Origin of the sequence: Hyphomicrobium sp. (assembly GCF_051860585.1) — a bacterium.
Lineage (GTDB): Bacteria > Pseudomonadota > Alphaproteobacteria > Rhizobiales > Hyphomicrobiaceae > Hyphomicrobium_C.
In genome coordinates, this window is the sequence record NZ_JBHYDS010000006.1 from 1 (window position 1) to 57,373 (window position 57,373).

Here is a 57,373-nt window from a genome sequence, read left to right on the forward strand (position 1 = left end):
AAGTGCCTTGACTTCCAAACCCCAGCCGAGATCTTTCTTGCTCAACTGTTGCACTTCGAATGTGAATCCACATCCCGACCTTCGTCGGGATGACGTTGAAAGATGTTGAGCCGATAGAGACACAAAAAGCGTCATGGCGGAGCCATGCTTCGCGTCACGGCGAAGCCGTGCTCCGCACGGACGACGGCCGGGACCCACGCAATCCATCCAGACAATGCGTCAGGTTTGATGTTGGTGCGGCAGAAGAAGAGGGATCAACCGGCCTTGCCGGCGTCCGGGCAGACGAACGGTTTGGCGGCTTTCAGGATGGCTTCGATCACGCCCGGAAAGCGCGCGTTGATCTCGTCGAGGCGGACCTTGTTCACGACCTCGGTGCCGCGGCGCTCGGACTGGATCAGGCCGGCCTCCCGCAAAATCTGAAAATGATGCGACTGGGTCGATTTCGGCAGATGCGCGGGCGCGGCCGTCGAACAGTTCAGCGGACAGTCGCCGGCCACTAGGCGGCGCACGATCTCAAGGCGCATCGGATCGGCTAGAGCGTAGAGAACGCTTTCCAATTTCAGGTCGTCCGAGGCGGGGTGGAGGAGGGGTCTTTGCATGCCCACTATATGGCCGCCCCCTTTTTGAAATTCAATAGTTCGATAGTCTTGAACTACCGGACTGCGGTCCCTATCTCGGGATCAGCCGACGCTTTGATCTCGCCGGTGCCGCCTTCGGACCGGTCTCCCCGATCCAAGCGCACCACTGACGCCGGTCCCCTCCTTTCGCGGGAATTAGCGAATTGAAAAAGCTGGAGAAATTCTTATGTCTCGTCCCCTTGAAGGCAAAATTGCGCTGGTTACGGGCGCGAGCCGCGGCATCGGCCGCGCCATTGCGCAACGGCTTGCGGCAGACGGTGCGCTGGTCGCAGTCCACTACGGACGCAATCAGTCTGCCGCGACAGAAACCGTCGCCGCCATCACGGCCGCGGGCGGCTCCGCGTTCGCCATCGGATCCGACCTGGCCGCCAAGAATGGCGTGAAGGTGCTGTTTTCGGCGCTCGATGAAGAACTCAAGGCCCGCACCGGCGCGACGCAGTTCGACATCCTCGTGAACAACGCGGCGGTCGCACCGTTCGTCAATTTCGAAGGCACGACCGAAGAGGTGCTGGATGAAATCTACGCGGTGAACGTGAAGTCGGTGTTCTTCGCCACGCAGGAAGCCTCGAAGCGGCTTCGCGACGGCGGCCGCGTCATCAACCTTTCAAGCGTCGTCGTTCGTATGCCGGTCGTGGACGCGGTGGCGTACTCGATCCTGAAAGCGCCAATCGACAACCTCACACAGGTGTTGAGCACTGTGCTCGGCGCTCGCTCGATTACCGTCAATGCGGTTGCACCGGGCGTGATCGATACGGACATGGCGGCAGCCTTGGCGCGCGACCCGCAGACGGCCGAGTACGTCAAGACCAAGCAATCGTTGAAGCGGATCGGCCAGCCGGAGGATGTCGGCGACGTGGTCGGGTTCCTTGCCAGCCCCGAGGCGCGCTGGGTGACCGGTCAGGTCATCGAAGTTTCGGGCGGCACCGTGGTGACGTTCTAACGAACATTACGGCCCCGGCCTTCGTCCGGGTGACGGAGCAGATGCAGCCCGCTGGTTCCCCCTGTCCCCCCAGTGGCGGGCTGCTGACACGCCCCTCGGGCCATGATCCGCGCGCCGTACGCAGGCGCGCGTCTGGCTCGAGCGCTCCGTCACCCGCGCAAAGGCCGGGGTCGTGCTGTTTCGATCCACCGTCGATCCCGCGTGACGCTAGAGAGCGCGGTACATGACGAGGGCGTCGACGGCGCCGAGCCGCGGGTGTTCGAATGCGCCCGGCAGGCGTCCCGCAATTTCGAAGCCGAGGCTTTGCCAGAGGCGGACGGCGCGTTCGTTGGATTCGATCACCAGGTTGAACTGCATGGCGCGAAATCCACGCGTGCGCGCGCGATCGAGTGAATGCTCGCACATGCGGCGGGCGATGCCCTTGCCGGTCGCGTCTTCGGCGGTGACGTAGCCGCAGTTGGCCACGTGCGCGCCGCCGCCTTGCTGATTGGCGCGCAGGTAGTACGTGCCGGCGATGCCGCCGTTTTGTTCGGCGACGAAGGTTTCCCGATCCGGGCCGGTCCAGTAGGCGAGAGCGTCGGCGCGCGTCATGTCGCGCGGCAGCGCATAGGTTTCGCCGGCACGGATCACGGGCTCGATGATCCGCCAGATGGCGTCATCGTCCTCGCGTCGCGCAGGCCGGATCATCATGCTCATGCCTGGGTCATGCTGCGTTCAAGCGGCCGCGAAGTAGCCGGTGAGAAAGCGTTCGTAGATCGCCGTCAGCTTTTCGATGTCGGCGACGGAGGTATGCTCGTCGACGGCATGAATGGTCTTGTTGACGAGGCCGAACTCGATGACCGGGCAGATGTCCTTGATGAAGCGTGCGTCCGATGTGCCGCCGCCGGTGGTGAGGGCGGGCTTGCGGCCGGTTTCGGCTTCGACGGCCGCGACGAGCGTTTCCACAAGCACGCCTTGCGGGCTTGTGAGGAAGACGTCGCCGGTGCCGGACACATCGAGGTCATAGCGCGCATCGACGGTTGCGGCCGCGGCGGCGACCTGCTCGCGCAGCCACGTTTCGATGGTCGCGCGGTTCCAGGTGTCGTTGTAGCGGATGTTGACGGTCGCGCGGGCTTCGGCCGGGATGACGTTCGCGGTGCGGTTTGGGACGGAGATCACGGTCGTCTGCAAATTCGACGGCTGGAAGTGCGCCGTGCCGCGATCGATCTCGACGGTCGCGAGACGGTCGATGATGCGCGCCAGCTTCGGGATCGGATTCTCCGCTTTCTGCGGATAGGCGGAGTGGCCCTGGCGGCCGTGGACGACGATCTCGCCGTTGATGGAGCCGCGGCGGCCGATCTTCATTTCATCGCCGAGCGCTTCGGGGTTCGAGGGTTCAGCGACGAGGCAGGCGCTGACTTTTTCGCCGCGCGCGCGCATCCAGTCGAGCACCTTCATGGTGCCGTTGATCGAGGGCCCTTCCTCATCGCCCGTGATCAGGAACGAGATCGAGCCGCGCGAGATGCCGCCGCCGTTCGAGGCGAGATGGCGGAGCGCGGCCGAGACGGAGCAGGCGACGCCGCCTTTCATGTCGACGGCGCCGCGGCCGTAGAGAATGCCGTTGCGGATCACGCCTGCGAACGGCGGATCGGTCCAGGCGTCGAGATTGCCAGCCGGCACGACGTCGGTGTGGCCCGCAAAACAGAGGTGCGGTTCGCCTGTTCCGATCCGCGCATAGAGGTTCTCGACGTCCGGCGTGCCGGGCTCCGAGAACGTCATGCGGTGGCAGGTGAAGCCCGCAGACGAGAGCGCGGTTTCGAGCAGCGTCAGTGCGCCGCCTTCGTCCGGCGTGACGCTTTCGCAACGGACGAGTGCCTGCGTGAGGGCGACGGGATCTTTCGCGTCTAGCGTCATGAGTGGCCTTTCGGGGCGAGCGCGTCGTTCGCGGGGCGGCTCGGCATGCGCTGCTGAACCAGCTCGATCTTCTGCCAGATCTTCTGGCCGAGATGGGCGGTCAGCCGTTCGATGTCGCCTACGGCGTCGACGATGGCGGGATCGCGCAGCTTGTCGGCGTAGAGGGCGGCCACCTTGCTCGCGAGCGACAGCAGCTCCGAGCAATAGCCGAGATAGCGCAGAAGTTGATGCGACGACATGCTGCGGTCGGGCGACGAGGACATGCGCGGGGCGCCGTAGGCGCTCGGGTCCTTGGTGAGCTGGTGCATGTCGATGACGTGGATGATGGCGCGCAACTCGTAGAGCGATTTCATCGCGCGTTCACGGCGCCACCGGCTTTCGAGTGTCGAGAGATAAAGCGCCAGGCCGCCGAGGACGAGCAGCATGCTGGTCGCGGAATCGAGGCCTTGCATGATGTTGGTCAGTTCGCTCGATGTTTCGAGGCCGATGGCGAGCAGCGCGAGCCAGGCCAGCAGACCCAAGCCGGTTGCGAGCACGGCCGCGACGAAGCCGCGAATGAGAAGGTTGGGCCGCGCGATTGCGGCGACGCTTGCGGATGTGTGGCGCGCAATGTCGGCCAGCTCGTGGCTGACGCGCTCCAGTCCGGTATGCGGGAAACGCTCGCCGATGCGCTGGGCCAGGAGGTCCAGCGTGCCGATGATCTTCTCGGGATCGAGCGAGCGAAATTGGGAGTCGGCGGTTTTTGGAGGCATGAGCCAGATCCGATGGCGGCGAGGCGGGCTACCCTACAATCGTTCCGGTGGATCGACTGTAGGTTTTTGCTCGCTGCGCTTCTTATCAGACACTGTGGCGCTGCATGGCTACGCCATGGCCGGTCCACACTTTTCTGGAAGCGCTTGGTGCGTGATCCATTCGGTTTGAATGGAAATCACGCTCGAGTGCCCAAGAGCCGGTCGGGGCTCAGTCGCGCAGCAGCTCGTTGATGGAGGTCTTGGCGCGGGTTTTCTCGTCGACGCGCTTGACGATGACGGCGCAGTAGAGGTGCGGGCCCGGCTCGCCGTTCGGAAGGGGCTTGCCCTGCATCGAGCCGGACACGACGACGGAGTAGGGCGGCACGCGGCCGAAGTGCTTCTCGCCGGTGGCGCGGTCGATGATGGTGGTCGAAGAGCCGAGGTAGACTCCCATGGAGAGAACCGAGCCTTCGCCGACGATGACGCCTTCCGCTACCTCGGCGCGGGCGCCGATGAAGCAATTGTCCTCGATGATGACGGGGCCGGCCTGGAGCGGTTCGAGTACGCCGCCGATGCCGGCGCCGCCCGAGATGTGGCAATTCTTGCCGATCTGGGCGCAGGAGCCGACCGTGGCCCAGGTGTCGACCATGGTGCCGGTGTCGACGCGGGCGCCGAGATTGACGAACGACGGCAGCAGCACGACGCCGGGGGCGATGTAGGCGGAGTGGCGCACGATGGCGCCGGGAAGAACGCGGAAGCCGCCCTTCTTGAAATCATCCTCGGTCCAGCCTTCGAACTTGGGCGGCACCTTGTCCCAGTAGAACGAGCCGGCCGGGCCGCCGGGGATCAGCCCCATGTCGTTCAGACGGAAGGACAGCAGGACGGCCTTCTTCAGCCACTGGTTGACGGTCCACTCGCCGCCGACCTTTTCGGCAACGCGGGCCTCGCCCTTGTCCAACAGCTCGAGCGCGGTCACGACCGCGTCGCGGATGGGGCCGGTGGTGGCGGAATTGACGCCGTCGCGGCTTTCCCAGGCTGCTTCAATGGTGTTCTGAAGGTCGCTCATTCGTCGCCGCCCCAATCATCGTTCCGTCTCAGGCGGCGTTCATGGAGGCTGGGCCGGGGGTCTGTCAATGCTGCGGGGGCGGCCGAAAATTCCCCGAGGCGCGCTCCGCTCAGCAAACGTGGCGTTAACGCGGATGTGCTAATTTTACCGAACGGGACCTTCAATTCAGCGTGATGCGGCCGAGGGCTCCTAGCTTTGTTTCTGTACTGCGTAGGCGGGGAGGTTGGCATGCGTGGCGTGCAAGATCTCGGGTCTCGGGATCCGAATGGAATCGTAACGGCCGGTCCCTGGCTGGCGCGCGATGGGTACGTCGCGGATACCGCCATCGCCATCGACCGCCTGACGGCGAAGATCGAGCGGCTGGAACGGCGCGAGGAAGCGCTGCAGAAGCAGGTGGCGGAGCTGGTCGAGCTGTCCCATCAGTCCGGACGCTTTCAGGCTCTCGCGGAAAGCCTTAGAAATTCAAGAGATTACAAGATCGAGGAAACCACCCGGCTGGTCCGCGACCTGCGCGGCCGGATCGACGCGATCGAAGGCCCGAAGGGCGACTTCGCCAGCCGGACCCACAGGACGCTGGTGGACGTGAACCGCAAGCTGGCCGAGCTGTCGGCGTCGCGGGAGCACGCGAGCCACCTGTCCGAACTCCGCCGCCGGTTTGCGAGCGGCGTGCTGATCACGGCGGCAATCGGCGCGTTCGTCACCACGGTCGTGGCGCCGCTGCTTTAGACGTTTCAGATACCGGGGCGAAGCGCCAGGCCGCCTTCGCCACGGCGATGTCCACTTGAGTCAAATCCTGCGGAAAATCCCGCCCGGATTTTAAAGCCGCGTTGGCAGGGTGGCCTGAATGCTTTTGGAAAGCAGCAGGTATGCCGAAGACGCCACCGTCAGCCGCAGTCAAGAGGACGCGGAGCTTGAGCACCAGCCCACCTCAACGCGCGCTCGAGCGCATCCCCGCGGGGGCGCCGGCCGGTGTGGGCGCGCCACAGCAGGACGATCAGCTTCAAGAGGCGGCGGAGCGGTTTCAGACTTTGCGGGAGATCCGCGACGGGCTCGCGTCGAATTTCCTCAATATCGCCAACGAGCGGCCATCGGCTGTTCGGGACTTCCTGTCTCAGGACTAGAGCTCAGTTTCCTTCAATGTCTCCGAGATCAGGACCTCCGCAGCCTCCGAATCCCATTCTGCAGGGCCCGCCAGGGTATCCGAGACCGTGTGAGCGGCCCTTGATCCAACCGACGCATAAAATACGACCGTTCAGATATCGGGTCGTTTAATGTCCATATGTCAGCATGTCTCTACTCTAGGAGGACAAGACATATGATGATTATCAATGCGCTGCCGGTTTCGCCAACACAGTTGGGCGTCGAAGGGCGCTTTCAAAAGACGAGCGCTCAAGTGGTTAATGAGGTTCTGCCATCGGAACAGCGGCCGCGCATCGAGTTAACACCGTCGAGCGCCCAAAATCGCTTGCAGAACGTTTTCGCTCAATTGGCCGTTGAGAATTCGTTGCGCATTCTCGATACAGATTACGCGCAAGAGCAAAGTCAGCTTACCAAAAATCAGATTTTGCAACAGGCTGGAGTCGCTATGCTTTCGCAAGCCAATGCGCAGCCGCAAGCTGTGCTATCGCTACTCGGTCGCTGAGGCGGCGCCCGCTTATCTCATCAACCGGGTCAGCGGCTGGCCGCTGGCTCGCCAAGGGTTGTTCGGATCAGTTGCTTCGCGGCCTCCGAATCCCATTCGGCCGGGCCGGTCAGGCGGCCGATTTCGCGACCCTCCGGATCGATCAGGATCGTGACGGGCATGCCGACCGCCTTCAGGGCCGATCCGCTGCGCGTGGTGGTGTCCGTGTAAAGCTTGAGCGCCTTGACGTTGACGCTGTCGAGGAACTTCTGCGCCGCTTCGGGCCCGGTTCTATCGACGGCCAGGGCGACGACCTCGAATTTGTCCGAACCCAGCTCCGCCTGCAGCCGGTCAAGCGAGGGCATCTCGTGGCGGCAAGGGGCGCACCAGGTGGCCCACAGGTTCAACAGGATCGTCTTGCCGTGGAAGTCCTTGAGGGTCTTCGCGCCGCCGCCGGCATCGGCAAATGTCACTTCCGCGACAGTCTCGGGCGCCGCCTTGAACACGAACGCCGGCAGGCCCGGGGCGCGCTTGCGGGTCTCGGGGGCGGGAGCGGCGGCCTCAGGTGACGAAACGGCGGTATTGTCAGGCCGCCCAAGGGTGCCGTATACCGCCGCAAAGCCTGCGATTGCAGCGACGGCGGCCACGGCGACGATGGCCGCATTTCTTTTTTTGGGCGGGCCGGACGGGGTGCCGTCGTTCATATCGACTTCCGATGCTTTTTGGGTCTCGCGGAGGGGCTGTTCCGGTGACAGAGAAAAACGCCAACAAGATGTGGGGCGGCCGCTTCGCGCAATCGCCTGCCGAGATCATGCAGGAGATAAATGCCTCGATCTCCTTCGACAAGGTTCTGGCTCCGCAAGATATCCGTGGCTCAAAGGCGCATGCGGCGATGCTGGGCGAAACCGGCATCATCACGCGGGCGGACGCTCGCGAGATCCTGAGGGGTCTCGACCAGGTGGCCGCCGAGATCGAGAGCGGCAGCTTCGTCTTCGCTCGCGAACTCGAAGACGTGCACATGAACGTCGAGAGCCGCCTCAAGGAGATCATCGGGCCGGCGGCCGGGCGGCTGCACACGGCGCGCTCGCGCAACGATCAGGTGGCGACCGATTTCCGGCTGTTCGTGCGCGATGCGGCCGACAGCCTAATCCGCTCCATCGGCGAGCTGCAGGGCGCGCTGGTCGAAAAGGCCGAGGTGCACGCGGGCACGGTGATGCCCGGGTTCACGCATATGCAGTCGGCGCAACCGGTCACGTTCGGCCACCACCTGCTCGCCTATGTCGAAATGCTGGGGCGCGACCGGGGACGCTTCGTCGATGCGCGGCGGCGGCTCAACGAATGCCCGCTCGGCTCGGCGGCGCTGGCCGGCACCTCGTTTCCCATCGACCGGCAGAAAACGGCGGAGGAGCTTGGCTTCGACCGTCCGATGGCGAACTCGCTCGACGGCGTGGCGGATCGCGATTTCGCGCTCGAAATTCTTGCCGCGGCCTCGATCACGGCCATGCATCTGTCCCGGTTCGCCGAGGAAATCGTGATCTGGATGACGCCGCAGTTCGGCTTCGTGCGCCTGTCGGACCGGTTCACCACCGGATCCTCGATCATGCCGCAGAAGCGCAATCCGGATGCGGCGGAGCTGGTGCGGGCCAAGGTCGGGCGGGTCGCCGGGGCCTTCCAGGGCCTGCTGATGGTGATGAAGGGCCTGCCGCTCGCCTATTCGAAGGACATGCAGGAAGACAAGGAAGCCACCTTCGACGCGCTCGATTCCTTGCGTCTCGGGCTGGCGGCGATGACGGGGATCGTGCGCGACGTCGAGCCGGTGGCGGAGACGATGCGGGCGGCGGCCGGGCGTGGTTATTCGACGGCAACGGATCTGGCGGACTGGCTGGTGCGGGAGCTCAAGATGCCGTTCCGGGAGGCCCATCATGTGACGGGCTCGATCGTCAAGGCCGCCGAAGACCAGGGGCTCGACCTCGAAAATGTGCCGCTGGAAGCCATGCAGGCCATCGAGCCGCGCATTTCGAAGGGAATTTTCTCTGTGCTTTCAGTGGAGAACTCCGTAAAATCCCGCAAGAGCTATGGGGGAACTTCGCCACAGAACGTCGCTAAAATGGCGCGGAACTGGGCCAAGCGCTTGGAAAAAGAGGCCGCCGGGCGTTAAGGTGGCTGGGTCAGCTGGCTCTCAGGGGATTTCTTCGGGCCGGCTCCACGGGGTTTGATCGCAATGATGAGTTGGGTTCGCACTTTCCTGGCTGCTTCGACGCTGGCGTTCGCGCTGGCCGGATGCGGCGTGAAGGGTTCGCTCGATACTCCTCAGGCCGCGCCGGAAGCCACGGCAGAGGCGCAATCCGGCCAGGGCAAGCCCGAGGGCACCGCGCCCAAGCCGCACAAGAGCTCCATCCTCGACCCTCTCGTACGCTGACGCCGTCTCCTGCGCCAGCCGCCGAAGCGGTCTCGTGTGCTTGGCCGCTGAAGCGGTCTGTTGCGCCGACGCGCCGGCCTGTATAGCTCGGGTGTCGAATTTTTTCGGACACCTGCGCCCCCATGCACCACTTCCATTACAAAGACGGCGTGCTGCACGCCGAAGACGTTAGCCTCGCGCGCCTCGCGTCGGATATCGGGACGCCGTTCTACTGCTATTCGACGGCGACGCTGGAGCGGCACTACCGTGTGCTCGAACGCGCCTTCGCCGGCCAGAACGCGACGATCTGCTTTGCGGTCAAGGCGAATTCCAATCAGGCGGTGCTGACGACACTGGCGCGGCTCGGCGCGGGCATGGACGTCGTGTCCGAGGGTGAACTGCGCCGGGCGCGGGCGGCGGGAACACCGGCAGACAAAGTGATTTTCGCGGGCGTCGGCAAGACGCGCGAGGAGATGGCGTATGCGCTGGGCGAGGGCATCTGCAGCTTCAACGTCGAGAGCGAGCCGGAGCTGCATGCGCTGTCGGACGTCGCGGAGTCGCTGGGCCTGACGGCGCGGGTCGCGATCCGGGTCAATCCGGACGTCGACGCCAAGACGCACGCCAAGATCTCGACCGGCAAGTCCGAAAACAAGTTCGGCATCCCCTACCTGCGCGCGCCATCGCTCTATGATGAAGCGCGCAAGCTGCCCGGGCTGGACGTGGCCGGCATCCACATGCACATCGGCAGCCAGATCACCGATCTCGCGCCGTTCCGCGACGCGTTCCGGCTGATGCGCGACCTCACGCTCGAGCTCAGGCGCGAGGGGCATGCGATCCATCATCTCGATATCGGCGGCGGGCTCGGCGTTCCCTATCGCGGGTCGAACGAGGTGCCGCCGCACCCGGACGAGTATGCCGCGCTCGTGGCCTCCAGCCTCGGCGATCTCGACGCCAAGCTCTACCTGGAGCCCGGCCGCATGATTGTCGGCAACGCGGGCGTGCTGGTGACGCGCGTCGTCTACGTGAAGGAGGGCGCAGGCAAGCGCTTCACGATCGTGGACGGGGCGATGAACGATCTCCTGCGCCCGACGCTCTACGAAGCTTATCACGAGGTGTGGCCGGTTTCGGAAACGCGCGGGTCTGACGAGGCCGTGCTGCAGGATATCGTCGGGCCGGTGTGCGAGACGGGCGATTACCTCGCCGTCGAACGCAGCCTGCCGCCGTTCGAGCCGGACGAGCTGATGGCGGTGATGACGGCCGGGGCCTATGGCGCGGTGATGTCGTCGACCTACAATACGCGCCCGCTGGTGCCGGAAGTGCTCGTCCGCGGAAGCGCTTATGCCGTCGTGCGGCCGCGGCCGAGCTACGAAGAGTTGATCGGCCTCGACAGGCTGCCGCCGTGGCTTGAAACCCAAACATAAAGTCGTCCCTCTTCTGCGATCTAGGTGCCTCCTGCGGCCGTAAACGTTAGCTTATTGTAATGATGCGCCCTGGGCGCTCGTGGTAGGTTTTGGGCAATGGATAGGGACCCCACTTCGCGTCCGGCCGAACGGGCGTTCGAGCGCAAGATCTGGCGCGCGCGCGTGGCTGCCGCTTTCGAGCAAATCTGGCTGCGGCTGTGGCTGCTGTTGGCCGTGGCGGCCGCCTTCCTGTTCGTATCCTATGCGGGCATCTGGCCGCTGCTGCCGGCCTACGCGCACATGGCCCTGCTGGCGGCGTTCGGCGTGGCGGCCGTTGTGGCGCTCATCTCCCTCACGCGCGTGGCCTGGATTTCCCGCGACGAGGCAATCCGGCGCATCGAACGTGTATCGGGCGTGCCGCATCGGCCAGCGTCGTCCTACGAAGATACCGTCAGCGCGCCGTCGGCCGATCCGGCAACCCTTGCCATTTGGCAAGAACATCGCAACCGCATGGCGGCGATGCTCGCGCGCTTACGTCCCGGAAAGCCGCAGCCGAGAACGGACCGGTTCGATCCGTTCGCCATTCGCGCGGCGCTCGTGCTGGCGATGGTCGGATTGACGGGCCTGCTTGGCCACACCGCCGCCGATCGAGTCCGGTCGGCCTTTACGTTCGGATCCACCACGGCGCTCGCGCAAGCCCGCCTCGATGCGTGGCTGACGCCGCCGACGTACACCGCCAAGCCGCCCGTGATGCTGGCCGACGGCGCCGGACAAACCGGCGCCACGGACAAAGGCGCGTCCGAGACGCAGGCCGTTTATGAAGCGCCCTTCAAAAGCCTGCTGATCGTGCGCGTCGGCGGCATGGGCGATCAGCCGCTCGCGATCGAGGTTCTTCCGACGGCGGCCAAGGGCGAGAAACCGCCGGTCGAGCGCGTCGAGTCCAAGGCCGAAAAGGACACCGGCGATCTCAAGGAGGTCCGCCATGAGATGACGCGGTCGGCGACCGTGCGCGTGGTGTCTGGTTCTCGCGAGATGGCGCGGTGGGCCATCACCGTGACGCCCGACAAGCTGCCCCAGATTTCATTGTCGCGTCCGCCCGAGCTGACGCCGCGCGGTTCGCTCAAGCTCACCTACAAGGTCGAGGACGACTACGGCGTCGTGTCGGCCGGTGCCGATCTCAAGCGTCTCAAGGACGCGCCGCAAGACGCGAGCAAAGCGTGGGCGCGGGCGCCGGCTCCCGAAGGGCCGCGTGCGCCGCTGATGCGTCCGCCCAAACTCGAATTGCGCTTGCCGAAGGCGAATACGACGGAGGCGCACACGTATTTCGAGATGGCGTCGCATCCGTGGGCTGGCCGCAAAGTCATCATGACGCTCACCGCGAAGGACGCAGCGGGGCAGATCGGGAAAAGTGCCGGCTTCGAGATGATCTTGCCGGAGCGCAAGTTCACCAAGCCTTTGGCGCGCGCCGTGGTCGAGCAGCGCAAGAAGCTGATGGATGACAGCCGGTATCGTACGCAAGTCGTGGCCGCGCTCGATGCGCTGACGCTCGAGCCGGAAGGCTTCATCGAGGACACCAAGGTCTATCTGGGCTTGCGCACCGCGCGCCATCGGCTGCGGATCGACCGGTCGCGCGCGGGCTTCAAGAGCGTCATCGACCAGCTCTGGCAGATCGCGCTCCGGATCGAGGACGGCAGCCTCTCGGATGCCGAGCGTGCGCTCAAGGATGCGCAGGACAAGCTCTCCAAGGCGCTCGAAAACGGTGCGTCCGAGGAGGAGATCAAGCAGCTGATGCAGGAGCTGCGTCAGGCGCTCAACGAATTCATGAAACAGCTGGCGCAGGAGAACGGCGACCAGCAGCAGCAGGATGGGCAGAACCAGGATCAGCAAACGCTCGGGCAGCAGGATCTCGAGCGCATGATGAAAAACCTCGAAGACATGGCGAAGAGCGGTTCGCGCGAACAGGCGCAGCAGATGCTCTCCGAAATGCAGGATCTCATGGAACGTCTTCAGTCGGGGCGGCAGGACGAAGCCCAGGCGCAGAAGAACCAAGAGATGATGAAGATGATGGATGAGCTGGGCGGCATGGTCGGCGACCAGCAGAAGCTCATGGACGAGACGTTTGGCGAGCAAGGCCAGGAGAAGCCCGAGTCCGGGCAGGGCGGCCAGAAACCGCCGCCGGGCATGAAGGGCATGGGCGGCGACGGCCAGCAGAAGGACACGGGCGGCGGGCCGGAAAGCCAGTCCGGCGAAGCCCAGCAGGGGCGCGGCCAGCGCGGCGGTCAGCAAGGCGGACAGCAGGCGCAGCAGGGTCAGGGCGGCCAGATGGGCCAAGGCGACAAGCGCGGCGGGCTGGCGGACCTCTCGCAGCGTCAGCGCCAGCTCAGGGATCGCCTGTCGCAATTGCAGAAGAACATGCGCGAGAAGGGCGGGCCGTCGAGCCAGCAGCTCAAGGACGCGGAAAGCGCCATGGAAAGCGCCGAGGATGCGCTGGATCGTGGCGACGCCGCGGAGGCGACGGAGCAGCAGTCGCGGGCGCTCGACCAGATGCGCCAGGGCGCGCAGGACATGGCGCAGGAGATGATGCGGAACATGCCGCAGCGGTATGGCCAGTCCGGCGATACGCCGCGCGATCCGCTTGGGCGGCCGCAACGCTCGCAGGGGCCCGACCTCGGAACGTCCGTCAAGGTGCCGGACCAGATCGACGTGCAGCGCGCGCGTGAAATTCTGGAAGAGCTGCGCCGCCGTCTCGGCGAGGCGCGGCGTGCACCCGTCGAGCTCGATTACCTGGAACGGCTGTTGCGGCGGTTCTGAGGGTTCGCTCAATTCGATCAGTTGCGCTTGCGACAGCTTGCGTGGGTCCCGGCCTTCCATGCGAAGCATGGCTCTGCCATGACGCCGGGATGACGTAGAAATTGGATGGAGCCATATACACTTTGGCGAATGAAGAAGCGGCCTTAAAGGCGTGCTTCTGAGTGCGCTCTGGTGTGTGCAGGAAAGACGATGATTTCGGAACAGCTAACGCTCAGTGAGCGGGACCTTGACCGCGCCGACGTCGACGGTTTGACGCGAAACGCAACGCCGATGGCGTTGATCCGGTGCGGCCTTGAAGACGCTGACTTGTCGGGCCTCGATCTTCATGGATGGCATTTCGAGACCTGCAATCTCAAAGGCACGAGTTTTGTCGGCGCGAAGCTTGAGGCCACACGGTGGACGGGCTGCCGAGGAGGTTTCGCCCGTTTCACTGGCGCAGATTTGCGGGAAGCCGCGTTCCGTTCGGTCGACTTGAACAATACCGATTTTCGAGGGGCCAGCCTTGGATCCGCGTCGTTCGTCGGCTGCAAGCTAACCGGAGCGAACCTCAGCGAAACCAAGTCTCTCGATCTCCATTTCGAGGAAACCCTGCTGGCGGGCGCGAAGCTGCACAAGTTCAGTTTTCGCAAAATGCATTTGAAGCAGCTCGATTTCCAACAGGCTGACCTGAGGCAATGCGACTTCAGAGATGCGGTCTTCGAGGACTGCAGCCTGCGCGATGCGAGCCTCGTCGACGCGCGATTTGAAGGCGCGGATCTGAGAGGTGCGGATTTGGGCGGCGTGCGCCTCATGGATGCGAAGCGTTTCAAAGGGGCCGTGATTTCGCGCGCTCAGGCGAGCGCTCTCTTGGCGGAACTTGGCCTCAAGGTGCAATAGGGTTGGAGTGATCGAGCGATGCGTCGACGAATTTGCAAATTCCTCGTCGAACGGATTGTGAAGCTTCACACGGCATGTCGGCATCACAGACGATGAAGCCGCCCTCGCCACGGCGCGGCGCCGATTACGGCGCAACCTTAATTTGCCGCCCCGACCATCGCCGGTATGCCCCCTCCGACGCGAACGATGCTGCGGCGATGATCCCGAGCGCTACCAGCGCGGCCGGCTGCTGCTGATAAATGTAGACACCCAAGATTACGAACATTGCGAGGCACGTGATGAGCGACATCCAAACGAGGGCGGCGTTCGCGCCGGTTGCGTCGAGCACGCGCAGGTGGCCGGCATTCACTGCCGCATAGACGAGCAGGAACGCGGCGCTGCCCATCATGGCGATACCCGAGAGATCGAAGCACAGGATTATCAGGACCACGAGCCCCGCGGTGAGAAGCAGCCCGCCGGTCGCGCTTTTCCACATTGTCCGCGTCAGCCCCAACGGCAGCTCGCCGTCTCGGGCAATCATGTAGCAAACGTTGGCCGATCCGAAGAGCGTCGCGTTGATGGCGGAGGCGGTCGAGAAGAGTGCCGCGACGGCGATAAGGCGAAACCCGGACTCGCCCAGAAAGGGCTTTGCCGCTTCGGCCAATGCGTAGTCAGAGGCGCGCGCGATCTCTGCGTTCGTCAAGTTGCCCGTTACCGTCACGGCGACCACGAGATAGATCACGATGACGAGCAGCACCGAAATGTAGAGGGCGCGGGGCAGCGTTGTTCTCGGATTGCGCATGGCCCCTGCCGCGTTTGTCACGAGTCCGAAGCCCTCGTAGCCGATGAACAGCACGCCTGCGCCGAACAACACCGATTGCATCGGCGGCCACTGCGCGGGCAAAAGGTTGTCTGCCTTTACGAAAAACAGTCCCGCAACGGCGAATAGAACCAGGATCGCGACTTTTACGGCGACGATGAACGTCTCGCCGCGCCCCATGGCTTTGGCCCCGAAGGCGTTGACGATCGTCAGCGCGACGACCGAGCCGACGGCAAGCGCGTCGCGGAGCATGGGAGAGGGATCATTGGTGATGAAGGTTGCGCCATAGCTCCCGAACGCGGTCGCGTAGAGCGCAAGCGAGATGATGTAGCCGGCCCACATGAACAGGTTGATCCCGCCCGCGAGCACACCGTCGCCGATGCTCTTGACGAGAAAGTGCACCGCGCCGCCTGCGGACGGAAAGGTGGCGCCGAGCCGCGCGTAGGAGTACGTGGACAGCAAGGCCACCACTCCGCCGATGGCGAACGAGAGCCACATGGCGTTTCCAGCTGCCTGGGCTACGACGCCGAGGATCGAGAAGATACCGGCGCCGACCATTCCGCCGATGCCGATCGACACCGCCGCTACGAGGCCAATCTCGCCCGAGCCGTCCTGTGTTTTGGTCTGGCCGATTGCTGGCTTGGGGACGGGTGTTGCCATCGTAAGGGCTCGCTCTCGTCCTAAGCCGCGCCCCGTTATCGCAATACTGTCGGTGGGTCGTTGATGACGACCGGCGCATCCGCAAACACGAAAAGATAAGCCAGCATCCCGAGAATGCAGGCGACGGCGCCGAAGATGATGAAATGTCTGGTGTGCATACGTACAGGTTATCTCAGCCTGCCCGCGCCGCAAGGGCCTTGCAGCGTTCTTCGCGATGGCCGCTTTTGAGTCCGGTGCTGACGTTCTGGACAGCGTCGGGGTTAGGCCCCCTGCCGCCCGGCTTCGGCGCCGCGGCGGTGGGGATTGCCGCAACAGTTCGGGTGCCTACATTACTGGCTATCTGACGTGCTCGCGACGGAGGCTGCCATGCAGAAAAGAACACTCGGAAAAAGCGGACTTGAAGTCTCGGCCATAGGTCTTGGCTGCATGGGAATGAGTTCTGCTTACGGCAGCGCCATGAGCACGACGGCTGGAGTCGATCTGATCCGGGCGGCCGTGGATCGCGGCGTGACCTTCTTCGACACCGCTGAAATCTACGGTCCGTTCGTCAACGAAGACCTGGTCGGCGAGGCGCTCGCGCCATTCCGGGACCGCGTTGTCATCGCGACAAAGTTCGGTTTCAAGATCGACCCGGCGACGGGCAAGCAGCTCGGCATGGACAGCAGACCTGAACACATCCGGGACGTTGCGGACGCTTCGCTGAAACGTCTGAAGGTCGACGTCATCGACCTCTTTTACCAGCACCGTGTTGATCCGGCCGTTCCGATCGAAGACGTCGCGGGCGCTGTGAAGGACCTCATCGCCGAGGGCAAGGTCAAACATTTCGGCATGTCGGAACCTGGCGTGCAAACGCTTCGGCGTGCGCACGCCGTGCAGCCGATTGCCGCCATTCAAAACGAATATTCGCTTTGGACCCGAGATTCCGAGACCAACGGAATCCTCGACGCCTGCGAAGAGCTTGGCATTGGCTTCGTGCCGTTCAGCCCGCTCGGAAGGGGATTTCTGACGGGGGCGATATCCAAGGACACGCAGCTCGAGAAGGGCGACATGCGCGCGTCCCTGCCGCGCTTTACTCCGGACGCTCTGGACGCCAACCAGAAGCTTGTCGATCTCCTGAAGTCCATTGCACAGCGCAAACGAGCGACGCCTGCCCAGATCGCGCTCGCGTGGCTTCTGTCGCGGAAGCCGTGGATCGTGCCTATTCCGGGCACGACCAAGCTGCACAGGCTGGAAGAAAATATCGAAGCGGTGAACGTCGCTCTCACGACATCCGATCTCGCAGAGATCCAGGAGGCCGCGGCGGCGATTCAGATCGAGGGAGAACGCTATCCCGCGCACCTCATGGCCGCGATCGGCCGTTGACCGCCGTGAGTCATTTTGCGCCCGTCGTGCCGCCTGACGATGGGGCCGCAGGCGGACACTCAGGCCCGCTCTCACCTTGACCGCCACAGCGTTTTTCTTGTGCCGCCCGCTCGGCTGCCGGATCTTCCACCAGAACGACGTAGAGAGAGAGCGCCGCCGCGGACGCTAAAAGGAAGAGGCTCAATCCGCCGAGAACCTTGCCGGCGACCTTCCACTGACCCGGTAAGTTGATGCCGAAGAGGGTTGCGATCCACAGGAGCGGCCAAATGAGGATGAGATCGACGCGGATGTTGCAGTTCGCGTCGCACAGGGTGCCGTTGGCGATGAAGACCTCATAGACAGCGTAGAGCAGCCACGCGATGGCCGCTACGATGGCTCCGGGGCGCGGTCGCTGCAACGCCGCGGTCGCGAAATACAAAGCCACAGCCGCGGCGACGAACACGAAAAAGTACATCGTCCCTCCCATCGATCTGGTCCAGATCGTCGTGACGGCGCGGCCGCAGCCGCAGACTTTACGGCGCGGCGGCGATGGGCGCGGAGCGAATGCCGAGGCCGAAGATGCCTTGATGGCTGACCAGCGTCGTCGATGCGTATCCGCCCGGCGGCTCTTCTCCGCTCAACCAGTTGCGAAGCTGCCGTGAGAGATCGAGCGGGAGCCAGCTTCCGTCCTGCTCCGAGAGCGGCATCAGGTAGGGCGCGAGCGTGAATTTGTACTCGAAGAAATAGGAGACGCGCTGCGTGCGCACTTCGAGGCCGATCAACGCCTGTCCGACGGGTCCGGCGAGCTGATACTCGTACGTGCGCTTGTCGCTGTTGGCCATCTGCACTTCGGCGTGGGGCAGCGAGACGCCCGCGCCGAGGCCGACGTAGGGCTGCAGCCGCAGGCCGAGGCTCGGCAGCCGGAAGAGGCCGTTGAGCGTCAGCATGTTGTGGCCGTGGCTCGCTTCGAGCCGACGGAAAATATCACGTAGCGTGGCGCGGGCGGGAGCGGGCGCGCCGTTCAGCGTGCCGGTGAACTCGATCTCCTCCTGAAGGCGCGAAATGGTTTTCGAGTGCGTGAAATCCAGCATCGCGCCCGTGCGGCCGGCGCCGAAGCGAACGATGCGCGCGCCGTAGTACACCGGATTGATGAAGGGCTTGCCGTCCCAGCCGACTTGCTTCGCCGTGAAGTCGTGGACGCCGCTCTTGGTCAGCGTGACGTCGCTCGGGTATGTGAAGGGCACGCCGCCGTAGCCGGCGAACATCCATTCGGCGCCGGCAGGGGCAGGAACGGGCATCGCGGAGCGCGCGCTGTTTTCGGTGGCGCTATCTTTCTGCGGCTCCGTGGTCTGCTCCATGGTGGCGGACCAGGTGACGGCAGAAAGCGCGACGGCGGCGAAGAGGGCCGAGGCGGCGTCGAACCGCGAGACCCGCGCCGGGGTCTGGCGCGACCGGGGCTGCTCCGCCGTCCACGAGGCGGTCGAGATGGATGGCATCGGTAGGTTCCCCGTCGGTCTTACACGTGCCACGGTCAGTAGCGGATCGCGGAGGATCGCTCAAGATGTCGCGCGGTCTGGCGGCTCACGATCTCGGTTTGGCGAGTGTTTCGAGCATCTTGTAGACGACGCGGATCTGGGCGGCGTCGCGCGTCAGGTAGTTGGCGCCCGTATAGCCCCACCAGTCCCAGCAGCCTTGAGGGTTGACCGCCGACACGGAGGCCTGGGGAAAGAGGATGACGAGGCGGTTCGCGTCCGCCCAATTGGCGTAGCCCGATTCCTTGATGAAGGCGTCGCCGGTGGAGGAGCGGTTCTGGCCGCAGCCGTGATAGGCGATGTGCACGCGGCAGGTTTCGCCTTTGACGCAGGCGGGTGGGGCGTAGACGACGCCGGTCGGCTCCATGCCGGTGTTGCCCTCGCCGTTGAGGAAGGGGCCCTGGTCGAATTCGGTGAACGTGCCTGCGGGCGTCGCGCTGCGCGGCGCGAGGTCGCCGTAGATCTGCTTCAACACCCCGCCGGCCTGATCGTAGTCGCAATCGACGACATAGGGATTTCCGGTGTTCTCGCAGGCGAGGCCGTCCGCTTCGGTGACGAAGGCGTGGCCAGCAGGCATGTCCGAGACGTAGGTGATGTTCTTTTCCGGAACGCCCATGCGCTTGTAGTAGTCGAAGGCGGCTGTGACGATGGCGGGCACGACGGTGCGGTCGTTGGTGCCGGAGAACAGATAGATGCGATCGTTCTTCAAATCGGCGATCGGGTCGATGCGGCCAGCATCGGCCAGCTTCTCCGTTTTGCGGACGAGCTGATCGACATCGGGCACGCCCCACAGCGCGAGCGCGTTCAGCATGCAGCCGTTGACGGCTTTCGACAGGTTGAGGATCGTGGCGCCGGGGCCGGGCATGATGTCGGCGAAGGCGCTTTCCGCACAACCATAGGGGCCGCCCGCGATGATGGCCGCGCCCGTGACGATCTTGGAATGGGCAATCTGAAACTGGCCCGCCATGTAGGCGCCGGACGAAATCCCCGAGACCGAGGTCTGCGAGATGTCGGCGGCGAGCTGGGGCAGCTTGGCGACACTGCTGTCGCCGGCGCGGCTCGGGGAGATCGTGACCAGCGCAAGCGCGCCAATGGCCAAGGCTCGTGCGGTCACTGCTCGCATCAAGGTGTCACCATCCGGCCGTTGAGAGGTTTGCAGCGTCGCGCGCCCTTGGGACCAGATCGCGAGATCGGCCGCCAAGTGAGGCGTTTTCCATCAGGACCTTAGCGCGGCGGATCGGTCATTGTCATGGCGGCAATTTCCCCCAATCGTCAGCGCAGGCGGATGGTGACGCGGTCGACCTGTCCCTTGGCGTCGATGACGGTCAGTTTGGCGAAGCCGCGGCCATCGGGGAGCCATTCGGTTTCGCGGCGGAGCGGGTCCGAAACAACGGGATCGCCGTCGATCAGCCAGGTCAGCGGCAGTGCGCCGCCCTCGGCCTTGATGATCAGCGGTTCGGCTTCGCGTTCCTCCATGTCGAGTTCGGAGCGGTCGGGCGGAAACGAGATCAGCACCGGCGGCTCGAGGTAGGGCCCGGTCGCGACGGTATCATCGCCCGGTTCGCGGAAACGCTTGAGCGGCTGCGGCAGTTCGGAGCCGGTGGCCTTGATGACGCCGGCGGGGGCCGTGCGGAACGGCGTGCGGCGCTCGGAGATGCGCGCGAAGGTGTCGAACAGGATCGGCGCGGCGCTGAGGCGGCCCATCAGGCCGGGCGTGGAGGCGGCATCGGGGCGGCCGACCCAGACGGCGACGACGTGGCGGCCGTCGTAGCCCACGGCCCACGCGTCGCGGTAGCCGTAGGAGGTGCCAGTCTTGTAGGCGATGGCGCCGCCTTTCGTGTTCGGCGGCGGGGGCGCGCCCTTCAGGATGTCGGTCACGTACCACGAGGATACAGGCGACAGGAGGCGGCGACGGGCGGAGGCCGTGGGTTTGGCGTTCGCATCTTCGCGCCGCCACGTCAGCGCGATCGGATCGCCGCCGCGCGCGAGCCCGGCGTAGAGGGTCGTCAGGTCCTTCAACGTCATGCCGAGGCCGCCGAGGGCGATGGCGAGTGAGGGCTGGGCGTTGTTCGGCAGCGCGGGTTCGACGCCGGCGCGGCGGATGCGGCCCATCAGTCGGCCGGGTCCGACGGCGGCGAGCACCTTGACGGCCGGGACGTTGAGTGAGTTGCCGAGCGCTTCGCGGATCGTAATCGTGCCGTGAAAATCTTCGTCGAAGTTCTGCGGGCGGTAGTTGCCGAAGCGTGTCGGGCGGTCCTCGATCAAGGTCTCGGGATGGGCCAAGCCGTTTTCGAACGCGAGGCCGTAGATGAAGGGCTTGAGCGTGGAGCCGGGCGAGCGGATGGCGGCCGTCATGTCGATGGCGCCTTGGCGCGTCGGATCGAGATAGCCGGCCGAGCCGACGTGCGCCAGCACTTCGCCCGTCGTGTGATCGACGACGAGAACGGCGGCGGACAGCTTAGGTCCCAGAAGCTTGGTCTGTTCGGTGGCGAGCGTTTCCACCGCAGCTTGCAAGTCGCGGTCAAGCGTCAGCCGGTGAATGGTCCGGCCGGGATGAGCGGCGACCTCGGATTCGGACAAGTGCGGGGCGAGCTTCAGGACTTCGAGGCGCTGTTTCGGGATGCGCTCGCCCTTGGCGCGCTCGGCCTCGGCTTTCGGAAGCACACCTTCTTCGACCGCGCGATCGAGCACGCGGTTGCGCGCGCGGCGGGCGGCTTCGCTGTTGCGGTCGGGGCGGCGCACCTCGGGCGATTGGGGCAGTGCGACGAGGAGGGCGGCTTCGCCCGCCGAAAGATGACGCGGCTCCTTGCCGAAATACGCAAGCGACGCGGCGCGTACGCCTTCGATGTTGCCGCCGAACGGGGCGAGGCGCAGGTAGAGGCGCAGGATTTCCGGTTTCGACAGGCGTTCTTCAAGTTGGAGCGCGCGCGCGATCTGGCGCAGCTTGCCGGGGCCGGTGCGCTCATGCTTGCCCTCCAAGAGCCGCGCGACCTGCATGGTGAGCGTCGAGCCACCGGACTTGATCGCACCGTGGCGCGCCAGCAGGTAGCCGGCGCGGAGGATCGCAAGGAAGTCGACGCCGCCGTGCTCGTAGAAGCGCTTGTCTTCGAACGCCATCAGCATGGCGAGGTAGCGGGGATCGACCTCGCTGACGTCGAGCGGCAGACGCCAGCGGCCATCCTTGGTGGTGAAGGCGCGCAGCAGACGGTTTTCACGATCCAGCACCGTGACGGACGTCGCCTCGGCGGCTTCGAGCGGCAACGGGCCGATGTTCTGCTTCGTCACTTCGAGGGCAACACCCGTGGCGGCGGCGAGGCCTGCCACCGCCACGAGCGAGAGGACGGCGAGCCGCAGAGGGCGTGGGGGAGTGGCCCATTTCCATCGCGGGGGACGATCGGGAGAAGCGGAAGAGGCCGTCTCCGCGGCGCGCCGTTTCTTGGGGAACGAGAGGTTCATGCCCGTTCCTAGTTCTTGACGACGAGGGTGCCCGCGCCCGAGCGCGCGTAGCGCTCCGGCCGGTACATGTCCTCGATGGTGGCAGCCGGATGGATGAACGTTCCGGGCGTCACGGCGCGGACGATGTAGGCGATGGTGGCGGTGGCCGCGACTGTCTTTAATTTGCTCGCCTCCGGCAAGACTTTCAGCTTGCTCGGCTCGGGAGCCGTGGCATCGGATGCGTTATCCGAGGCATCCGAGTTGGTGCTGGCATGGTCGCCGTCATCGTCGCTGTCGGACGGCGTGTTGCCCCAGAGATTGAAGGCGGCCACGAAGCGGTCGTCGCGGAACTCGGTGTGCTCGGGACGTAGTGTCGTGCGCAACCAGTCGAGGGCCTTGATGTCGCCCGAGTCCACCAGGCGCGGGTTTTCGATTTCGAGGCCAGCAGGTAGGCGGTCGACCAGCAGGACGCGGCCAGCGGCTTCATCGCTTTCGATGGTCAGCACCGCGACCAGGCGCTCGTTCTGCGCCAGCTCGCTCTTGCCGCCGTCGGCGCTGGCGAGATCGACCTCTTCGCCGTTCAGCTTGTAGTAGGAGCGCGTCACGGTGAAGCCCTTCGAAATGGCGGGCTCCGTGGTGAGCGACGCGCCGATCACGCTGACGACGACATCGGTCGGCGCGTCGCCGTCGTTGGTGACGGTGAGGCCCTTTTCGACTTCTTCAGCCGTGAGCGAGCGAACCAGCGTGCCATCGACGGGCGTGCCGTTGATCGCGACCTTGGCCAGCTTCGCCTGATCGCCGAGGGCGTGGGCCGCAAGCAGCATCCACGCCTGCTCCTGCGTCGAGGTGTAGTTGCGGGCGAGGTAGGCCTTGGCGATGACGTTGACGAGGCGTGGCGTTTCGGACTTCACGATGCCGCTCTCGGACGCCAGCGTGACGAGTGCTGCGCCGTCGCGAATATCGGAGCCGTAGTCCGAGCGAGCGACGCGCAGGGCGTCCTGGTCGGCGAAGGCGTCGAGCGCGCCCTTGAAGGCGGTCTCCGCGCGTTCCTTGTCACCGACCATGGCGAGGGCCGCGCCGAGCTGGGCCTTGCCGAGCGGGGTCGCGAAGCGGTCGAGGCGCGTGTCGGCGTAGTAGCGCAGTTCGCCGATCGGCGCGCGGCCGTTGCGCGCCAGCACGTAGAGCGCGTAGGCGCGATCCTCGCCGCCCTTGGTGAAGTCCTCGCCGTTCAAGGCGAAGTTCTGCAGGCGGTCGAGGGCCTGGTTGAAGGGAAGCTGGCGCACGTCGTAGCCGGCTTCACGCGCACGGGTGAGGAAGTCCGTGACGTAGCTCGTGAGCCAGAGGTCGGTGTTGCCCGGGCCCCAGCTGCCGAATGCGCCGGAGCTGTCCTGCATGTCGAAGACGCGGGCGATGGCGCCCTGCACGCGCTCCTTCAGAGCCTTGTCCGCGCCGATGCCGATGCTGGTGGCGACGGCGTTGGCGTAGAGCAAGGGAAGTGCGCGCGAGACGGTCTGCTCGGCACAGCCGTAGGGATAGCGGTCGAGCGCGGTGAGCAGGCCGGGCACGTCCATGGTCGCAGCCGGGCCTACGGAGAGATTGACCTTGGTGCGGCTCCTGATCAGGCCCGCGATCAGATCCTTCGACAGCGTGAGCTTGCCGCCGGCGGCCGAGAGAGAGGCGACCGTCGTGCGTTTGATGTCGCCGGAGGGCGGTTTGATGTCGAGCGTGAGGCGGCGCGAGACGGAGATGCCGCCCGGGCCGGTGACGCTGACGTCGTAGGTGCGCAGGCCGACTTCATCCGGTTTGAAGGTGACGATGTGCGACTTGCGTTCGCCCGCGGCGAGCGTGAGTTCCTTCTCCGCCACGACGAGGTCGGTCGCGGCGTGGTCGATCAGCTTGGCGGCGTAGGCGCCGGCCGGGCCGTCCACATTGTGCAGCGAGAGATCGACGCGGGCCTCGTCGCCGAGGGTGAGGAACCGCGGCGCGGAGGCCGTGAGCGCCACCTCGTCGCGCACGATGACGTCGTTGGTGCCGTGGCCGAGTTTCGTTTTCGACCAGGCGACGGCCATGACGCGGACGGTGCCGTTGAAGCTTGGAAGAGCGAACTCGGCGTTGGCGATGCCGTCGGGGCCGACGGTGACGATGCCGGAGTAGAACGACACCGTTTCCTCGACCGGCGGGCTGCCTTGCAGGCCCGCGCCGTCGGTGCCGTCGCCGCCGGAGCGGAGCTTGCCGCGTTCGGCGCGCATGCCGTCGATCAGGCGGCCGTAGAAGTCGCGCATTTCGAGGGCGAGCTTCTGCTGGGCGTAGAAGTGGGTTTCGGGTGCGGGCGCCTGGAAGCGCGTGAGGTTGAGGATGCCGAGGTCGACGGCCGCAACCGTGACGCGGGCGTCTTCGCCGGCGTCGAGGCCCTTGATCTTGACGGGGATGGTGAGCGTGGACGCGCCCTTGATCTTGGCTTCGGTCGGGATCTCGACCGTGAGCGTGCGCTTCGACTGGTCGATGCCGATCCAGCGGACGCCGATGGCGCGGCTCGGCATGCGCTTGGCCGTCTCGTCCATCGGGCGATAGAGAAGAGCCGTCGCGTAGGCGCCGGGGCCCCAGTCGCTGCCGACCGTGATCTCCACGTCGCTGCCGCCCTTGGCGATGTCAACTTCCTGGCTCGAGAGAAGCCCGCGGCCGAGCACGGTGACGAGGGCCTTGCCGCCTTGCTTGGAGGCGATGCGCAGCTTGGCTTTTTCGCCCGGCTGATAGGTGGGCTTGTCGAGGGCGACGTCGAGCATTTCGGGGCTCTCGGCCGTCTCGCCGCTGGTGTACCAGCCGGCGTTGAAGATCACGCTCGAGAGCGTGCCGGCGGTGCCCGAGGCGCTGACCTCGAGGCGGTAGCGGCCGTAGTCCACGTCGGCGGAAATGGAGGCGGGCGCGGCGGCAGTGGCGTCGAGCTTGCCGTCCGCGATCTTGCGCGTGATGGTCTGGCTCTCATAGGTCCACGAGCCGTCGCGGCGGTACCACTGCCACGAGGTGTCGAGGCGGACGAGCTGCCAGTCGAGGCTGGCCGCGGTGGGCTTGCCGTCGGCATCCAGCATCACGACGTCGAAGCGCGCCTTCTCGCCTTCGCCCAGCGACGATGTCTCGAACAGCGGCTTGATGCCGATTTTCGGATCGCCCAGGTTGACGGGGAGCACGATCGACCGCTCGATGCTGCGGCCGCCGGCTTCGCGCAGGCGCACGATGACGTTGGCTTCGAGGGGCTTGGCGGTCTTGGTGACGGCGGGCAGCGTGATGGCGAGGGCGGCCTTGCCGGTGTCATCGGTCAGCGGGAGCTTGTCGAGCGGCTGGCGCACGGGGCTCACGGATTCCTCAGCCTCGCCGAAGCGATAACCGGCGTAGCCTTCGAGATCCTTGGCGGATGGGCGGACGACGATGTCGCCTTCGAGCGCAAGGCCGGCGGCCGGGGGGCCGTAGAGATAGCGGCCCGATACGTCGACGGTCTTGGTCTCTTCGGGGGCGAGTGTGCCTGCGCCATCCTTGAGCGTGAGATCGAGGCGTTCGGGAACGTAGTCTTCGACGAGGAACGAGATCTGCGTGAGGGCGTCGGCCTTGGGATCGGCGTGCAGACGCGCGCGCCAGGTGCCGGTCATCGCGCCGCCGCCGAGGGTCAGGCGCAGCGTGCGTCCGCCGAGGCCTTCGTCGGCGAGCGGATAGCGGCCGTGCTCGACGCCATCGGGGCGGACGACGATCAGCGTCGTCGGCAGGCTAGCGGCCGCGCCGGTCCCATCACGAACGAGGGCGGTGACGTTCACCTCCTCGCCGGGGCGGTAGACGCCGCGTTCCGTATAGAGGAAGCCGTCCAGCGGGCCCGGCGCATCGCGGCCCTTGACGCCGCGGTCCGAGAGATCGAAGGCGTTGGTCGAGAGATCGAGGAAGGCATATTCTCCCGCGCCGTTCTCGGCGACGAGGATGGCGGGCGCATTGCCGCCTTCGCCCTTGGACTGGCCGGGCTCGAAGCGTACGTAGCCGTTCTTGTCGGACTTGCCGGTGGCCAGCACCTCGTTGTTGCGCGCGATCAGGCGGACGTTGGCGTCGGCGACGGCATCGGTGCTGGCGAGCGAGCGCACGAAGGCGTGCACGCCGTCGTCACCCGAGAATGCCGTGAGGCCGAGGTCCGAGACGATGAACCACTGGGTGGCCTGCTCGCGCCACGTTTCCTGCGGGACATCCGCGGGGCGCGCGATCATGGCGTAGGCGCCGGGCTGGAGCGTGCCGATGGCGTCGCTGACCGGGAAGGCGGCCGTGACTTCGGCGTTGAGCTTGGTCGCGACGTCCAACTCGCCCTTGTAGACGAGGCTGCCGGTGCGGCTCTTCAGGGTTTCGAGGTCGTAGCCCTGGAGCTGGCGGTCGAGGTCGCCGTTGCTGATGGCGTTGGCGAGACTTCGGTCGCCGATGCGGTAGACCTCGACTTCGACGCGCCCGGTGTTGATGGCGACGAGCGGGATGCCCTGCTGGCCGCGGCTGGGCAGGACATAACTCTTGCCCGTGAAATGGACCATCGGCTTGCGGTCGGGAACGTAGACGGCCAGAGTCACTTGCTTGGCGAGCGCTTCGTTGACGTCCGACGGCAGTCCGGCACGGATCTGGATCTCGTAGCGCTGGCCGTGCTCGACGCCGTCGATGCAGAGCTGGCTGCCTTCGACGGAGACGGATTGCGGATCGCGCCCGTTGACGGAGATGAATTTGGCGAAGTCGATCTGGCCGCGCGACAGGATTTCCGAGAACTGCACGCAGACGCGGGGCGTCGCGGCATCGCCATCGGTCGTGTAGTCGGAGAGACGGAAGCCGTGCTCGGCGCGGACCTTTTCATAGGCTTCGCGGACGCTCGCGGTTTCGGCGAGGGCGAGGCTGGTCTTCAGGGCGTCGATGGCCGGGCGCCAGTAGGAGCGGCGCTGCATGGCCTCGGCCAGCACGGCAAGCGTGCGGGCTTTCATGGCCGGATCGGTGCTCAGCGTGTAGGCGCGGTAGGCGGCGCCCGATGCGTTGACCGGGAGATCGTAATTTTCGGATTTGTCCGGCTCGGGCTTGATGGCGAGCAGCGCCTTGGCGAGACCGATCCAGTTGTCGGGGCTCTTGCGGTCGGCGACGACGGCGGCGGCGTAGGTGCGCGACGCGGCGCGCGCGTCCGGTCCCATCAGGCGTTCGGCGGCAAGCCTCAGGTCCGGGGAGGTTCGTCCGTCCGGTTTCCACGTATCGCGGATGTAGGTCTCGTAGCGATCGGCGTCCTTGGCGACGCCCTTGTGGGCGAAGACCGGCTCCTGGGCCACCGCGGCTGTCGTGATGGAGGCGGTAAGTAGTGCCAAGCCGAGAATGAGGGATGTGAGACTGCGCATCGCGATGACCCTGATGAGCTCTGGCCGGATGTGGTCCGACGCCAAAATTTCCAGGATGCACAATAGCATTGGGGCATCCAGCGGCGGGAGCCCATCACACCTGAATGATCAAACGTTGGCGGTAAGGAGATACTTGCTGGCAAATTCCGATCAATGCTGACGGTTGGTCCCGGCGGGCCGGGAGCGGAGCGCGAAAATACGAAACAGCCGGCCTCCTTGCGGGGGCCCGCTGCTGTCTTTGGGGGGCGTCGGAAGGGGGTGGTTGCGAAAGCTCCAAGCTCATCACCCCACCCCGCGCGGCATGCTTACCGCATGACGCGCGACCCTCCCCGTCAAGGGGAGGGTGAGGAAGGGAGTAGGCTGGGATTGTCCGAAACTCGAAATTTCTTGGTTGGTGCCGAGACGGCTTAGTGCCGGAACGGCTTTCTTGCTCAGTGCCGGAACGGCTCTTTTGTTCAGTGCCGGAACGGCAACGGGCTCGGCGCGGCGTCGGCGCCTGCGATCAGCGACGGGTCGAACAGGGGCGCGTGACGGGGAGCGAGCGTGCGGCGTTCGCCGGTCAGGCTGCCGGTCGGGCCGGCCGCGCGCCAGATCTGGGCAAAGGAGCGGACGGCGCGGCTGGCCGTGGCGCGGCAGGCGTCCGAGAAGAGTTCGTAGGTGTCGCGGCGCTGCGGGTCGCGGCGCATGCAGTCGCCGATCCAGACGGTGGATTCGTCGAGCACGAGCTGCTCATGCGCATCGAGGAGGCGGACGTCGGTGACGAATCGGCAGTCGCCTGATTGCGTGACGGCGGGCTGCGAACGGTTCGCGAGCACGGTCTGGACGGTGACGCCGGCGGCGGTCAGCTCGGGAGCGAGCGACTGGAGGGCGCGGGCGGCGGGGCTGTCGGCGGAGAGCGCGAGGAGGCGGTAGGTGATCGGGGCGGCTTCGGGCGAGGCGACGGCAGTGGCAAGATGGTCCGAGATAAACGCTTTCAGTCTCTCTTCTTTCTGCTCCTTAGAGACGACATTCAGACGAGCGTTTGGACTGAAGCGCATTTCGGTTGTCCTTTAGGGGGAGCGGATTTGCATCCGGAGTCCCATCGTGTAGTCGCGGCGTCATTTAGGCGACAAGACGGTTAAGCAAATGTTTCGCACAGCCCGATCCGGCAGCGCCGGTCATGGCCGTGGTTCAACCGTTTCGAAATGCCGGGCGAAGCCGGCTCGCCATGGTTGCTGCGTCGTCATTTGAGATTTCGCCTTCATTGTCGTCGGCAACTTGTTCCAAAAGCTTCAAGTCTTGGCTGGGCATGCGTGTGCCGAAATCGAACGGCGCGATCGCCGAAATGTCGATGACGGCCGCGCCGGGAGCCGGCGAATTTTTTTCATCGGGGGTGTCGATGGCGGTCAGTGCCTCGCTCAGACGTCCGATCAGGCCACCGTGGTCTTCGGGGCGGCCGAACGGCAGAGACACGGTCGCGGTCTCGCGTTTGAGGACGACATCGACGCGGTCGGCGTGGAGGACTGCAGGTTCAAGGATACAGGACTTGAGGATGCCTTCGACGGCTGAGTGAGAAGGCGATTCGGTCTCGATCTCGGCGACCGGCGCACCCGCCGACGAAGCAGGCCCGGCTGTCTCGCCCGCGCGACGATGCGGGGCGGTGTTGGAGTTGGCCGGTGCGGACGTGGCGTCCTCCGCATCGGGCGATGCGCCGAGTTCGGCTGCGGCGCTGCGCGCATAGGGACCGAAGCCACCCGCAGTCTGCGCGGAGGCCGGTGGCGCATAGCGAAAGTGCGGCGTTTGCCAGGTTTCGGCGGACGCCTCGGCTGCCGTCGCCGGCTTGCGCTCATCGGCGGACGTCCACTCGGGCTCGATGCGGGTCTTGCGCGGGTGGCTGGAGCTGCTGCCGAAGACGGGATCGGCTGCGCCGAAGCTCTGACTGTTGCGAACGCTAGGGTCCGTCCGGACGCTCGGTTCGGTGCGTGCGCTTTTTTCTGACCGGGTTCTCGTTTCGGTTTGAAGTCTGGGCTCCATCCGGATCATCGGCTCCGAGCGGCGCAGGATGTCGCGTTCGATGCGGCGGCGATTTGCGTCGGCCTCGGCGCGCCGGGCTGCGCCCATGACGGCGCCGAGAATGAATTCCGACCAGGCGCCGTCGCGGAACTTGTAGATCCGGAAGGCTTCGGAGCCGGCGAACTTCGAGCCCTGCTTGGCGAGCTTCTTGCGCACGGCGCCGTTGAAGGGCGTCCAGGTGCGCTTGAAGATGCGGTCTTTCTCGAAGCTGGTGAAGAGATTGGCGAGGAGCTGGGCTTCGGTGCGCAAGTCCTCGCGCTCGGCGGCGCTGACGTCCGGGGGGGCGTCGAGCGGCACGGCGACGTAGTAGCTGCCGTGCACGTCGAAGACGACGTGGCGGAACAACTCGAAGCTCTCGCGGATTTCGGGGTCGCGATGGATGTCGTTGAAGCGCGACAGGATTTCGATCACGGGGCCGCGCTCGGCCTCGCGCATCTTCGGCATCAGGCCGTGCAGGCGATGCCCCCGCCCGCCGATGGAGACCAGCAACAGGCAGATGTCGACGAAAATGGCGACTGCGAGGGGGACGTAATCCCGCTGCGAGAGCCCGCCGCCGTCCGTCGGGGGTGGCGGGGTCGATCCCCCGTTCTCGACGGAGCGGATGGCCTTCTTCTGCAGCTCGCGCAGTTCGTCCGCCGAGGGCGGCAGCTTGAACGAGAGCGCGCCGTAGAACGTGGTCGTGAGGCGGCGGAAGGCTTCGATGGTGGCTTCGGAGCCTTCGACGGCGGCGATCTTCGGGGTTTCGAGCACGGGCAGCTCGGCGATGGCGCGGGCGGCACCGCGCAACGCCTGGGCCAGCTCCGCATCCGGGCAGGAAAAGCCGCCGCTCTTCGGATCGCCGAACGTCGTCTTATCGGCGCGGTCGACGAGATCCTGGCGCAATTGCTGGAGCTGCGGGTCGGTGCGGAGTGCGTTGAAGCCGGACACCGTCATGTCGAGTTTGCGGCCGAGCTGCTTCATGAACTCGTTGCGGACGCCGGACTTGGGATCAATGATCGACGGGTCGTTGCTCGCGATCTTGGCGAGGTCGCCGTCGAGGGCGCCCATGGAGGTTTTTACGGCGCCGACCCGGCCGGCGACGAACTCGGATGCAAACCCGAAGCGCTGGGCGTCGTCGTCCCGCATCCGGCGGCGGGGGCCATCGCCGGGCTTGCTGTTCGGGCACGACGTGCCTTTGTCGCGTTCCGTCTCGGCCTTGCGGCGCGACAGGTCGGCAACCTGGACAAGGGTGGCGTTGAGCTGCTCGAGACGCGTCGAGCCGACGTTGAGCGATGTCTGCACGCCCGTCACAGCGAGTTCGGCCGAGCGCGAGCTTTCGGAGCGGCTTTCAAGCACTTTCCAATAGAAGCCGAACCCGAAGCCGACGGAGATCAGGCTCAGGAACAGATAGCCCGCGATGTAGGCGAGGCGCGTTCCGAAGCCGATGGACGATGAGAACATCTGGTCCAGCAGCCAGACGATCATCGTCATCAGCATGGCGACGGAAAAGCCGACGATCAGCTTATGGATGAGCGGCAGGTCACCCATGTTGGCCTGGATCAGCTCCAGCATGCCGACGTAGGTCGCGACCCAGGACAGCGTGCCGAGGCCGACGATCAGAATGAGTTTCTTGAGGTCGCGAGGGGAGCCGGAATCGGGCTCGTCACCCGAAGCGTCGGGAAGCAATCCAAGCTTGAAAGAGCGCGCAAAAAGTCCGCGCGAACGCCCCGCAGCCGGCGCGTACACCATGGGAGTCGACCTGTCCTAAGAGACCTTGCGCCGGACGGTTTTTTAGGTCCTTGCGCAAGTGCAATACGCGATAAAGCCGATCAGCCCCCGGCATTGTGATCCGGATCCTGAGTATTCGGAATTCTTGTCGCGAGTACGGCCGAGCGGTGTCGGGATTGGGCAGCAGGCAGTAGGCAGTAGGCAGTAGCAGGGGCGCCCCCTCACCCGGAAGCGATGTCCAGGCGGAGCATGGCTCCGCCATGACCGATCGCTTCCGGCCTCTCCCCAGGGGGAGAGGCGAAGGAAGTGTCGCGAGTGGTCGCATGGCTCCGCCATGATGCGAGCGGCAAAGTTGGGGTTCGGCAGTCCTTTACCTCTCCCCCTGGGGAGAGGTCGACGCGAGGGGCTGAGCCCGAGCGGCGGGTGAGGGGGGAAGCCTAGGCGCCGGAGCGCTCGCCGAAGACGTAGCCGGAGCCGCGAACGGTGCGGATCGGATCGCGTTCCTTGCCGCGGATCAACGCCTTGCGCAGGCGGCCGACGTGGACGTCCACCGTGCGTTCGTCGACGAAGGCGTCGCGGCCCCATACGCCGTCGAGAAGCTGGGTGCGCGAGAGCACGCGGCCGGGGCTTTCCATCAGGAATTCGAGGAGGCGGAACTCGGTCGGGCCGAGGTGGACCTCGCGAAGACCGCGCGTCACCTTGTGGGCCGGACGATCCAGCTCGATGTCGGCGAAGCGCAGCACATCGGCCATGCGGTCGGGCGAGGCCCGGCGCAGGATCGCCTTCACGCGCGCCATCAGCTCGGGAAGCGAGAACGGCTTCACGACATAGTCGTCGGCGCCGGTGGAGAGACCGCGAATGCGATCGCCTTCCTCGCCGCGCGCCGTCAGCATGACGATGGGGATGGATTTGGTCTCCATCCGCGCCCGCATGCGGCGGCAGATCTCGATGCCCGAGACGCCGGGCAACATCCAGTCGAGAACGAGAAGATCCGGCTTTTCCTCCGCCACGAGGATTTCCGCCTCCTCGCCGTTTTCGGCGTGGGAGACACGGAAGCCCTCGGCCTCGAGATTGTAACGAAGCATCTCGGCGAGAGGCGCTTCGTCCTCGATCAGTAAAATTTTGGCGGTCATTTATCTGCGGTTCCGTCTCTCTGGCTCAGCTCTTGGAAAAGAGCGTGGAGCTTGTGTCGTCGCCCTTCGGGCGATCGTCAGCGATGTTCACGCCACGAACCAGGAAGTGCACGGTTTCGGCGATGTTGGTCGTGTGGTCGCCGACACGCTCGATGTTCTTCGCACCGAAGAGAAGGTGCGTGGAGAGGCCGATGCTGCGCGGATCTTCCATCATATAGGTCAGAAGCTCGCGGAAGAGCGAATTGTACATCGAGTCGATCTGTTCGTCCGATCGCCATACGGCGAGCGCGCGGTCGGCATTGCGGGCTGCGTACGCGTCGAGCACTTCCTTGAGCTGGGCAAGTGCGAGGTCGCCCATGTGGCGCATGCCGGTCATGAGCGGCTTGGGGTGGGATTCATGGGCGATGGCGAGGGCGCGCTTGGCGATGTTCTTGGCAAGGTCGCCGATGCGTTCCAGGTCGCCGGTGATGCGCAGGGCGGCCATGACGTGGCGAAGGTCGTTGGCGAGCGGCTGGCGGCGGGCGATCATCGAGATCACCTGCTCCTCGATTTCGCGCTCCAGCTGGTCGATCTGCTTGTCGGACTTGACGACCTGCTCGGCGAGCTTCGGGTCGCGGCGCTCGATAGCGTCGAACGACTGGGCGAGGATGTGCTCGGCGAGGCCGCCCATCTGGGCGATCTTCCGGTCGAGAAGGGCGAGCTCGTCCTCATAGGACTTTACGATGTGCTCGTTCATTGGATCTCCTTTGGGCCGCAGGGCCGGTTCGGCAAGTGCCGTGGCGGCTGCCGTGGTCGTTTCGGGCGTGGACGCCCGCCACGGCAGAAAGCCGGACAGCAGCGTCTTACGGTCGGTTGTCATCTGGCAAACTTTCGCCTGGGACGGTGATCAGCCAAAGCGGCCGGTGATGTAATCCTGCGTGCGCTTGTCGGTCGGGTTCGTGAAGATTTCCTCGGTGACGCCTTCCTCGACGATGACGCCGAGGTGGAAGAACGCGGTACGCTGTGAAACGCGAGCGGCCTGCTGCATCGAGTGCGTGACGATGATGATGCAGAAGTTCTGCTTCAACTCGTCGATCAGCTCTTCGATCTTAGCGGTCGCGATCGGGTCGAGGGCCGAGCAGGGCTCGTCCATCAGAATGACCTCGGGATTGACGGCAACGGCGCGCGCAATGCACAGGCGCTGCTGCTGGCCGCCGGAAAGCCCGGTGCCGGGATCGTTCAGGCGGTCCTTCACTTCATTCCAGAGGGCGGCGCGCTGGAGGCTCTTCTGGACGATGTCGTCCATCTCGGCTTTCGTGCTTGCCAGGCCGTGAATACGCGGGCCGTAAGCGACGTTCTCGTAGATGGACTTCGGGAACGGGTTCGGCTTCTGGAACACCATGCCGACGCGCGCGCGCAGCTGCACCACGTCGAGGGCCGGATCGTAGATGTCCTCGTTTTCGATGGTGATCTTGCCGGTGACGCGGCAGATCGGGATGGTGTCGTTCATGCGGTTGATGCAGCGCAGGAACGTGGACTTGCCGCAACCGGACGGGCCGATGAACGCCATCACGCCGCGATCGGGAATGTTGACGCTAACGTCGAAAAGCGCGCGCTTCTCGCCGTAGTAGACGTTGACATCCTTGGCGACGACCTTCGGCTCTTGGAGCTGATGAGGCTGGGCGGTGGCCCGTTGCAGGGACGACGGTTCAACGTTGAGCATTTTTTAGAACTCCAGCTTTCGATGGTCTACCAGCGACGCTCGTAGCGGCGGCGCAGAATGACGGCGGTGACGTTCATGACGACGAGGAAGCCCAGCAGGATCAGCGTGGCGCCGGCGGTGCGCTCGACGAAGCCGCGCTCAGCCGCCGTGGCCCACATGTAAATCTGCACCGGAAGCGCCGTTGCGGCATCCATCGGCGTCGTCGGATATTCGACGACGAAGGCGACCATGCCGATCATGAGCAGGGGAGCCGTTTCGCCGAGTGCCTTGGCGAGGCCGATGATCGTGCCCGTCAGGATGCCGGGGACCGCCAGCGGCAGTACGTGGTGCGTGATGGACTGCATCTTCGATGCGCCGACGCCGAGGGCCGCTTCGCGAATGGAGGGCGGAACGGCGGCGACCGCGGCGCGGGTCGCGATGATGATCGTCGGCAGCGTCATGAGCGCGAGCACCAGGCCACCGACGAGGGAGGCGGAGCGCGGGATACCCATGAAGTTGATGAAGATCGCGAGGCCGAGCAGACCGAAGACGATAGAGGGGACCGCGGCGAGGTTGTTGATGTTGACCTCGATCGTGTCGGTGATGACGTTCTTCGGGGCGAACTCCTCAAGGTAGACCGCCGCGGCGACGCCGAGCGGGACCGCGATCAGCAGCACGATTGCCATCATATAGAGCGAGCCGACCAGGGCGACGCCGACGCCGGCCGTTTCCGGCTTGCTGGATGCGCCGTAGGTGAAGAGGCCGGTGTTGAACTTCTTCGACAGCACGCCGGTCGCGATGGCGTGATCGAGCCAGCCGAGCTGCTTGTCGGAGAGCTTGCGGCGACCCTCGGAGACCGAGCGGTCGAACTGGCCCTTGAGAAGGCTGTCGACATTGCCGTGCGCCAGGACGTCGATCTTGACGGTCTGGCCGACGAGCGACGGGTCGGCCATCACGACCTTGCGGATCTGCGTGTCGGCGTTCTGCGACAGCAGATCGGCGGCGGCGCGGGCGTCGGCCTTGTTGTTCGGATCGACGCCGAGCGCGTGCTGGATCGCGCGGTTGGCAAGCTTGGAATAGTCCGCCATGCGCAACTCGGACTGCGTCGGTGCCGACGAGCCGAACGCGGCCTGATCGAGCACAACGTCGAGCGTGAACGTCGACTGCTGGAACGCCGTGTAGCCGCGCAACAGGATGGTCGAGAACAGGGCGACAAGGAACGTCAGACCGAACAGGATCGCTGCAATGCCGTAAGCGCGAAAGCGGCGTTCGGCAGCGTAGCGCCGCTTGATGCGCGCCCGGATGATCTCGTTCTTGCGACTGGCCGAGAGTGTCGTGTCAGGTGTCATGGGAGCCGTTTCTACCGCCATTATTCGTATTGCTCCCTATACTTGCGCACGATGTAGAGCGCGTAAATGTTGAGCGCGAGCGTGAACATGAACAGGGTCAAGCCGAGCGCGAATGCGACGAGCGTCTGAGGCGAGTTGAATTCGAGGTCGCCGGTGAGCTGGCTCACGATCTTGACCGTGATGGTGGTCACGGGTTCGAACGGGTTCAGCGTCAGGTTCGGCGCGATGCCGGCGGCGAGCACGACGATCATGGTTTCGCCGATGGCGCGGGACGCGGCGAGCAGGACGGCGCCGACGATGCCCGGGAGGGCCGCTGGAAGAATGACCCGCTTGATCGTCTCGGATTGCGTGGCGCCAAGGCCGTAGGAGCCTTCGCGCAGCGATTGGGGGACGGAGTTGATGATGTCGTCCGACAGCGACGAGACGAACGGGATCAGCATCACGCCCATGATGAGGCCCGCCGTCAGCACGCTGGTGGCCGAGATCGAGAGGCCGACGTGCGCGCCGAGGTCGCGCAGCAGCGGGCCGAAGGTGATCAGGGCGAAGAAGCCGTAGACGATGGTGGGGATGCCGGCCAGGATCTCGAGCAGCGGCTTGGTCGTCAGGCGGACGGGGCTCGACGCATACTCCGACATGTAGACGGCGGCGAACAGGCCAACCGGAACCGCGACCAGGAGCGCGACGAACGAGATGTAGAGCGTGCCCCAGAGCAGCGGGAGGAGACCGAACTGACCGCCTGCCTCGCCGACCGAACCGGCGGCGGAGAAGCGTGGATCCCAGACCGTGCCGAACAGGAAATCCGAGATCGGGACGATGCCGAAGAAATGGATGCTTTCGAAGAGCATCGAGAGAACGATGCCGAGGGTCGTGAGAATGGCGACCATCGAGCAGGAGAACAATCCGGCCAGGGCCACCCGCTCGACCGCGTTGCGGGATCTCAGGGTGGGGCCGACCTGGAAGAGCGCGAAGGCGAGGCAGAGGATGGCGAGGCCGATCGCCGAGATCGAGAGCAGCAACTGGCTGGATCGCTTGGCCTGCAGCTGAAACAATGCGGCGTTGACCGCGTAGGGTTCAGGCGAGAGGGCCAGCGGCGTGCCCTTGCTGAACAGGAGCGCCTTGACGTCCGCATTCGGTGCGGCGGCCTTCTCGAGGTCCTCAGGCGAGAGCGTGGCGAGACCACGCTCGATCGAGTTGATGGACGAAGTCGTGAGCGAGCGGGCCTGGGTTATGCCGTCCTGGACGTTTTGCGGCAGCCGCGCGTCAACCATTGTCGAAATAACGACCGGTGAAATCGCGGACCAGAGAACGATCAGGAAAAGGGCGGGTAAAATCGTCCAGCACAGCACGTAGGCGCCATAGTAGCCGGGGCGCGAGTGAAGCTTGGCTGTTTTGCCGCCGACAGATGCTTTCGATCGCCAGCTGCCGAGTAGCCAGCCGGCGGCTCCCAGGGCGATAACGATGGCGGCAATCAGGAATGTCGACACCGGGCTGTTCCTATTCCGAGGTGGAAGACTGTCCGGACAGACGCAAAACGTCGCGTGCGCCGGGATCTTGATCAAAGGGCCGGAGAGAAATCAGGGGGAACGGGATTTTGAAATCCGCCCGTTCCCCCTTCAGTCAGCTTGCCTGCGGGCCGTCAGACGGCACGCAAGACTGCTTTACTTTGCTGCCGTCGCGAGGGTCTTGCCGGTCTTCACCAGTTCCTGGACTTCCTTGCGCTCTGCATCGGGAAGGGGAACGAGGCCGTACTCTGCAAGCGGACCATCAGCCGAGAGGATGCGGTCGCTGGTGAAGAACTCGACGTATTCCTTGAGGCCAGGGATGACGCCGAGGTGAGCCTTCTTGACGTAGAAGAAGAGCGGGCGCGAAACCGGGTACTTGCCCGAGGCAACGGTTTCAACCGAAGGCTCGACGCCGCTGATGGTCGCGACCTTCAGCTTGTCCTTGTTGTTCTCGTAGAACGAAAGGCCGAATACGCCCACGCCCTGCTTGTTGGACTGGATGCGTGCCAGCGTCTCGGTGTAGTCGCCGTCGATGTCGACCGCGGCGCCGTCCTTGCGGACCTTGTTGCACGCCTTGTCAGCCGCCTTCTTCTTGGCGTCGTCGTCCTTGCCTTCAGCCTTGGCGAGGTGGAGCTTGTCACCGCCCAGGGCCTTGCAGCCGACGTGGAGGACCTTTTCCTCGAACACTTCGCGCGTGCCGTGCTTTTCGCCCGGGATGAAAGCCGCGATCGGAGCGTCGGGGAGCGAGGGGTTCACCTCTTTCCAGGTCTTGTAAGGATTGGCGACGAGGGCGCCGTCCTTCGGAATTTCAGCGGCGAGAGCGAGGTAGATGTCCTTCGGCTCAAGCTTCCAGTCGCCGGCGCTCTCGTCGACTGCGAAGACGATGCCGTCATAGCCGAACTTCACTTCGACGATGTCGCTGACGCCGTTCTTGGCGCACTCTTCCTGCTCGCCCGACTTGATCTTGCGCGAGGAGTTGGCGATGTCGAGCTTGTCTTCGCCGACGCCGGCGCAGAACTGCTTGAGGCCGCCCGAAGAACCACCCGACTCGATGACGGGGGTCTTGTAGTCGCCGAAGGCCTTGCCGAACTGCTCAGCCACAATGTTGGCATAAGGCAGAACGGTGGATGAGCCTGCAACCTTGACCTGGTCGCGCGCCAGTGCCGCACAGGCGAACGCGCCCATTCCGACGGCCGCTGCCGTCGTGAAGGCGATGAACTTGTTGTTCACGCTAATCTCCATTGTCTCGTGGACTATGCAACGACGCGGCCCTCCGCCAGCGCGCTGCTTCCGGGACGCTTGCCCCGGCGCCACCGTTTTAGGCCGTTGAGACTATGGATTTATGACAGAGTATCAGGCTGATATAAATAGCAAAATGCAACTTAAGTCGTGATCTGATCGTTATTGTGCGGCAGGACGGATCGAGGCCGTGGCGGCACCCTCTGCGGGCGCGGAGGCGTGCGTTGGCCTTCGACTTTTCGCCATTGCCGCACTGCACATCCCCGCGTTGACAGCGGGCGTGCGCAGTTTCATGGATACAAAACGCTTAACTTTCACCGTGTTCGACCGCGAGGCCCGTCTCCATGGTTCAGCTCACGCTTCCCAAGTCCTCGAGGGTTCAGACCGGCAAGACTTGGAATTCCCCCGATATCAAAGGGAAATGGCGCGAGTTCCGCATCTATCGCTGGAATCCCGACGACGCGGACAATCCGCGCATGGACACCTACTGGATCGACGAAGAGCAGTGCGGGCCGATGGTGCTCGACGCGCTGATCAAGATCAAAAGCGAGATCGATCCGACGTTGACGTTCCGCCGCTCCTGCCGCGAAGGCATCTGCGGATCTTGCGCAATGAACATCGACGGCACCAACGATCTGGCCTGTCTCAAGGGGCTCGAGGAGGTCAAGGGGCCGATCAAGGTCTATCCGCTGCCGCACATGCAGGTGGTGAAGGATCTCGTGCCCGATCTCACGAATTTCTATGCCCAGCACCGCTCGATCGAGCCTTGGCTGCAGACGGATACGGCCGCGCCGCCGAAGGAATGGAAGCAATCGCGCGAAGATCGCGAGAAGCTCGACGGGCTCTACGAATGCATCCTTTGCGCCTGCTGCTCGGCGTCGTGCCCGAGCTACTGGTGGAATTCAGACCGCTATCTCGGCCCTGCCGCGCTGCTGCAGGCCTATCGCTGGGTGATCGACAGCCGCGATGAGGCGACGGGCGAGCGTCTCGACAATCTCGAAGATCCGTTCCGGCTCTATCGCTGCCACACGATCATGAATTGCGCCAAGGCCTGCCCCAAGGGCCTGAGCCCGGCGAAGGCGATTGCGGAACTGAAGAAGCTGATGGTGCAGCGGCGAGTCTGAGCGGACCGTCCGCCGGCGTCCTCCGCAGAGGGAATAGGATCACGCATGCTCGACCATATCGGTTTGCCGGTTTCCGATTTCGAACGCTCGAAAGTTTTCTACACTGCGGTGCTCGCTCCGCTCGGCATCAGCATGTTGCTCGAGAAGGATTTGTCGGATGAAGGCGGCCCGGCCGGTTATTGCGGTTTCGGTGTCGATAGGCCCACATTCTGGATTGGGACGGGAAAGCCATTCACCGGCCGATTGCATGTCGCATTTGCTGCTACAAGCCGAGCGCAGGTTTCTGAGTTTTACAAAGCGGCCTTGGCGGCCGGGGCCAAAGATAATGGTCCGCCGGGACTACGCCCGCATTATCACGCGAACTACTTCGGCGCCTTCGTCATTGATCCCGACGGGCATAATGTCGAAGCCGTCAGTCATCTGCCGGAATAAGCGCGCACAGGGCGCCAGAAAACAAATGGCCTGCCCGAAAACAACAAGACCGGTGGCGCGTCCCGCAGCCACCGGTCTTCAAGTTGGAACTTAATCCAAGAAAAGCCGCGACACCCGCGCCCTGTTGCCCAGACAGGTGCGGGGAGGCGGTCCGCTTATTAAGCGGCTTTCTTCTTCTTTGCAGCCGGCTTCGCAGCTTTGCGAGCAGCAGGCTTAGCGGCCTTGCGAGCAGCCGGCTTCGCGGTCTTGCGAGCGGCGGGCTTTGCAGCGGCCTTACGTACAGCCGGCTTCTTCGCCTTTGCGCGAGCCGGGGCCTTCTTAACAGCGGTCTTAGCCATGAGTTCTCTCCCTCTAATTCGTCCGAATCATTTCGAACAAAAAAATCATGAGCAAATTCGATGATTTTGTTGACATGAAAAGTGGATTCGGCATGCAGATTCATTGGAATTCGACCGAAAGTGTTGCGGGAAGTCTACAATTTCGTCGATATTTGAAAGTGCTACGCGGAAATTCTCAGATCGCCGTGAGCTTCGCTGCACGAAAAAGATCGCGAAGAACGATCGCGCGAGTCGCGAAATGGACTCGGATTCAAAATTTCTGCGGGCGGACAGCTACGCTGCGAGACCAACGCGCCGTTGCAGATCGAGCACCGCCATCATGAAGCCCATGCGGTCCTCGACCGCCTCCGCGAGCAGCGAAAAGTAGTTCGCCTCCTGCGGCACGATCTCGCCGACGACCTCGCCCAATTCGAACCGGAGGTCCGCCTCGTGCCGGCGCGCGATGGCCTGCATGCCAGCGTTCGACGCCAGGCAACTGACATAGAGAAGGTGCACACCGCGATTGCGCGCAGCACGGATCACGCGGCCCATCAGCTCGGTGCCGAGGCCGCGCTCCTGGAACGCGCTCTCGACCGAGAAGGCGGCTTCCGCTTCGCTGCCCCAGGTCGTACCCAGCTTCTTGAGCTCGGCCGCGGCGCGGACCAGGCCATCCTCGACATAGGCAAAGACCGTCGAGCCCGCGTCGGCCATGTGGCGCGCATAGTCCTCGATGAAACTGTCCGACACTCCGTGGGCAAAGCGCATGGCCCGGCTCGTCTTGTCGAGCCGAAGGAGGTGATCGCGAAAGAGCGCCTGCTCGTGCGGCCATAACTTTCGGAACGTGCCGGGCACGCTTGTGGTGTCGTTCATAGTGATTGTTCTCCCCGGGGTGCGGGACCGGGCGCTTCGTCCGTCCGTCCGTTTCCCCGTTTCGCAGGCCGCAGCGGGTTCCGCCGCGATGCCTCGTACATAATCCTAGTTGTGCGCTGCACAATGGCGCAGAAGTATGACATTTAAGACATTTCTTCGTTTTTCTAGGTCTGGAGGCCAGCAAATACGCTGCAGTGCAAGAAACGCAAAGCAGGGTTGTTCGCACCGCTGAGGCGAACGGCCGCGCAATTCAGTTTGTGGCGCCCGGCGCATCTGGCAGGGTCGCGACCCGGCGACAATGGAAGTCAGCGGGCGGGGTCGGCGATTTGAGCACTTCGGTATTGGAGCACTACGAACGGCGGCTCGCGCTCGGCGAAATCGAGCCCGATGCGGCGCAGCGCGACGCCGTGCTGCGGCTCGACACGCTCTCTGTCGCGCTCGAGGACTGGCGTCTGCAGCGGCAGGGCGGCCGGCTCGCCGCCTTCTTCAAGACCAAAGTGCCGCCGCCGCGCGGTCTCTACCTGCACGGCGGCGTCGGGCGCGGCAAAACCATGCTGATGGATCTCTTTCACGAGGCGACGCCGTTCACGCCCAAGCGCCGGCTGCATTTCCACGCCTTCATGAGCGAGGTGCACGAACGGATCCAGCGCGGGCGGGCGACCACGGACGGCGATCCCATTCCCTTCGTGGCGGCGGAAATCGCGGCCGAGGCGGGGCTGCTGTGCTTCGATGAGCTTACGATCACGGACATCGCGGACGCGATGATCCTCGCCCGGCTGTTCAAGGCGCTGTTCGCACGCGAGGTCGTGGTCGTGGCCACCTCGAATGCGCCGCCGGAGCGGCTCTACTGGAACGGACTCAACCGCCAGCTCTTTCTGCCGTTCGTCGCGCTGCTCACGCAGCACATGGACAGGGTCGAGCTCAAGGCGGCCAAGGATTTCCGTCTCGACAAGCTGGTGGGCCGGCGGCTCTACTTCGCACCGTGCGACGCGGCGGCCGCCGCCGGCATCGAGGACCACTGGCAGCGGCTGACGGGTCAGCATCCCGGCGCGCCCGCGTTCCTGGAGGTCAAAGGGCGGCAGGTGCGGGTGCCGATGGCCTCCATGGGGGTCGCGCGCTTCTCGTTCGCGGATCTGTGCGAGAAGCCGCTCGGGGCGCTCGACTATCTGCACATCGCGCACGCCTTCCATACCGTCGTGATCGAAGGCGTGCCGGTGCTGACGCCCGAGCGGCGCAACGAGGCGCGCCGGCTGATCCACCTGATCGACACGCTCTACGATTGCCGGACGTCGCTGATCATGTCGGCGGACGCCGAGCCGGACGATCTCTATCCCGAGGGGGACGGAGCGCCGCTTTTCGAGCGCACGGCGTCCCGCCTCATGGAGATGCGCAGCGAGGCCTATCTGGCCCGGGCGGCGGCACCGCGCGGTGACTAGGCACGGGCGGCCCGGCGCGTGTGCATTCTTCCGAATCCCGGCGATCGGCCGCCGTCGGGCTTGAGCGCTCTCCCTTTTCGTCCTACGAAAGCCGAATATTTTCTCATGCGCGGACGACTTACCAGCGTACCATTGCTACGGACTGCAGCACGCGAAGCACGGCAACCTAGGGCCCGGCACAAGGGCCACAGCCTCCAGGGAGAATGCAAGTATGGCGCGGACGAAGATCGCGTTGATCGGCGGCGGCATGATCGGCGGCACGCTGGCCCATCTGATCGGGCTTAAGGAACTCGGCGACGTCGTCATTTTCGATATCGCCGAAGGGTTGCCGCAAGGTAAGGCCCTGGACATCGCCCAGTCGGGCGCCGTGGAAGGCTTCGATTGCAATCTCAAGGGCACCAACGCCTACGCCGATATCGAAGGCGCGAGCGTCTGCATCGTCACCGCCGGCGTGCCGCGCAAGCCCGGCATGAGCCGTGACGACCTGATCGGCATCAATCTCAAGGTCATGGAGCAGGTCGGCGCGGGCATCCGCAAGTATGCGCCGAACGCGTTCGTGATCTGCATCACCAATCCGCTCGACGCCATGGTGTGGGCGCTGCAGAAATCGTCCGGGCTGCCCCGCAACATGGTGATCGGCATGGCCGGCGTGCTCGATACGGCGCGCTTCCGTCATTTCCTCTCGGAGGAGTTCCGGGTGTCGGTCGAGGACGTCTCGGCGTTCGTGCTCGGCGGCCATGGCGACGACATGGTTCCGCTGGTGCGCTACTCCACGGTCGGAGGCATCCCGCTGCCGGATCTCGTCAAGATGGGCTGGATCCGCCAGGAGCGTCTCGACCAGATCGTCGATCGCACGCGCAAGGGCGGCGGCGAGATCGTGGCGCTGCTCAAGAGCGGCTCGGCGTACTACGCACCGGCCTCTTCCGCGATCGCGATGGCGGAGAGTTTCCTCAAAGACAAGAAGCGCGTGCTGCCATGCGCCGCGTATCTCAACGGCGAGTACGGTGTTAAGGGACTCTACATCGGTGTGCCGACAATCATCGGCTCGGGCGGAACGGAGCGGGTCGTCGAAATCGACCTCAACTCCGCGGAACGCGCCATGCTCATGAAGTCGATCGAATCCGTGAAGGGTCTGGTCGATGCGTGCGTCAAGATCAACCCGCAGCTGGGCGCATAAACGCCTGACCAAGCGGGCCCGAAGGGGACACGAAAATCGCGCGGAGCGCGTCTCTGCTCCGCGTCACGCCCGGTTGCGTGCCGCACCCAGTTTCGCGCCAGTCGGGTGTCGTGCCGATGCTACTAATTTCCAGCTTCTCTCCATAATTTGACGTGCTCTTGTCTCACCGCCTTGCGCGCAAGACACCTGCAGCACCCCAAGAGGGATCCCGCCCGTCATGAATATCCACGAACACCAGGCTAAAGACCTTCTCCGGCAATACGGCGTCGCCACGTCGGGCGGCGGGGCTGCGTTCTCGCCCGAAGAGGCCGAGAAGATCGCCGGTGCGATCGCGACCGAGGTCAAGGTCGTCAAGGCGCAGATCCATGCCGGCGGACGCGGCAAGGGGCACTTCAAGGAGAAGGAAGCCGGCGAGAAGGGCGGCGTCCGGTTCGCGAAGTCGGCCGCCGAAGCGCGCACGCTCGCGGAGCAGATGCTCGGCAAGACGCTCGTCACCATCCAGACGGGCCCGGCGGGGCGCGCCGTGCAACGGCTCTATCTCTCGGAAGCGACCAGCATCGGGCGCGAACTCTATCTCTCGGCGCTCGTCGACCGGGCCAGCTCGCGCGTCGCGTTCATCGCGTCGACCGAAGGCGGCATGGATATCGAGAAGGTCGCGCACGACACGCCGGACAAGATCCTGAAGCTCACGATCGATCCGGCGTCCGGGCTGCAGCCGTTCCATTCGCGCAAGATCGCGTTCGCGCTGGGTCTCACCGGCGGGCAGATCAAGGAATGCGCGGCGATGATCGAGGGCCTCTATCGGCTGGTGCTCGAAAAGGACGTGAGCCTGATCGAGATCAATCCGCTGGTCGTGACCACGGACGGCCATCTGATCGCGCTCGACGCCAAGATGAGCTTCGACAGCAACGCGCTGTTCCGCCATCCCGACATCATGGCGCTGCGCGACGAGAACGAAGAAGATCCGATGGAGATCGAGGCGGCCCGCCATGAGCTGTCCTACATCAAGCTCGACGGGTCGATCGGCTGCATGGTCAACGGCGCGGGCCTGGCCATGGCGACGATGGACATCATCAAGCTCTACGGCGCGGAGCCGGCCAACTTCCTCGACGTCGGCGGCGGCGCCTCCAAGGAAAAGGTGCAGGCGGCGTTCAAGATCATCCTCTCCGATCCGTCGGTGAAGGGTATCCTGGTCAACATCTTCGGCGGCATCATGCGTTGCGACATCATCGCGGAAGGCATCGTCGCGGCCGCGCGCGAGATGGCCATCACGGTGCCGCTGGTCGTGCGCCTCGAAGGCACGAACGTCGACCTCGGCAAGGAGATCCTGGCCAAGAGCGGCCTCAAGATCGTGCCCGCGGACGATCTCGCAGACGCCGCAGCCAAGATCACATCCGCCATCAAGGTCGCAGCCTAAAGGCCGCCCGCTGCGCGGGGCTGCCGTTTTGACATACTCGGGGTTAGAGAGACGACATGGCCATTCTCGTCGACAAGTCGACTGTCACCATCTGCCAGGGCCTGACAGGCAGCCAGGGAACGTTCCACACCAAGCAGGCGCGGGCCTACGGCACGAAGGTGGCCGGCGGCGTCACGCCGGGCAAGGGCGGCACCAAGCCGGCCGATCCGGAGCTGGCGGACCTGCCGCTTTTCAATACCGTGCTCGAAGCCAAGGCGAAGACCGGGGCGACGGCCAGCGCGGTCTACGTGCCGCCGCCGTTCGCGGCTGACGCCATTCTGGAAGCGATCGACGCCGAGATCCCGCTGATCATCTGCATCACGGAAGGTATTCCGGTGCTCGACATGGTGCGTGTGAAGCGGGCGCTCGTCGGCTCCAAGTCGCGCCTGATCGGGCCGAACTGCCCCGGCGTGCTGACGCCCAAGGAATGCAAGATCGGCATCATGCCCGGCAACATCTTCCGCAAGGGCACGGTCGGCATCGTTTCGCGCTCCGGCACTCTTACTTATGAGGCGGTGAAGCAGACGACGGACGCGGGCCTAGGCCAGTCGACGGCGGTCGGCATCGGCGGCGATCCCGTGAAGGGCACGGAATTCATCGACATGCTGGAGCTGTTCCTCGCCGATCCCGAAACGCATTCGATCATCATGATCGGCGAAATCGGCGGGTCGGCCGAGGAAGAAGCGGCGGACTTTCTGATCGGCGAAGCCAAGAAGGGCCGCAAGAAGCCGATGGCCGGCTTCATCGCCGGCATGACGGCGCCTCCCGGACGGCGCATGGGTCACGCCGGCGCCATCATTTCCGGCGGTCAGGGCCGCGCCGAGGACAAGGTCGATGCGATGCGCCGCGCGGGCATCGCGATTGCCGACAGCCCCGCTTCGCTGGGGACGACTTTGACGAAAGTTCTAAAGGGCTGATCCCGTCTGACGATATACAGGTTGTCACTAGGCGCGCCGAGGCTCGTCCATTGAAGGAAACGATGGAGTTCTACGCTCCCGACTGGGAGTTCGTACTGATCTGGTCGGTCGTCGCGCTTTTGTCGGGCCTGCTCTTCGTCTGGATGGGCGGGCTGTTTGGACGGGCGGGCGCGATTGGCACTTCGGCGGTCGTTGCTGCCGGCGCGATGGTGCTTTGGCTATTGGCCGGCCCGGCGGGGAGCTTCTATCTCACTGTCTTCGCGCCGCCGGTGATCGTCGGTGCGCTCATTGGAGTGGTGGTGTGGTCCGTGTGCCTGGCGCGGTGAGAGTGGCCGAACTCCCCGCTTCGCTGGGGACGACTTTGACGAAAGTTCTAAAGGGCTAAGAACGGGCCTATACATAAGTGTGTCATGCGAGGCGCAGAGAATCGCCTAAATCCTGGGGAGAATTTACGGCCATAGCCCGCAAGGGCGGGGTTCACACAGGCGGGGTCATTCATGTCACGTCAGGCGCTCAACGACCGGTTCGGCAGAACGTCGTTTTTGAACGGCGTGAATGCGCCGTACATCGAAGAGCTACACAGCCAGTACGAAAAGAATCCCGGGTCCGTCAGTGACGAATGGCGGTTGTTTTTCGAGAGCATGCGGGATTCGCGTGACCGCACTTCTCATGATGGCGAGCATGAGCATCTGCACGAGCGCGCGGCGCGCGAGCCCTCCTGGGGGCTGCCGCTCGAACGGCTGCAGGGCGCGCCCACCGAACTCGTCTCAGCGCTGACCGGCGACTACGGCGAGGTCGAGCGCGGCCTACGGGACAAAATCCAGGCGAAGGCGTTCGGCGGCGGGCTCGACATCACGCCCGCGGCGTCGTTCCGCGCCATCCAGGACAGTGTGCGCGCGATCATGCTGATCCGCGCCTACCGCGTGATGGGGCATCTGGCGGCCAATCTCGATCCGCTCGGCCTTTCGGAACGGCGGGTGCACAAGGAGCTGCGGGCGGAGACCTACGGCTTCACGGAGGCCGATCTCGACCGGCCGATCTTCATGGACCGGTACCTGGGGCTCGACACGGCGTCGATCCGGCAGGTGCTGCGCATCCTGCGGCGCACGTACTGCCGCAAGATCGGCTACCAGTTCATGCACATCACGTCGCCGGCGCAGAAGTCGTGGATCCAGCACCGCATCGAAGGTGACGAGAAGGACATCCGCTTCACCGAGATGGGCAAGAAGGCGATCCTGCGCAAGCTCATCGAAGGCGAGATGTTCGAGCGCTTCGCCGACGTCAAATACACCGGCACCAAGCGCTTCGGCCTCGACGGCGGCGAGGCGGCGATCCCGGCACTGGAGCAGATCATCAAGCGCGGCGGTCAGCTGGGCGTCAAAGAGATCGTCATCGGCATGGCGCATCGCGGGCGACTCAACGTGCTGTCGAATGTGATGTCCAAACCCTTCCGCGCCATCTTCAACGAGTTCAAAGGCGGCTCCTGGAAACCGGACGACGTCGAGGGATCGGGCGACGTCAAATATCATCTCGGCGCGTCCTCCGATCGTCAGTTCGACGACAATACGGTGCATCTCTCGCTGACGGCCAACCCCTCGCATCTCGAGATCGTCGATCCGGTGGTGCTGGGCAAGGTGCGCGCGAAGCAGGATCAGCTCAAATGCGACGCCGGCGACCGCACGCCGGTGCTGCCGCTGCTGATCCATGGCGACGCGGCGTTCGCGGGCCAGGGCGTGGTGGCCGAATGCCTCGGGCTCTCCGGCCTCAAGGGGCATCGCACGGGCGGCTCGATCCATTTCATCATCAACAACCAGATCGGTTTCACGACCAATCCGCGCCATTCGCGCTCGTCGCCCTACTGCTCGGACGTGGCGCGCGTGATCGAAGCTCCGATCTTTCACGTCAACGGCGACGACCCGGAAGCGGTGGTGCACGTGGCGAAGATCGCCACCGAGTTCCGGCAGAAGTTCCAGAAGCCGGTCGTGATCGACATGTTCTGCTACCGCCGGTTCGGCCACAACGAAACGGACGAGCCCGCCTTCACGCAGCCGCTGATGTACGACCGGATCCGCAAGCATCCGAGCGTGGTCGAGATCTACTCGAAGGATCTGATCGAGGAAGGCGTCATTACGGGCGAAGAAGTGGACGGCATGAAGGCCGAGTTCCGCTCATTCCTCGAAACGGAGCTGGCGGCGGCTGAATCCTACATGCCGAACAAGGCCGATTGGCTCGACGGGCGGTGGAGCGGCGTCGGCCATGCCGATGACGACGAGCGGCGCGGCAACACCGGCGTTTCGATGGAGACGCTGCGTGAGGTCGGCAAACGGCTGACGGTCATCCCGGCGGATTTCAACGCGCACAAAACGATTGCGCGCCTGATCGAGCGGCGGCGCGAGATGATCTCCAAGGGCGAGGGCATCGATTGGTCGATGGCCGAGCATTTAGCGTTCGGCACGCTGGTTTCGGATGGCTTTCCGGTCCGCCTTTCGGGCCAGGACTGCGAGCGCGGCACGTTCTCGCAACGCCACTCGGTGCTGATCGACCAGGAAACGGAGCGGCGTTATACGCCGCTGCGGCACATTTCTCCGGCTCAAGCGAACTTCGAAGTCATCAACTCCATGCTGTCCGAAGAGGCGGTGCTCGGCTTCGAGTATGGCTATTCGCTGGCCGAGCCCAACGCGCTGGTCGCGTGGGAAGCGCAGTTCGGCGACTTCGCGAACGGCGCGCAGGTGGTGTTCGATCAGTTCATCTCGTCGGGTGAGCGCAAGTGGCTGCGCATGTCCGGGCTCGTGTGCCTGCTGCCGCATGGCTACGAGGGGCAGGGGCCCGAGCATTCGTCGGCGCGCCTCGAGCGCTTCCTGCAGCTCTGCGCCGAGGACAACTGGCAGGTCGCGAACTGCACGACGCCGTCCAACTACTTCCATATCCTGCGGCGGCAACTGCACCGCAGTTTCCGCAAGCCGCTGATCCTGATGACGCCGAAGTCGCTGTTGCGCCACAAGCGCGTCGTGTCGCGGCTGGACGAGATGGGCCCGGGAACGACCTTTCATCGCGTGCTGTGGGACGATCTGCGCAAGACGGACGCCGAGATCAAGCGCGTCGTGCTGTGCTCGGGCAAGGTCTATTACGACCTCGCCGACGCCCGCGACGCGGAGGAGCTGCACGACATCTATATCCTGCGCGTCGAGCAGCTTTATCCGTTCCCGGCGCGCGCGCTGTTGCACGAGCTTGGACGGTTCCCGAACGCGGATCTGGTGTGGTGCCAGGAAGAGCCCAAGAACATGGGCGCTTGGACGTTCATCGAGCCGAACATCAATTGGGTGGCCGACCGGGTGGCGCCTACGGGGCGGCGCGTGCGCTACGCGGGCCGCAACGCTTCGGCGTCGACGGCGACGGGCCTCATGAGCAAACATATCGCAGAGCAGAAAGCCCTGGTGGCCGATGCTCTCAAGGGCTGACCATTTCTCGACGTGCGGAAGGCCGGGCGCATCGGCGCCCGGCATTGAAAGGGCTGGACACACATGACTATCGAGATCCGCGTGCCGACTCTCGGAGAGTCGGTCGCCGAGGCCACAGTGGGCAAATGGCTCAAGCAGCCGGGCGATGCGGTCAAGGCCGACGAGCCGCTGGTGGAGCTTGAGACCGACAAGGTGACGGTCGAAGTGCCGGCGCCCGCCTCGGGACAGCTGTCGGAAATTCTCGTGCAGCAGGGCCAGACGGTCGCGATCGGTGCGGTGCTCGGAGCGCTGGCCGAGGGTGTCGGAGCAAAGCCCGCACCGGCAGCCGCCAAGCCGGAGCCCAAACCGGCGGCGCGCCAGGATGGGCGCCCGGCTGCGCCTGCGGCTCCGGCCCATGCGCCGTCGAAAACTCCGCCGAGCCCCGCGGCGCGCAAGCATCTCGATGACGCCGGTCTTTCCGCTGACGACGTCAATGGATCGGGCCGGCGCGGTCAGGTGCTCAAGGAGGACGTGGTCGCCTCAGTCGCCAGCGCGGTGAGTGGCCAGAAGGCTGCGGCCGAGGCGCGGGCCGAACAGGCGCCGCCTGCTCCCGCTCCGTCGCAGGTGCCGGCCAAGCAGCAGGCGCGCGAGTTCGTGAAGCCGGATGTGCGCCTTCCCGCGGCCGTGAGCGAAGAGGGACGCGAGGAACGGGTGCGCATGACGCGCCTGCGCCAAACCATCGCGCTGCGCCTCAAGGAGGCACAGAACACGGCGGCCATGCTGACGACGTTCAACGACGTCGACATGAGCGCCGTGATGGCGATGCGGGCGCAGTACAAGGAGCTGTTCGAGCGCCGCCACGGCGTGAAGCTCGGCTTCATGGGCTTCTTCGTCAAAGCCTGTATCCAAGCCTTGAAGGAAATCCCGGCGGTGAACGCCGAGATCGACGGCGAAGATATCGTCTTCAAGAATTACTATCACATCGGCGTTGCGGTCGGTACGGATCGCGGCCTTGTCGTGCCGGTGCTGCGCGAAGCCGACCAGATGTCGATTGCCGAGGTCGAAGCCAAGATCGCCGAGTTCGGCAAGCGGGCCCGCGACGGCAAGCTCGGCATCGCCGACATGCAGGGCGGCACGTTCACGATCTCCAACGGCGGCGTCTACGGGTCGATGCTGTCGACGCCAATCCTCAATGCGCCGCAGGCCGGCATCCTGGGCATGCACCGCATCGAGGAGCGGCCGATCGTCAAGGATGGGCAGATCGTGGCGCGTCCGATGATGTACCTCGCGCTCTCCTACGATCACCGTCTCGTCGACGGCAAGGAGGCGGTGACGTTCCTGGTGCGCGTGAAGGAATGCCTGGAAGATCCGCAGCGGTTCATTCTGGAGCTTTAGCTCCCTCGCCCCATCGCCCTGCGCTTGCGATGGGGAGAGGGGATTCCGAAAGGTTCTCACGATGGCTGATACCTTCGATCTTATTGTCATCGGCAGTGGACCCGGCGGCTATGTGTGCGCCATTCGCGCCGCGCAGCTCGGTCTCAAGACGGCCATCGTCGAGAAGCGCGCCACGCATGGGGGAACGTGCCTCAATGTCGGGTGCATTCCGTCGAAGGCGTTGCTGCATGCCTCGGAGCTTTACGAGGAAGCGGGGCACGGATTCGCCCGCATGGGCATCAAGGTTTCGCCCGAGCTCGATCTCGGCCGCATGCTCGCGTTCAAGGACGAGGCCATCAAGGGCAACGTCGACGGCGTCGCGTTCCTGCTCAAGAAAAACAAGATCACGGCCTTCCATGGCGCGGGCCGCATCCTTGCGGCGGGCCGCGTGGAGGTGACGGCCGAGGACGGATCGCGGCAGACGCTCGAGGCGCATTCGATCGTCATCGCCACGGGCTCGGATGTGGCGCGGCTGCCCGGCATCGAGTTCGACGAGACGCGGATCATCTCCTCGACCGGTGGGCTGTCGCTGGCCGAGGTGCCGGAACGGCTGCTGGTCGTCGGCGCGGGCGTGATCGGGCTCGAGTTGGGGTCGGTGTGGCGGCGGCTCGGCGCGCACGTGACCGTGGTGGAATATCTCGACCGCATTCTGCCCGGCATGGACAGCGAGATCGCCAAGTCGCTCGAAAAGATCTTCATCAGGCAAGGCCTGACCTTCCGGCTCGGCACGAAGGTGTCGGCCATCGGGCGCACGGGCAAAGGCCTTAGCGTAACGCTGGAGCCCGCCCAGGGTGGCGCGCAGGACAAGATCGAGACGGATGTCGTGCTGGTCGCCATCGGCCGCGTGCCCTTTACGGACGGGCTGGGTCTCGATGAGCTCGGCGTGGTGCGCGACAACCGCAAGCGCATCGCCGTCAACGGGCAGTTCGAGACCAATGTGACCGGCATCTATGCCATCGGCGACGTGATCGCGGGACCGATGCTGGCACATAAGGCGGAAGACGAAGGCATCGCGGTTGCTGAAATCCTGGCGGGCCAAGCGGGTCAGGTGAACCACGACGTCATTCCGAACGTGATCTACACGACGCCGGAAGTCGCGTCCGTCGGCAAGACGGAGGAAGAGCTGAAGGCGGCCGAGGTGGCCTACACGGTCGGAAAGTTCCCGTTCATTGCCAACGGCCGTGCCAAGGCCAACCGGACGACGGACGGCTTCGTCAAGGTGCTCGCGGACGCCGAGACCGACCGGATCCTCGGCGTGCACATCATCGGCGCCAACGCCAGCGAGCTGATCGCGGAAGCGGCGGTGATCATGGAGTTCAGCGGCTCGGCGGAAGATCTGGCGCGGACGTGCCACGCGCATCCGACGCTGTCCGAAGCCGTCAAGGAAGCGGCGATGGCCGTCGGCAAGCGCGCGATCCACATGTGAGGGGTGCTCGCTAGTGCTTGTTCGCTCGTCTTCAAATCGCATTTTTGATCATACGGCTTTGCACAGACGCGGCTTCTGCTTGTTGACCCTCCCCTTGACGGGGAGGGTCGCGCGAATGCGCGGGGAGGGGTGAAGCCAGCGAATAAGCGTGAGTTATGTACTTCCCCCCACCCCTAACCCCTCCCCGCAAAAGGGGGAGGGGGAAGCGCTGCGATTCCGTATGATCGGAGTTTTCCGTAGCTTTGGCTTTGAGCCGGTTCACGGCGAACCGCTTTACACTTCGCGTAATCCGCGCACGGGTAACGGATGTTACTCGATGGCTGTTACGGTGTAGCCCGCCTCGCGCAGCAGGGAGACCAGTCCGGTCCTGCCGGGCAGATGCAGCGCGCCGACGGCAACGAACGCGCCGCCCTTTTCAAGGTGAGGCAGCGATCGGTCGCGCATCCTGCGGTTCCGCTCGACGATGATCGTCTGCTCGAAGGAGGCGAAGTCCTGGGCCGATACGCCCGCCTTCTCCGCAAGCGCGATCTGCAGATCCCACAACGCCCCGACGCGGCGCGCGAGATAGACCTGCACCATCGTTTCCATGAGGTTTTCGGATTCGTCGACGAGGGAGAGATTGGCGCGCAGCATGCCGGCCTGCTCGTTATCCGGAATCGAGGCCAGGGCTTCGAGCTGCTCCTGAGTCGTTTCCAAACCGGCGAGCGGTATGCCGTTGGTCTTTGCGTGATTGGCAACCGCCATGTCGAGGACGAGGTCCCCATTACTCACGCGCTGGCGTTCGCATTCCGAGCCGGTCAGCATCAGGGATACGATCCACGGGCGGTAGGGCCGGAGTGACTCCGGGGTGCCGTTCAAGGAGCGCCGCAGCTTGTCGAATTCGGTCTTGCTCAGGAGCTTGTCGAGCGTCTGGCCGTTGTCGAAGAGGGCAGATTTCGCGGCAGCCCGGTAGGCATTGGCCGACGCCTCGGGGGACAGGTCCGAATTCTCGATGACGACGGCGCGTGCGGTCGCGAGGGCCTCTTGCGCGGCTTTGCTCATGGCGACGCGCGCATCCGAGAGATGGACCGTGCCGAAGAGATACGACGGCGCGTGGCCGGCACGCTCGATCTTCCAGAGCACGGCGTTGCCGTTCTCGATCTTTGCCGCATTGGTGACGATGCGGTCGTGAAGGCCGGGGTCGGTGGCGGCGAGCTTGTCGAGCATGTTGAAGCCGTTGCAGCGGGGTGCGCCGGCCGCTTCGGCGCGGGATTGCGGGATCGGGATCGCAAGCAGAGCCGCGATCAAAGCCAGGGGGATGTATCTTGCTCTTGCGCGCATCGGTCTCGCCTTGCTCGTCAGCAGAGTTGCCGGTTTTAACGCGGCCGACAAGACAAGCGGATCAGAAAGGTTCTTCCTGGTTCCCGAGCTTTACGGGAGAGAACGGCAACGGCGGGATTGCTGTCTGTCGCTTCAGGCGCGGGGGTGGGCCGTGTCGTAGACGGCGAGGATGCGCTCGCGATCGACCTCGGTATAGACCTGCGTGGTCGAGAGCGAGGCGTGGCCCAGCAGCTCCTGGATCTGGCGGAGGTCGGCGCCCGCCGAAAGCAGATGTGTCGCGAACGAGTGGCGCAGCGCGTGGGGCGTTGCGGTTTCCGGCAACGTCAGCACGTCACGCAAGCGCGCGATGGCGAGTTGGATGAGACGCGGGGACAGCGGCCCTCCCTTCGCGCCGACGAATAGAGCGTCGTCCGCTTCGCGCGGATAGGGGCAGAGCGCGAGGTAGCGTTCGACGGCGCGTTGCGTGACCGGCAGAACCGGCACGAGGCGCTCCTTGCCGCCCTTGCCAGTGATGCGCAGCACGTCGCGGCCGGGAAGCGGAGCGTCGCGGCGGGCGAGGCCGAGGGCTTCCGAGATGCGAAGCCCGGCGCCGTAGAGTAGCAGCATGACGGCGACGTCGCGGGCGCGGATCCAGTCGTCGCCGTCGCTTTCGCCTTCGACGAGGGCTTTGGCTTTGTCGACTGTCAGCGGCTTCGGTAGCGAATGGGGGATGCGCGGCATCGTCATTTGCGCCATGGCTCGATTGGCGACGCGGCCGGTGGCTTCGAGCCAACGATAGAAGGTGCGCAGGGCCGAGAGACTGCGCGAGAGCGAGCGGCTGGTGACGCCGCCGCGGCGGCGTGCGGCCAGGAAGCGGCGCACGGTTTTGACGTCGAGACGCGCGAGGTCGGAGAGGCAGGGCGGGTGGCCGAGGTCGCGCGCCAGAAAGCCCGCGAACTGGCGGAGATCACGCTCGTAGGCGGTGCGGGTTGCGGGCGAGTGATTGCGCTCGTGCGTCAGGTGATCGAGCCAGGCGGAAGCCGCGTCGAAGAAATCCGCGGAAAGCGGCAGCTCTCCGTCGGCATCGAGCAGGTCTTCGAGATTGGGCATGTCACGAGTCATTAGCTTGAGCACCGGGCCTTGAGCATCGGGGCCTAGAGGTAAAAGAAACGTATGTGATTTGGGTGTTTTCGCACACCTGCGAATGTGTGAGCGCTGGGTACGGACGCTGTATTGCGCGCGGCTACACCTCCTGGAGGCGCTGCAGAGAGTGCAGGGGAGCGACAGGAAGTGCCCTGTTTTCAGCAGTTTCTTGCAGGTCTCGCATTCATAGGAGGGGCAACGCGGCGGTCGCGATGTGACGGCAATGCCCATTTTTCAAGGCGAATCGCACTTTTTTGCGTGCCTCTCGATTGCGCGGATACGTGCGCCGATGCTATGCAACTTCGATGCTTGTCCCTCACTCATCACATCACAATCGGTCTGATTGGCAGGGTTGCGTGCTCCGTTGCGCGTGCAAGCGTGACCGAAACTCCTAAGTCTAGGGCAAAAAAGCGCAGGCTTTTTATATCCGTAGCCGCGGAAGCTAATTCTTATTGTATCTTTTCGCGGTCATTGATTCTTTTTTCTGAGGAAACATCCCATGGCTAAAACCGTCACCAAGGCTGCCCCTAAGCCGGCAGCGAAGACAGCGTCCAAGACCGCTGTGAAGACCGCTGCAAAGACTGCAACGAAGCCTGCCAACACCGTCACGCTGCGCCACATCGGCATTGCGCTTTCGGAGACGCACGACATTCCGAAGAAGCAGGCCAACGCCGTGCTCGAGGACGTGGTCGCGCTGATCACCAAGCATCTCAAGAAGGGCGACCGGATCCGCATCGGCGGCCTCGGCATCCTGCAGGTTCGCAAGCGTCCGGCTCGCATGGGCCGCAACCCGGCGACCGGCGAATCCATCAAGATCAAGGCCAGCAAGAAGGTGGCTTTCCGCGCCGCCAAGGATCTCAAAGAGCAGATCTAAGGGTGAAAAAGCCCGGTTTGCATGGAAAAGGCGAGTGGTCCGTCGAACGGCCGCTCGCCTTGTTCGTTTGGGCGCGTTCCTCTCTCCCCGCTCGCGGGGAGAGGGAGACGGTTAGATCGTCTGGCCGGTTTTCTTCCAGTCGGCGACGAACTGCGCGAGGCCCGAGTCCGTCAGCGGATGCTTGACGAGCGCCTTCAGGATCGACGGCGGTACGGTCGCGACGTCGGCGCCGATCAGGGCGGCTTCCTTGACGTGGTTCACCGTCCGGATGGAGGCGGCCAGAATGTCCGTCTCCAGATCCTGATAGTTGTCGTAGATGGCCCGGATCTCGCGAATGACATCCATGCCGTTCAGGCCGATATCATCCAGGCGGCCGATGAACGGCGAGACGAACGTGGCGCCGGCCTTCGCGGCCAGCAGGGCCTGATTGGCCGAAAAGCACAGTGTGACATTGACCATCGTGCCGTCGGACGTCAGCGCCTTGCAGGCCTTGAGGCCATCGAGGGTGAGCGGGACTTTGATGGTCACGTTTTTGGCGATCTTGCGCAGGATGTGCGCTTCTCTCATCATGCCGTCGTAGTCGGTCGCGGCGACTTCGGCCGAGACGGGGCCCGGCAGCACGGCGCAGATCTCGGCAATCGTTTCCTTGAAATCGCGGCCGGATTTTGCAATCAGCGATGGGTTCGTGGTCACGCCGTCCAGCAATCCGGTGGCGGCCAGCTCCTTGATCTCATTGACATCGGCTGTATCGACGAAGAACTTCATTCTCGGCCCTTTGTGCTGCCCCCGTGCGGGGCATCCTCATATGTGCGAGCTCAACTGCGTGGGCTCATCTGTGCGAACATCTCATCTATGCGAACATGGGGGTGCGGCCGTCAGACCGCCCCAACTCTGTCTTTCTTGTTTGTGCGTCGAACGGAAACCGGCATCGCTTTCCGGACGCAGCATCGCGGATGACATCGTTTGATAGCTTCTAATCCGGCAGCGGGACACTTGGATAGCCTTCTTGGCCTTAATGAAAAGGGTGAAAACGCGGCGCGGGCAACCGTACCGGTGCTGATGCCCGGTGCGCCACTCGATCAGACCTACGATTACTTCGTGCCCGAGGGTCTCGAAATCGAGCCGGGCTGTTTCGTGCTGGTGCCGTTCGGCGCGCAGACCCGGATCGGGGTCGTGTGGGACGTCGCCGCGGGTGAAGCGCGGGCGGTCGATCCCAAGAAGATGAAGGCGCTCGCCGAACGGCTGGACGTGCCGGCGCTGCCGCTGATCTCGCTCAGGTTCGCCGAATGGATCGCGGGCTACACCCTGACGCCGCTCGGCATGGTGGCGCGCATGATGATGAGCGCGCAGGCCGCCTTCGAACCGGTGAAACCAAGGTTCGGGGTCAGGATCGTGCCGGATGCCGGGGAGCCCGCCCGCATGACGCCAGCGCGCCAGCGCGCGCTCGATCTCGCGCGTGACGGCATGATCCGCGCGAAATCGGCGCTCGCGGCGGAAGCGAAGTGCAGCACGGGCGTCGTGGACGGGCTCGTCGCGTCGGGCAACCTCGTCGAGGTGGCGATCCCGGAACGGCGCTTTCCCGAGCCCGATCCCGATCACCGCGTCACGGACTTCACGCAGGCGCAGACGCAAGCGGTGCACGCGCTCGTGTCGTCGGTTCACGGCGGCGGGTATTCCGTGTCGCTGCTCGACGGCGTGACGGGGTCCGGCAAGACCGAGGTCTATTTCGAAGCGGTGGCCGAGACGCTGCGGCGCGGCAAGCAGGCGATGATCATGCTGCCGGAGATCGCGCTGACGGGTCAGTTCATGAGCCGGTTCGTCGCGCGCTTCGGGTGCCTGCCGG

Annotated in this window: 48 protein-coding genes (1 of these 48 cut by a window edge); 22 read left to right on the plus strand and 26 right to left on the minus strand. The window is 64.7% G+C overall.

Translation table 11 applies throughout. The features are described from left to right. Positions 1-254 precede the first annotated feature (254 nt). A complete protein-coding gene (locus tag ACTIFK_RS10795; RefSeq protein WP_439543076.1) occupies positions 255-599 on the minus strand; it encodes an ArsR/SmtB family transcription factor in 345 nt (114 codons plus the stop codon). A gap of 205 nt (positions 600-804) precedes the next feature. On the opposite strand from ACTIFK_RS10795, the gene ACTIFK_RS10800 reads away from it, so the two are divergent. Next, positions 805-1,578 carry an SDR family oxidoreductase gene (locus ACTIFK_RS10800; RefSeq protein WP_439543077.1) on the plus strand — a complete coding sequence of 258 codons (774 nt, stop codon included), beginning with the start codon at positions 805-807 and terminating at the stop codon, positions 1,576-1,578. A gap of 207 nt (positions 1,579-1,785) precedes the next feature. Here ACTIFK_RS10800 and ACTIFK_RS10805 read toward each other — a convergent pair whose 3' ends face one another. The 4 genes from ACTIFK_RS10805 to dapD form a co-directional block, all read right to left on the minus strand. Further along, positions 1,786-2,268 carry a GNAT family N-acetyltransferase gene (locus ACTIFK_RS10805; protein WP_439543330.1) on the minus strand — a complete coding sequence of 161 codons (483 nt, stop codon included), beginning with the start codon at positions 2,266-2,268 and terminating at the stop codon, positions 1,786-1,788. Positions 2,269-2,292: 24 nt separating this feature from the next. After that, positions 2,293-3,471, minus strand: coding sequence for a succinyl-diaminopimelate desuccinylase (gene dapE, locus ACTIFK_RS10810; RefSeq protein WP_439543078.1), 1,179 nt, complete (start codon positions 3,469-3,471; stop codon positions 2,293-2,295). Further along, on the minus strand, positions 3,468-4,223 hold the full coding sequence (locus ACTIFK_RS10815) for a hypothetical protein (protein WP_439543079.1): 756 nt from the start codon (positions 4,221-4,223) through the stop codon (positions 3,468-3,470). Before ACTIFK_RS10815 ends, dapE begins: the two co-directional genes overlap by 4 nt. A gap of 208 nt (positions 4,224-4,431) precedes the next feature. Beyond that, positions 4,432-5,268, minus strand: coding sequence for a 2,3,4,5-tetrahydropyridine-2,6-dicarboxylate N-succinyltransferase (gene dapD, locus ACTIFK_RS10820; protein ID WP_439543080.1), 837 nt, complete (start codon positions 5,266-5,268; stop codon positions 4,432-4,434). 228 nt (positions 5,269-5,496) lie between these two features. On the opposite strand from dapD, the gene ACTIFK_RS10825 reads away from it, so the two are divergent. From ACTIFK_RS10825 to ACTIFK_RS10835, 3 genes are all read left to right on the plus strand, one after another. Continuing rightward, complete coding sequence (locus tag ACTIFK_RS10825) at positions 5,497-5,994, plus strand: hypothetical protein (RefSeq protein ID WP_439543081.1); 498 nt, start codon at positions 5,497-5,499, stop codon at positions 5,992-5,994. Positions 5,995-6,179: 185 nt separating this feature from the next. Beyond that, positions 6,180-6,389 (plus strand): hypothetical protein, encoded by a 210-nt coding sequence (locus ACTIFK_RS10830; protein WP_439543082.1) that lies wholly within the window; start codon positions 6,180-6,182, stop codon positions 6,387-6,389. 194 nt (positions 6,390-6,583) lie between these two features. Further along, positions 6,584-6,910, plus strand: a complete 327-nt coding sequence (locus tag ACTIFK_RS10835) for a flagellin (RefSeq protein WP_439543083.1) — start codon at positions 6,584-6,586, stop codon at positions 6,908-6,910. A 29-nt stretch (positions 6,911-6,939) separates the two neighbouring features. Here ACTIFK_RS10835 and ACTIFK_RS10840 read toward each other — a convergent pair whose 3' ends face one another. Further along, positions 6,940-7,593, minus strand: a complete 654-nt coding sequence (locus ACTIFK_RS10840) for a TlpA family protein disulfide reductase (protein ID WP_439543084.1) — start codon at positions 7,591-7,593, stop codon at positions 6,940-6,942. Between the two features lie 11 nt (positions 7,594-7,604). On the opposite strand from ACTIFK_RS10840, the gene argH reads away from it, so the two are divergent. The 5 genes from argH to ACTIFK_RS10865 all read left to right on the plus strand — a co-directional run bounded on the left by argH (position 7,605) and on the right by ACTIFK_RS10865 (position 14,374). Then, entirely contained in the window at positions 7,605-9,047 is a 1,443-nt protein-coding gene (gene argH / locus ACTIFK_RS10845) for an argininosuccinate lyase (RefSeq protein ID WP_439543085.1), read from the plus strand. Positions 9,048-9,110: 63 nt separating this feature from the next. Next, a complete protein-coding gene (gene lptM / locus ACTIFK_RS10850; protein ID WP_439543086.1) occupies positions 9,111-9,308 on the plus strand; it encodes an LPS translocon maturation chaperone LptM in 198 nt (65 codons plus the stop codon). Between the two features lie 122 nt (positions 9,309-9,430). Further along, positions 9,431-10,708, plus strand: a complete 1,278-nt coding sequence (gene lysA, locus ACTIFK_RS10855; protein ID WP_439543087.1) for a diaminopimelate decarboxylase — start codon at positions 9,431-9,433, stop codon at positions 10,706-10,708. 96 nt (positions 10,709-10,804) lie between these two features. Beyond that, entirely contained in the window at positions 10,805-13,498 is a 2,694-nt protein-coding gene (locus ACTIFK_RS10860; RefSeq protein WP_439543088.1) for a TIGR02302 family protein, read from the plus strand. Between the two features lie 189 nt (positions 13,499-13,687). Further along, on the plus strand, positions 13,688-14,374 hold the full coding sequence (locus ACTIFK_RS10865; RefSeq protein WP_439543089.1) for a pentapeptide repeat-containing protein: 687 nt from the start codon (positions 13,688-13,690) through the stop codon (positions 14,372-14,374). Positions 14,375-14,498: 124 nt separating this feature from the next. Here ACTIFK_RS10865 and ACTIFK_RS10870 read toward each other — a convergent pair whose 3' ends face one another. Next, positions 14,499-15,833: an APC family permease gene (locus ACTIFK_RS10870; RefSeq protein WP_439543090.1), complete on the minus strand. Its 1,335-nt coding sequence runs from the start codon at positions 15,831-15,833 to the stop codon at positions 14,499-14,501. 35 nt (positions 15,834-15,868) lie between these two features. Then, positions 15,869-15,991 carry a hypothetical protein gene (locus tag ACTIFK_RS10875; RefSeq protein ID WP_439543091.1) on the minus strand — a complete coding sequence of 41 codons (123 nt, stop codon included), beginning with the start codon at positions 15,989-15,991 and terminating at the stop codon, positions 15,869-15,871. 208 nt (positions 15,992-16,199) lie between these two features. Here ACTIFK_RS10875 and ACTIFK_RS10880 point away from each other — a divergent pair, with 208 nt between their 5' ends. Further along, on the plus strand, positions 16,200-17,195 hold the full coding sequence (locus ACTIFK_RS10880) for an aldo/keto reductase (RefSeq protein WP_439543092.1): 996 nt from the start codon (positions 16,200-16,202) through the stop codon (positions 17,193-17,195). Positions 17,196-17,205: 10 nt separating this feature from the next. Here ACTIFK_RS10880 and ACTIFK_RS10885 read toward each other — a convergent pair whose 3' ends face one another. From ACTIFK_RS10885 to ACTIFK_RS10945, 13 genes are all read right to left on the minus strand, one after another. Then, the gene (locus ACTIFK_RS10885) at positions 17,206-17,637 is read right to left on the minus strand and encodes a hypothetical protein (protein ID WP_439543093.1); all 432 of its coding nucleotides are present in this window, start codon (positions 17,635-17,637) and stop codon (positions 17,206-17,208) included. A gap of 70 nt (positions 17,638-17,707) precedes the next feature. Beyond that, on the minus strand, positions 17,708-18,670 hold the full coding sequence (locus ACTIFK_RS10890; protein ID WP_439543094.1) for a hypothetical protein: 963 nt from the start codon (positions 18,668-18,670) through the stop codon (positions 17,708-17,710). Between the two features lie 85 nt (positions 18,671-18,755). After that, the gene (locus ACTIFK_RS10895) at positions 18,756-19,829 is read right to left on the minus strand and encodes an extracellular catalytic domain type 2 short-chain-length polyhydroxyalkanoate depolymerase (protein ID WP_439543095.1); all 1,074 of its coding nucleotides are present in this window, start codon (positions 19,827-19,829) and stop codon (positions 18,756-18,758) included. 149 nt (positions 19,830-19,978) lie between these two features. Continuing rightward, positions 19,979-22,162 carry a penicillin-binding protein 1C gene (gene pbpC, locus ACTIFK_RS10900; RefSeq protein WP_439543096.1) on the minus strand — a complete coding sequence of 728 codons (2,184 nt, stop codon included), beginning with the start codon at positions 22,160-22,162 and terminating at the stop codon, positions 19,979-19,981. 8 nt (positions 22,163-22,170) lie between these two features. Further along, positions 22,171-27,594: an alpha-2-macroglobulin family protein gene (locus ACTIFK_RS10905; RefSeq protein WP_439543097.1), complete on the minus strand. Its 5,424-nt coding sequence runs from the start codon at positions 27,592-27,594 to the stop codon at positions 22,171-22,173. A 386-nt stretch (positions 27,595-27,980) separates the two neighbouring features. Next, complete coding sequence (locus tag ACTIFK_RS10910; RefSeq protein ID WP_439543098.1) at positions 27,981-28,562, minus strand: hypothetical protein; 582 nt, start codon at positions 28,560-28,562, stop codon at positions 27,981-27,983. Between the two features lie 133 nt (positions 28,563-28,695). After that, positions 28,696-31,305, minus strand: coding sequence for a hypothetical protein (locus ACTIFK_RS10915; RefSeq protein WP_439543099.1), 2,610 nt, complete (start codon positions 31,303-31,305; stop codon positions 28,696-28,698). 416 nt (positions 31,306-31,721) lie between these two features. Continuing rightward, entirely contained in the window at positions 31,722-32,417 is a 696-nt protein-coding gene (gene phoB / locus ACTIFK_RS10920) for a phosphate regulon transcriptional regulator PhoB (RefSeq protein ID WP_291153425.1), read from the minus strand. A gap of 25 nt (positions 32,418-32,442) precedes the next feature. After that, positions 32,443-33,153 (minus strand): phosphate signaling complex protein PhoU, encoded by a 711-nt coding sequence (phoU, locus tag ACTIFK_RS10925; protein WP_439543331.1) that lies wholly within the window; start codon positions 33,151-33,153, stop codon positions 32,443-32,445. Positions 33,154-33,303: 150 nt separating this feature from the next. Continuing rightward, the gene (gene pstB / locus ACTIFK_RS10930) at positions 33,304-34,119 is read right to left on the minus strand and encodes a phosphate ABC transporter ATP-binding protein PstB (protein ID WP_439543100.1); all 816 of its coding nucleotides are present in this window, start codon (positions 34,117-34,119) and stop codon (positions 33,304-33,306) included. A 26-nt stretch (positions 34,120-34,145) separates the two neighbouring features. After that, a complete protein-coding gene (pstA, locus tag ACTIFK_RS10935; protein WP_439543101.1) occupies positions 34,146-35,468 on the minus strand; it encodes a phosphate ABC transporter permease PstA in 1,323 nt (440 codons plus the stop codon). Continuing rightward, positions 35,468-36,931 carry a phosphate ABC transporter permease subunit PstC gene (gene pstC, locus ACTIFK_RS10940; RefSeq protein WP_439543102.1) on the minus strand — a complete coding sequence of 488 codons (1,464 nt, stop codon included), beginning with the start codon at positions 36,929-36,931 and terminating at the stop codon, positions 35,468-35,470. Before pstC ends, pstA begins: the two co-directional genes overlap by 1 nt. A 174-nt stretch (positions 36,932-37,105) precedes the next feature. Beyond that, positions 37,106-38,191, minus strand: a complete 1,086-nt coding sequence (locus ACTIFK_RS10945; RefSeq protein WP_439543103.1) for a substrate-binding domain-containing protein — start codon at positions 38,189-38,191, stop codon at positions 37,106-37,108. A 341-nt stretch (positions 38,192-38,532) separates the two neighbouring features. Between ACTIFK_RS10945 and ACTIFK_RS10950 the strand changes: the two genes are divergently transcribed. Together ACTIFK_RS10950 and ACTIFK_RS10955 are read left to right on the plus strand one after the other, a co-directional pair. Beyond that, a complete protein-coding gene (locus ACTIFK_RS10950) occupies positions 38,533-39,312 on the plus strand; it encodes a succinate dehydrogenase iron-sulfur subunit (protein ID WP_439543104.1) in 780 nt (259 codons plus the stop codon). Positions 39,313-39,357: 45 nt separating this feature from the next. Next, on the plus strand, positions 39,358-39,744 hold the full coding sequence (locus ACTIFK_RS10955) for a VOC family protein (RefSeq protein ID WP_439543105.1): 387 nt from the start codon (positions 39,358-39,360) through the stop codon (positions 39,742-39,744). A gap of 158 nt (positions 39,745-39,902) precedes the next feature. Here ACTIFK_RS10955 and ACTIFK_RS10960 read toward each other — a convergent pair whose 3' ends face one another. Next, positions 39,903-40,082 carry a hypothetical protein gene (locus ACTIFK_RS10960; protein WP_291153440.1) on the minus strand — a complete coding sequence of 60 codons (180 nt, stop codon included), beginning with the start codon at positions 40,080-40,082 and terminating at the stop codon, positions 39,903-39,905. A 273-nt stretch (positions 40,083-40,355) separates the two neighbouring features. After that, positions 40,356-40,931, minus strand: a complete 576-nt coding sequence (locus tag ACTIFK_RS10965) for a GNAT family N-acetyltransferase (RefSeq protein ID WP_439543106.1) — start codon at positions 40,929-40,931, stop codon at positions 40,356-40,358. A 326-nt stretch (positions 40,932-41,257) separates the two neighbouring features. On the opposite strand from ACTIFK_RS10965, the gene zapE reads away from it, so the two are divergent. From zapE to lpdA, 8 genes are all read left to right on the plus strand, one after another. Next, complete coding sequence (zapE, locus tag ACTIFK_RS10970) at positions 41,258-42,367, plus strand: cell division protein ZapE (protein ID WP_439543107.1); 1,110 nt, start codon at positions 41,258-41,260, stop codon at positions 42,365-42,367. 211 nt (positions 42,368-42,578) lie between these two features. Then, a complete protein-coding gene (gene mdh, locus ACTIFK_RS10975) occupies positions 42,579-43,544 on the plus strand; it encodes a malate dehydrogenase (RefSeq protein ID WP_439543108.1) in 966 nt (321 codons plus the stop codon). Between the two features lie 217 nt (positions 43,545-43,761). Continuing rightward, positions 43,762-44,961: an ADP-forming succinate--CoA ligase subunit beta gene (gene sucC / locus ACTIFK_RS10980; protein ID WP_439543109.1), complete on the plus strand. Its 1,200-nt coding sequence runs from the start codon at positions 43,762-43,764 to the stop codon at positions 44,959-44,961. A gap of 56 nt (positions 44,962-45,017) precedes the next feature. After that, complete coding sequence (gene sucD / locus ACTIFK_RS10985) at positions 45,018-45,917, plus strand: succinate--CoA ligase subunit alpha (RefSeq protein WP_439543110.1); 900 nt, start codon at positions 45,018-45,020, stop codon at positions 45,915-45,917. A 62-nt stretch (positions 45,918-45,979) separates the two neighbouring features. Beyond that, complete coding sequence (locus tag ACTIFK_RS10990; RefSeq protein WP_439543111.1) at positions 45,980-46,243, plus strand: hypothetical protein; 264 nt, start codon at positions 45,980-45,982, stop codon at positions 46,241-46,243. A gap of 171 nt (positions 46,244-46,414) precedes the next feature. Next, positions 46,415-49,375 (plus strand): 2-oxoglutarate dehydrogenase E1 component, encoded by a 2,961-nt coding sequence (locus ACTIFK_RS10995; protein ID WP_439543112.1) that lies wholly within the window; start codon positions 46,415-46,417, stop codon positions 49,373-49,375. Between the two features lie 63 nt (positions 49,376-49,438). Continuing rightward, positions 49,439-50,749 (plus strand): 2-oxoglutarate dehydrogenase complex dihydrolipoyllysine-residue succinyltransferase, encoded by a 1,311-nt coding sequence (gene odhB, locus ACTIFK_RS11000; RefSeq protein WP_439543113.1) that lies wholly within the window; start codon positions 49,439-49,441, stop codon positions 50,747-50,749. A gap of 61 nt (positions 50,750-50,810) precedes the next feature. After that, the gene (gene lpdA, locus ACTIFK_RS11005) at positions 50,811-52,214 is read left to right on the plus strand and encodes a dihydrolipoyl dehydrogenase (protein WP_439543114.1); all 1,404 of its coding nucleotides are present in this window, start codon (positions 50,811-50,813) and stop codon (positions 52,212-52,214) included. A gap of 309 nt (positions 52,215-52,523) precedes the next feature. On the opposite strand, the gene ACTIFK_RS11010 is transcribed toward lpdA, so the two are convergent. After that, positions 52,524-53,534, minus strand: a complete 1,011-nt coding sequence (locus ACTIFK_RS11010; protein ID WP_439543115.1) for a TraB/GumN family protein — start codon at positions 53,532-53,534, stop codon at positions 52,524-52,526. Between the two features lie 132 nt (positions 53,535-53,666). After that, a complete protein-coding gene (locus ACTIFK_RS11015) occupies positions 53,667-54,635 on the minus strand; it encodes a tyrosine recombinase XerC (protein ID WP_439543116.1) in 969 nt (322 codons plus the stop codon). Positions 54,636-55,155: 520 nt separating this feature from the next. On the opposite strand from ACTIFK_RS11015, the gene ACTIFK_RS11020 reads away from it, so the two are divergent. Next, positions 55,156-55,530 carry an HU family DNA-binding protein gene (locus ACTIFK_RS11020; protein ID WP_439543117.1) on the plus strand — a complete coding sequence of 125 codons (375 nt, stop codon included), beginning with the start codon at positions 55,156-55,158 and terminating at the stop codon, positions 55,528-55,530. Between the two features lie 111 nt (positions 55,531-55,641). On the opposite strand, the gene fsa is transcribed toward ACTIFK_RS11020, so the two are convergent. After that, entirely contained in the window at positions 55,642-56,295 is a 654-nt protein-coding gene (gene fsa, locus ACTIFK_RS11025) for a fructose-6-phosphate aldolase (protein WP_439543118.1), read from the minus strand. A gap of 228 nt (positions 56,296-56,523) precedes the next feature. Between fsa and ACTIFK_RS11030 the strand changes: the two genes are divergently transcribed. Continuing rightward, on the plus strand, positions 56,524-57,373 hold the 5' portion of the coding sequence (locus ACTIFK_RS11030) for a primosomal protein N' (RefSeq protein WP_439543119.1). Its footprint extends 1,376 nt past the window's final position; only the first 850 of its 2,226 coding nucleotides appear in the window; it begins with the start codon at positions 56,524-56,526; the stop codon falls past the right edge of the window.

Bases quoted from the DNA above. Each gene is read 5' to 3' on its own strand.
- lpdA (WP_439543114.1), top strand. From the start codon at position 50,811: ATGGCTGATACCTTCGATCTTATTGTCATCGGCAGTGGACCCGGCGGC.
- ACTIFK_RS11020 (WP_439543117.1), top strand. From the start codon at position 55,156: ATGGCTAAAACCGTCACCAAGGCTGCCCCTAAGCCGGCAGCGAAGACA.
- ACTIFK_RS10825 (WP_439543081.1), top strand. From the start codon at position 5,497: ATGCGTGGCGTGCAAGATCTCGGGTCTCGGGATCCGAATGGAATCGTA.
- ACTIFK_RS11015 (WP_439543116.1), bottom strand. From the start codon at position 54,635: ATGACTCGTGACATGCCCAATCTCGAAGACCTGCTCGATGCCGACGGA.
- dapD (WP_439543080.1), bottom strand. From the start codon at position 5,268: ATGAGCGACCTTCAGAACACCATTGAAGCAGCCTGGGAAAGCCGCGAC.
- ACTIFK_RS10960 (WP_291153440.1), bottom strand. From the start codon at position 40,082: ATGGCTAAGACCGCTGTTAAGAAGGCCCCGGCTCGCGCAAAGGCGAAG.
- ACTIFK_RS10865 (WP_439543089.1), top strand. From the start codon at position 13,688: ATGATTTCGGAACAGCTAACGCTCAGTGAGCGGGACCTTGACCGCGCC.
- argH (WP_439543085.1), top strand. From the start codon at position 7,605: ATGCTTTTTGGGTCTCGCGGAGGGGCTGTTCCGGTGACAGAGAAAAAC.
- phoU (WP_439543331.1), bottom strand. From the start codon at position 33,153: ATGAACGAGCACATCGTAAAGTCCTATGAGGACGAGCTCGCCCTTCTC.
- ACTIFK_RS10965 (WP_439543106.1), bottom strand. From the start codon at position 40,931: ATGAACGACACCACAAGCGTGCCCGGCACGTTCCGAAAGTTATGGCCG.
- ACTIFK_RS10895 (WP_439543095.1), bottom strand. From the start codon at position 19,829: ATGCGAGCAGTGACCGCACGAGCCTTGGCCATTGGCGCGCTTGCGCTG.
- odhB (WP_439543113.1), top strand. From the start codon at position 49,439: ATGACTATCGAGATCCGCGTGCCGACTCTCGGAGAGTCGGTCGCCGAG.
- ACTIFK_RS10815 (WP_439543079.1), bottom strand. From the start codon at position 4,223: ATGCCTCCAAAAACCGCCGACTCCCAATTTCGCTCGCTCGATCCCGAG.
- ACTIFK_RS10890 (WP_439543094.1), bottom strand. From the start codon at position 18,670: ATGCCATCCATCTCGACCGCCTCGTGGACGGCGGAGCAGCCCCGGTCG.
- pbpC (WP_439543096.1), bottom strand. From the start codon at position 22,162: ATGAACCTCTCGTTCCCCAAGAAACGGCGCGCCGCGGAGACGGCCTCT.
- ACTIFK_RS10860 (WP_439543088.1), top strand. From the start codon at position 10,805: ATGGATAGGGACCCCACTTCGCGTCCGGCCGAACGGGCGTTCGAGCGC.
- ACTIFK_RS11010 (WP_439543115.1), bottom strand. From the start codon at position 53,534: ATGCGCGCAAGAGCAAGATACATCCCCCTGGCTTTGATCGCGGCTCTG.
- ACTIFK_RS10915 (WP_439543099.1), bottom strand. From the start codon at position 31,305: ATGGTGTACGCGCCGGCTGCGGGGCGTTCGCGCGGACTTTTTGCGCGC.
- sucC (WP_439543109.1), top strand. From the start codon at position 43,762: ATGAATATCCACGAACACCAGGCTAAAGACCTTCTCCGGCAATACGGC.
- ACTIFK_RS10870 (WP_439543090.1), bottom strand. From the start codon at position 15,833: ATGGCAACACCCGTCCCCAAGCCAGCAATCGGCCAGACCAAAACACAG.
- fsa (WP_439543118.1), bottom strand. From the start codon at position 56,295: ATGAAGTTCTTCGTCGATACAGCCGATGTCAATGAGATCAAGGAGCTG.
- sucD (WP_439543110.1), top strand. From the start codon at position 45,018: ATGGCCATTCTCGTCGACAAGTCGACTGTCACCATCTGCCAGGGCCTG.
- phoB (WP_291153425.1), bottom strand. From the start codon at position 32,417: ATGACCGCCAAAATTTTACTGATCGAGGACGAAGCGCCTCTCGCCGAG.
- pstA (WP_439543101.1), bottom strand. From the start codon at position 35,468: ATGGCGGTAGAAACGGCTCCCATGACACCTGACACGACACTCTCGGCC.
- dapE (WP_439543078.1), bottom strand. From the start codon at position 3,471: ATGACGCTAGACGCGAAAGATCCCGTCGCCCTCACGCAGGCACTCGTC.
- ACTIFK_RS10835 (WP_439543083.1), top strand. From the start codon at position 6,584: ATGATGATTATCAATGCGCTGCCGGTTTCGCCAACACAGTTGGGCGTC.
- ACTIFK_RS10795 (WP_439543076.1), bottom strand. From the start codon at position 599: ATGCAAAGACCCCTCCTCCACCCCGCCTCGGACGACCTGAAATTGGAA.
- ACTIFK_RS10880 (WP_439543092.1), top strand. From the start codon at position 16,200: ATGCAGAAAAGAACACTCGGAAAAAGCGGACTTGAAGTCTCGGCCATA.
- ACTIFK_RS10950 (WP_439543104.1), top strand. From the start codon at position 38,533: ATGGTTCAGCTCACGCTTCCCAAGTCCTCGAGGGTTCAGACCGGCAAG.
- ACTIFK_RS10945 (WP_439543103.1), bottom strand. From the start codon at position 38,191: ATGGAGATTAGCGTGAACAACAAGTTCATCGCCTTCACGACGGCAGCG.
- ACTIFK_RS10840 (WP_439543084.1), bottom strand. From the start codon at position 7,593: ATGAACGACGGCACCCCGTCCGGCCCGCCCAAAAAAAGAAATGCGGCC.
- ACTIFK_RS10905 (WP_439543097.1), bottom strand. From the start codon at position 27,594: ATGCTATTGTGCATCCTGGAAATTTTGGCGTCGGACCACATCCGGCCA.
- ACTIFK_RS10875 (WP_439543091.1), bottom strand. From the start codon at position 15,991: ATGCACACCAGACATTTCATCATCTTCGGCGCCGTCGCCTGCATTCTC.
- ACTIFK_RS10910 (WP_439543098.1), bottom strand. From the start codon at position 28,562: ATGCGCTTCAGTCCAAACGCTCGTCTGAATGTCGTCTCTAAGGAGCAG.
- mdh (WP_439543108.1), top strand. From the start codon at position 42,579: ATGGCGCGGACGAAGATCGCGTTGATCGGCGGCGGCATGATCGGCGGC.
- ACTIFK_RS10955 (WP_439543105.1), top strand. From the start codon at position 39,358: ATGCTCGACCATATCGGTTTGCCGGTTTCCGATTTCGAACGCTCGAAA.
- pstB (WP_439543100.1), bottom strand. From the start codon at position 34,119: ATGCTCAACGTTGAACCGTCGTCCCTGCAACGGGCCACCGCCCAGCCT.
- lysA (WP_439543087.1), top strand. From the start codon at position 9,431: ATGCACCACTTCCATTACAAAGACGGCGTGCTGCACGCCGAAGACGTT.
- ACTIFK_RS10800 (WP_439543077.1), top strand. From the start codon at position 805: ATGTCTCGTCCCCTTGAAGGCAAAATTGCGCTGGTTACGGGCGCGAGC.
- lptM (WP_439543086.1), top strand. From the start codon at position 9,111: ATGATGAGTTGGGTTCGCACTTTCCTGGCTGCTTCGACGCTGGCGTTC.
- ACTIFK_RS10990 (WP_439543111.1), top strand. From the start codon at position 45,980: ATGGAGTTCTACGCTCCCGACTGGGAGTTCGTACTGATCTGGTCGGTC.
- ACTIFK_RS10805 (WP_439543330.1), bottom strand. From the start codon at position 2,268: ATGATGATCCGGCCTGCGCGACGCGAGGACGATGACGCCATCTGGCGG.
- ACTIFK_RS10995 (WP_439543112.1), top strand. From the start codon at position 46,415: ATGTCACGTCAGGCGCTCAACGACCGGTTCGGCAGAACGTCGTTTTTG.